The sequence below is a fragment of the Helicobacter marmotae genome, from assembly GCF_003364255.1.
Taxonomy (GTDB): Bacteria; Campylobacterota; Campylobacteria; order Campylobacterales; family Helicobacteraceae; genus Helicobacter_C; species Helicobacter_C marmotae.
Genome location: NZ_NXLR01000014.1, coordinates 1 through 51,414 on the forward strand (window position 1 = coordinate 1; position 51,414 = coordinate 51,414).

45 protein-coding genes and 1 pseudogene are annotated in these 51,414 nt (G+C 38.1%); 22 read left to right on the forward strand and 24 right to left on the reverse strand.

Annotated features, from left to right (window positions below; genetic code table 11):
• The 9 genes and pseudogenes from CQA63_RS07110 to CQA63_RS07150 form a co-directional block, all read left to right on the forward strand.
• On the forward strand, positions 1-1,015 hold a 1,015-nt coding region (locus CQA63_RS07110; RefSeq protein WP_147288750.1), incomplete at its 5' end, for a DNA-methyltransferase.
• Positions 1,005-2,987: a DUF1561 family protein gene (locus CQA63_RS07115; RefSeq protein WP_158655517.1), complete on the forward strand. Its 1,983-nt coding sequence runs from the start codon at positions 1,005-1,007 to the stop codon at positions 2,985-2,987. The genes CQA63_RS07110 and CQA63_RS07115, both read left to right, overlap by 11 nt.
• Before the next feature lie 33 nt (positions 2,988-3,020).
• Positions 3,021-3,971 (forward strand): annotated as a pseudogene (locus tag CQA63_RS10240) (site-specific DNA-methyltransferase); the annotation flags it as partial.
• A gap of 458 nt (positions 3,972-4,429) precedes the next feature.
• Positions 4,430-5,959: a site-specific DNA-methyltransferase gene (locus CQA63_RS07125; RefSeq protein WP_233706665.1), complete on the forward strand. Its 1,530-nt coding sequence runs from the start codon at positions 4,430-4,432 to the stop codon at positions 5,957-5,959.
• 10 nt (positions 5,960-5,969) lie between these two features.
• Positions 5,970-7,736: an ATP-binding protein gene (locus tag CQA63_RS07130; protein ID WP_104700544.1), complete on the forward strand. Its 1,767-nt coding sequence runs from the start codon at positions 5,970-5,972 to the stop codon at positions 7,734-7,736.
• On the forward strand, positions 7,733-7,993 hold the full coding sequence (locus CQA63_RS07135; RefSeq protein ID WP_233706666.1) for a virulence RhuM family protein: 261 nt from the start codon (positions 7,733-7,735) through the stop codon (positions 7,991-7,993). The genes CQA63_RS07130 and CQA63_RS07135 overlap by 4 nt, the downstream gene beginning before the upstream one ends.
• Positions 7,994-8,014: 21 nt before the next feature.
• Positions 8,015-9,022 carry a virulence RhuM family protein gene (locus CQA63_RS07140; RefSeq protein WP_104700545.1) on the forward strand — a complete coding sequence of 336 codons (1,008 nt, stop codon included), beginning with the start codon at positions 8,015-8,017 and terminating at the stop codon, positions 9,020-9,022.
• Positions 9,015-11,861 (forward strand): DEAD/DEAH box helicase family protein, encoded by a 2,847-nt coding sequence (locus CQA63_RS07145; protein WP_104700546.1) that lies wholly within the window; start codon positions 9,015-9,017, stop codon positions 11,859-11,861. Before CQA63_RS07140 ends, CQA63_RS07145 begins: the two co-directional genes overlap by 8 nt.
• 56 nt (positions 11,862-11,917) lie before the next feature.
• A complete protein-coding gene (locus CQA63_RS07150; RefSeq protein ID WP_104700547.1) occupies positions 11,918-13,048 on the forward strand; it encodes a DNA-methyltransferase in 1,131 nt (376 codons plus the stop codon).
• 22 nt (positions 13,049-13,070) lie between these two features.
• On the opposite strand, the gene bcp is transcribed toward CQA63_RS07150, so the two are convergent.
• The 3 genes from bcp to CQA63_RS07165 are packed head-to-tail and all read right to left on the reverse strand — an operon-like array spanning position 13,071 to position 15,298.
• Positions 13,071-13,532 (reverse strand): thioredoxin-dependent thiol peroxidase, encoded by a 462-nt coding sequence (gene bcp / locus CQA63_RS07155; protein WP_104700548.1) that lies wholly within the window; start codon positions 13,530-13,532, stop codon positions 13,071-13,073.
• Between the two features lie 29 nt (positions 13,533-13,561).
• A complete protein-coding gene (locus tag CQA63_RS07160) occupies positions 13,562-14,467 on the reverse strand; it encodes a tetraacyldisaccharide 4'-kinase (RefSeq protein ID WP_104700549.1) in 906 nt (301 codons plus the stop codon).
• A gap of 12 nt (positions 14,468-14,479) precedes the next feature.
• Positions 14,480-15,298, reverse strand: coding sequence for an NAD+ synthase (locus tag CQA63_RS07165; protein ID WP_104700550.1), 819 nt, complete (start codon positions 15,296-15,298; stop codon positions 14,480-14,482).
• A gap of 215 nt (positions 15,299-15,513) precedes the next feature.
• On the opposite strand from CQA63_RS07165, the gene petA reads away from it, so the two are divergent.
• From petA to CQA63_RS09875, 4 genes are all read left to right on the forward strand, one after another.
• A complete protein-coding gene (gene petA, locus CQA63_RS07170; RefSeq protein WP_104700551.1) occupies positions 15,514-16,023 on the forward strand; it encodes a ubiquinol-cytochrome c reductase iron-sulfur subunit in 510 nt (169 codons plus the stop codon).
• A gap of 9 nt (positions 16,024-16,032) precedes the next feature.
• Positions 16,033-17,262 (forward strand): cytochrome b, encoded by a 1,230-nt coding sequence (locus CQA63_RS07175; RefSeq protein ID WP_104700552.1) that lies wholly within the window; start codon positions 16,033-16,035, stop codon positions 17,260-17,262.
• Complete coding sequence (locus tag CQA63_RS07180) at positions 17,262-18,365, forward strand: c-type cytochrome (protein WP_104700553.1); 1,104 nt, start codon at positions 17,262-17,264, stop codon at positions 18,363-18,365. The genes CQA63_RS07175 and CQA63_RS07180 overlap by 1 nt, the downstream gene beginning before the upstream one ends.
• 206 nt (positions 18,366-18,571) lie before the next feature.
• The gene (locus tag CQA63_RS09875) at positions 18,572-18,739 is read left to right on the forward strand and encodes a hypothetical protein (RefSeq protein WP_170128387.1); all 168 of its coding nucleotides are present in this window, start codon (positions 18,572-18,574) and stop codon (positions 18,737-18,739) included.
• 106 nt (positions 18,740-18,845) lie between these two features.
• Here CQA63_RS09875 and CQA63_RS07185 read toward each other — a convergent pair whose 3' ends face one another.
• The 13 genes from CQA63_RS07185 to CQA63_RS07245 form a co-directional block, all read right to left on the reverse strand.
• A complete protein-coding gene (locus CQA63_RS07185) occupies positions 18,846-20,045 on the reverse strand; it encodes an ammonium transporter (RefSeq protein ID WP_233706670.1) in 1,200 nt (399 codons plus the stop codon).
• 114 nt (positions 20,046-20,159) lie between these two features.
• Positions 20,160-20,507 (reverse strand): P-II family nitrogen regulator, encoded by a 348-nt coding sequence (locus tag CQA63_RS07190; protein ID WP_104700555.1) that lies wholly within the window; start codon positions 20,505-20,507, stop codon positions 20,160-20,162.
• Positions 20,508-20,739: 232 nt separating this feature from the next.
• Positions 20,740-22,209: an FtsK/SpoIIIE domain-containing protein gene (locus CQA63_RS07195; protein WP_104700556.1), complete on the reverse strand. Its 1,470-nt coding sequence runs from the start codon at positions 22,207-22,209 to the stop codon at positions 20,740-20,742.
• 10 nt (positions 22,210-22,219) lie between these two features.
• Positions 22,220-24,223, reverse strand: a complete 2,004-nt coding sequence (locus tag CQA63_RS07200; protein WP_147288751.1) for a hypothetical protein — start codon at positions 24,221-24,223, stop codon at positions 22,220-22,222.
• Positions 24,210-25,961, reverse strand: coding sequence for a DNA phosphorothioation system sulfurtransferase DndC (gene dndC, locus CQA63_RS07205; protein WP_115511848.1), 1,752 nt, complete (start codon positions 25,959-25,961; stop codon positions 24,210-24,212). The genes CQA63_RS07200 and dndC overlap by 14 nt, the downstream gene beginning before the upstream one ends.
• A 45-nt stretch (positions 25,962-26,006) precedes the next feature.
• Entirely contained in the window at positions 26,007-26,336 is a 330-nt protein-coding gene (locus CQA63_RS07210; RefSeq protein ID WP_104700560.1) for a hypothetical protein, read from the reverse strand.
• Positions 26,329-27,270, reverse strand: coding sequence for a 16S rRNA (cytosine(1402)-N(4))-methyltransferase RsmH (rsmH, locus tag CQA63_RS07215; RefSeq protein ID WP_104700580.1), 942 nt, complete (start codon positions 27,268-27,270; stop codon positions 26,329-26,331). The genes CQA63_RS07210 and rsmH overlap by 8 nt, the downstream gene beginning before the upstream one ends.
• Positions 27,271-27,274: 4 nt before the next feature.
• Positions 27,275-27,856: a hypothetical protein gene (locus CQA63_RS07220; RefSeq protein ID WP_104700561.1), complete on the reverse strand. Its 582-nt coding sequence runs from the start codon at positions 27,854-27,856 to the stop codon at positions 27,275-27,277.
• Positions 27,846-28,394: a hypothetical protein gene (locus CQA63_RS07225; RefSeq protein WP_233706667.1), complete on the reverse strand. Its 549-nt coding sequence runs from the start codon at positions 28,392-28,394 to the stop codon at positions 27,846-27,848. The genes CQA63_RS07220 and CQA63_RS07225 overlap by 11 nt, the downstream gene beginning before the upstream one ends.
• Complete coding sequence (locus CQA63_RS07230; protein ID WP_233706671.1) at positions 28,395-29,402, reverse strand: hypothetical protein; 1,008 nt, start codon at positions 29,400-29,402, stop codon at positions 28,395-28,397.
• Between the two features lie 53 nt (positions 29,403-29,455).
• Positions 29,456-30,100 (reverse strand): lysophospholipid acyltransferase family protein, encoded by a 645-nt coding sequence (locus tag CQA63_RS07235; protein WP_199770718.1) that lies wholly within the window; start codon positions 30,098-30,100, stop codon positions 29,456-29,458.
• Positions 30,090-31,457, reverse strand: a complete 1,368-nt coding sequence (gene miaB, locus CQA63_RS07240) for a tRNA (N6-isopentenyl adenosine(37)-C2)-methylthiotransferase MiaB (RefSeq protein WP_104700565.1) — start codon at positions 31,455-31,457, stop codon at positions 30,090-30,092. The genes CQA63_RS07235 and miaB overlap by 11 nt, the downstream gene beginning before the upstream one ends.
• A gap of 18 nt (positions 31,458-31,475) precedes the next feature.
• Positions 31,476-31,778 carry an HP0268 family nuclease gene (locus CQA63_RS07245; RefSeq protein ID WP_244916285.1) on the reverse strand — a complete coding sequence of 101 codons (303 nt, stop codon included), beginning with the start codon at positions 31,776-31,778 and terminating at the stop codon, positions 31,476-31,478.
• A 143-nt stretch (positions 31,779-31,921) separates the two neighbouring features.
• On the opposite strand from CQA63_RS07245, the gene nusA reads away from it, so the two are divergent.
• The 5 genes from nusA to CQA63_RS07270 all read left to right on the forward strand — a co-directional run bounded on the left by nusA (position 31,922) and on the right by CQA63_RS07270 (position 41,247).
• The gene (gene nusA / locus CQA63_RS07250; protein ID WP_104700581.1) at positions 31,922-33,082 is read left to right on the forward strand and encodes a transcription termination factor NusA; all 1,161 of its coding nucleotides are present in this window, start codon (positions 31,922-31,924) and stop codon (positions 33,080-33,082) included.
• Positions 33,083-33,137: 55 nt separating this feature from the next.
• Complete coding sequence (locus CQA63_RS07255; protein ID WP_115511849.1) at positions 33,138-36,545, forward strand: type ISP restriction/modification enzyme; 3,408 nt, start codon at positions 33,138-33,140, stop codon at positions 36,543-36,545.
• Between the two features lie 3 nt (positions 36,546-36,548).
• Positions 36,549-36,839: a type ISP restriction/modification enzyme gene (locus CQA63_RS07260; protein WP_104700568.1), complete on the forward strand. Its 291-nt coding sequence runs from the start codon at positions 36,549-36,551 to the stop codon at positions 36,837-36,839.
• Positions 36,840-37,179: 340 nt separating this feature from the next.
• Positions 37,180-40,842, forward strand: a complete 3,663-nt coding sequence (gene dnaE, locus CQA63_RS07265) for a DNA polymerase III subunit alpha (RefSeq protein WP_104700569.1) — start codon at positions 37,180-37,182, stop codon at positions 40,840-40,842.
• A 9-nt stretch (positions 40,843-40,851) separates the two neighbouring features.
• The gene (locus CQA63_RS07270) at positions 40,852-41,247 is read left to right on the forward strand and encodes an META domain-containing protein (protein WP_104700570.1); all 396 of its coding nucleotides are present in this window, start codon (positions 40,852-40,854) and stop codon (positions 41,245-41,247) included.
• Positions 41,248-41,307: 60 nt separating this feature from the next.
• On the opposite strand, the gene CQA63_RS07275 is transcribed toward CQA63_RS07270, so the two are convergent.
• Positions 41,308-42,207 (reverse strand): fumarylacetoacetate hydrolase family protein, encoded by a 900-nt coding sequence (locus CQA63_RS07275; protein ID WP_233706668.1) that lies wholly within the window; start codon positions 42,205-42,207, stop codon positions 41,308-41,310.
• Positions 42,208-42,569: 362 nt separating this feature from the next.
• On the opposite strand from CQA63_RS07275, the gene CQA63_RS07280 reads away from it, so the two are divergent.
• Entirely contained in the window at positions 42,570-43,520 is a 951-nt protein-coding gene (locus CQA63_RS07280; RefSeq protein ID WP_104700571.1) for an HDOD domain-containing protein, read from the forward strand.
• A gap of 675 nt (positions 43,521-44,195) precedes the next feature.
• Here CQA63_RS07280 and CQA63_RS09880 read toward each other — a convergent pair.
• The 7 genes from CQA63_RS09880 to CQA63_RS07310 form a co-directional block, all read right to left on the reverse strand.
• Complete coding sequence (locus CQA63_RS09880; protein WP_158655518.1) at positions 44,196-44,372, reverse strand: hypothetical protein; 177 nt, start codon at positions 44,370-44,372, stop codon at positions 44,196-44,198.
• A 78-nt stretch (positions 44,373-44,450) separates the two neighbouring features.
• A complete protein-coding gene (locus tag CQA63_RS07285; RefSeq protein WP_104700572.1) occupies positions 44,451-45,155 on the reverse strand; it encodes a hypothetical protein in 705 nt (234 codons plus the stop codon).
• 24 nt (positions 45,156-45,179) lie between these two features.
• Positions 45,180-45,485, reverse strand: coding sequence for a hypothetical protein (locus tag CQA63_RS07290; RefSeq protein ID WP_104700573.1), 306 nt, complete (start codon positions 45,483-45,485; stop codon positions 45,180-45,182).
• 526 nt (positions 45,486-46,011) lie between these two features.
• Entirely contained in the window at positions 46,012-46,698 is a 687-nt protein-coding gene (locus CQA63_RS07295) for a MotE family protein (protein WP_104700574.1), read from the reverse strand.
• Positions 46,695-47,123, reverse strand: a complete 429-nt coding sequence (locus CQA63_RS07300) for a flagellar export protein FliJ (RefSeq protein ID WP_104700575.1) — start codon at positions 47,121-47,123, stop codon at positions 46,695-46,697. The genes CQA63_RS07295 and CQA63_RS07300 overlap by 4 nt, the downstream gene beginning before the upstream one ends.
• Positions 47,124-47,125: 2 nt before the next feature.
• Positions 47,126-48,367 carry an adenylosuccinate synthase gene (locus tag CQA63_RS07305; RefSeq protein ID WP_104700576.1) on the reverse strand — a complete coding sequence of 414 codons (1,242 nt, stop codon included), beginning with the start codon at positions 48,365-48,367 and terminating at the stop codon, positions 47,126-47,128.
• 31 nt (positions 48,368-48,398) lie between these two features.
• Positions 48,399-49,235, reverse strand: coding sequence for an ATP phosphoribosyltransferase regulatory subunit (locus CQA63_RS07310; RefSeq protein WP_104700577.1), 837 nt, complete (start codon positions 49,233-49,235; stop codon positions 48,399-48,401).
• A 156-nt stretch (positions 49,236-49,391) separates the two neighbouring features.
• Here CQA63_RS07310 and mnmA point away from each other — a divergent pair, with 156 nt between their 5' ends.
• From mnmA to CQA63_RS07325, 3 genes are all read left to right on the forward strand, one after another.
• On the forward strand, positions 49,392-50,489 hold the full coding sequence (mnmA, locus tag CQA63_RS07315) for a tRNA 2-thiouridine(34) synthase MnmA (RefSeq protein ID WP_233706669.1): 1,098 nt from the start codon (positions 49,392-49,394) through the stop codon (positions 50,487-50,489).
• A 53-nt stretch (positions 50,490-50,542) separates the two neighbouring features.
• Entirely contained in the window at positions 50,543-50,869 is a 327-nt protein-coding gene (locus CQA63_RS07320; RefSeq protein ID WP_104700578.1) for a hypothetical protein, read from the forward strand.
• The coding region (locus CQA63_RS07325) for a cache domain-containing protein (RefSeq protein WP_211305735.1) at positions 50,814-51,414 on the forward strand (601 nt) is incomplete at its 3' end. The genes CQA63_RS07320 and CQA63_RS07325, both read left to right, overlap by 56 nt.

The window sequence follows — 51,414 nt, forward strand, 5'->3', positions numbered from 1 at the left end:
TTTGCAAAGACCAGAGGGGGGTAATTTTAGCGGTTGTGATGATGTGTGGGATAATGCCTTTTCTGATAATGCAGATTATGTGGCTTTCACTCAAGCTTGGCTTACTCAATGCAGGCGAATCTTAAAGCCCAATGGCAGCATTTGGGTGATTGGCTCGATGCAATGTATTTATAGCATTGGTGGGGTAATGCAAGAACTTGGCTTTTGGTTTATCAATGATGTGATTTGGCATAAAAGCAACCCCACACCTAATTTTCATGGCACAAGGCTTAATAATGCACATGAGAGTCTCATTTGGGCAACAAAAAATAAAAAATCCAAATACACTTTTAACTACAAAACAGCAAAAGAGCTCAATTCTGAAATTGTAGGTTTTGAAAAAGGGGAGCGTAAGCAGCTTGGTAGTGTGTGGAGATTACCTGTATGCAGTGGAAATGAACGACTAAAAGATTCTAATGGCAATAAATTGCATAATACCCAAAAGCCAGAATCTTTGCTCTATCGCATACTTGCTATTAGTTCTAAAATGGAAGATATTGTACTTGACCCTTTTGGTGGCACGATGACCACAGCCGCTATGGCAAAAAAATTGGGTAGGCATTACATCATGTTTGAACAAAATCCCCATTATATCGAATATGGCAAACAACGATTAGATTTAATGGGGTTTGAAGATAGTGCTATTACCAAAGCAGAGTTTGACAAAAAGCCACTAAAGGTTAGTTTAAACGAGATGATTGCAGCAGGTTTTTTGCGAGTTGGAGAGCAACTCTATCTTAAAAATACCCTCATTCAAGCCTATTTGACAAATGAGGGCAAGTTAGAGTTTGGGGGACAAATTTATGATATTCATACTCTTGCAGCACAACTTAAAAAAGCTAAAGCAGAGCGACTGAATGGTTTTGTGTATTGGGAAGCAAGTAGAGGAGATTCTAGAATCTTGCTTAATGACATACGAGAAGAATACCGCAGAAATGTCATTAACTTACAAGAAAAGGATAACTATGAAAGATAGAGATAAGCAAATACAATGCAAAAAAGCCACGCAAATCTTCAAAGTGGAACGCAACCAATTTATACAGCCCTCTTGCCTAAGCTTTTTCATTATATTTGTTCTTTTTGCTATGATGCCTGCTTTTGCTGCAGATTCTATATCTTCAATCGCACAAGTCCCACAAAAACTTGCTGATAAGCCAAAAGATAGACCTATTGCTTTTAAAAATGAACGCTCACAAATACAATGCCTCACCCCTATCTTTACCAAAGGTGAGGGTTATGTAAGTGTCACTGATTGCAAAAGGGCAGAAAATGCTCGTTATGATGTTTTTAGTCGTATAGCTTGGAAGCATAATGACACTTGGCTTTGCTTGAGTGGGGTTAATCAAACATATAAGGCTAAGGAACGATTGATTTTGCGCCCATGTGTGCTTAATGACAAAACTCAAAGCTTTATTGTAAAAGATAATGTGCTTTATAGCGCTGATTCTTCTTTTATGGTTGGGCTTATAGATGGTTTTTTAACCTTGCAAGAAAACCAAAATGCTCACACCAAAATACCTAACCTTGTCCTTTATGATATGCAAGAGTGGCTAAATACGATAGCAACACCTGCAAATCTTGCCCAAAGTGGATTCATTGCTTGGAGCTTTAATACCCCTCAAGGATTTGATTTATATTATTTGACAAACAATCAATCTATTAAAGATGAAGTTCAAGAGTTATATTTTAATCTTGAAAATGGCTATATAGCACAATACAACCCAGCTAATGCAGATATGCTTTGCCTTACTTCAAAACAAACTACACGGCAAAGTTGGAATTGGTCGAGTTGGCAAAAATGCGACTTTCACGCCCCTAAAAAAGATAATGATACAAAAGTATGGAATCTCTTTATGTTTGCAGACAATGATATAGCAATACTTCAAGACTATTTGGGGAATTTTTTGCGCGTAACAAAATATGGCGCAAATTGGGGTGTGCCTTATACCGCAAAAAAAGATTTTATCGCCAAAGATACAGGTGAGGGGCAGACATCATATTTTAGATTCAATTATGATATGCAAAACTGGGAACGTTTTAGAAATGCCAATCTTTCAGATTCCTTAACTCATTGCCCTGCAAAAGGAGATTCAGAAAAAGGCTCTTTATCCTCATCACCTCTTAGTTTGCCAAGTAGCTTTGTGCTAAATGAAGATTGGATAGGACGTTTATGGCAAATTGCCACAACGACTGATGGAGTGCTTGAACGTGCGGGAGATTGTGGTGTATGTTTGTTGCAGAGTTATCAAATGATTGCAGAATTAAATGAATACACATATAACCCGCTTGATGAAGGAGGCTTTTTCTTTGATACTACTTATGGAGTAAATCCTTTTACTTCTTTTCGTGCGCGCTACCCTATTTTAGCAAATGAGCTTAGTCAATATAGTGCTACAAATATCCCACGAGGATTATCACAAGCACAAACATTTGAATATGCCTTACAGATGTATCGCTCTATTGCCTTAAGCCTTTTCCCCGGACATTTTTGGCTTTCTTCAGAATTTGCTAGAACAGATATTACCATGAGGAGCACATTAAGAGATTTATTTTTTCAACCTGCAGGGACTTTGTGGGTGGTGCAAATGTATTTTGTTACTCCAGATGGCACACGCAATGGGCATGCTATGCCAGCTTTAAGGACAAGTGAAGGTGTGCAATTTATACCTACCAACATTAATAATATGAGTTATCAAACTTATGCACGAACACTAAGAAATTCGCTTGCACATGATATAAATGAAGCCCTCAACATTATTACTCCAAGGGGTACGCAGCTTTATATGCTTTATCATTTGCGTTTGCGTGAGATTTACCCTAATCCCATTGCTGCATTTGTATCAAATAATAATTGTAGTGGTGAAGGAGAAGGTAGGCGCGGCAGTGCTAGTATGCCTTTGAGTAGCTTTATCAATCAATGCGCAAGTGGTAGATGTGTGTTGCAATGATATGATAACCTAAATAAGATTGGAGCAAGAATCATGGATTACAAAAAGCGTTTTTATAGCAAGCTAGAAGAGTGCTACTTAGGGGTGAAGATAAAGGATTTTCACCAGAATAATACCGCCAAAAGTGGCTTTAGCAATCTTTTACACATCAAGGAGCAATATTTTGGGCATATTAAAGACTATTTAAAATCGCAAATAGAAAGTGAGCCACAATCACACGATATTTATAATAAGCTTTTTACCTTTTTTGATAGCTATCTTAGTGAGAGTGGTACGCCATTTTTCACCGATACGCCTATCTATAAAAATATCTATGCCAAAGTTTATAGCAATACCAAAGATACAAGTTTATTTTATAAAACCCAAAATCTCTATTATGTTAAATCTGATACGCTTTATCAAAGCTTGACTTTAAGTGATGATAGTGAAACTTATCAAGTCTATTTTGATGCGAAGCAATATCGCCAAAATGCAGATAATAGCAAAAGCAAACTACTTTTTAAACTACATTCTATCAATAGAAATGAGGGTGAACTCCCCACAATCACTATCAAAGTCTTAAGTCAAAAAGACTTATTCCCCGAGCTGAATAATGTCTTTAAACAAAATTCTAATGAATTTAGCGATGAGTTTTTAAAATCCCTTAAAGATGCTAAACTCAAAATCAACGAAGAAACTTTGAAAAAAATCTTTAGAAGTTATAAAAAGCAAAGTGAAATTGACTTTTTTATCCATAAAAATGCTAAAGCCTTTTTAGAGGAACAATTTAATTTATGGATGTTTAGCTATCTCTACAAAGATAGCGAGATACAAGAATGGAATCCAGATAAAATTGCTTATTTGCAAAGAATTAAAAATATCGCTTATGAAATCATTAGCCTTATCGCAGATTTTGAAAACGAGCTAAAGGCTATTTGGCTAAAGCCAAAGTTTGCTAAAAAAGTGGAATATGTTTTTAGCCTAGATATGTTGCTAAAGCATTCAGCTTTGAGCGGTGGCAATTCGTCTCTTGCGCAATCTTCGCAGGAGCTTGAAAAATCCTCAATCGATAGGCGCACAGCCTTATCTCAATCGGATTTTTCGGCGCAACCTGTAAATCTTACGCAAGATACTAGAATTGCAGGAAATGCAGAGAGAAGCCAAAAATCTTCACTAGATTCTTCTACACAAATAAGCCTTTTAGATTCTATCCTTAATGACAAAGGCTTTGAATCTCAAATCAAAGAATGGCAAGAATTAAAGCTAATTGATGAAGGATTTAAGAAAGAAGATCTATTGATAGGCGCTATTAATGGCGATTCTCCCGCGGGGGGGGGGGGGAAAGACTTCACATACAAGAGAAATATCGCTATCTTCCACTTGATACCAAACACTTCAGCCAAGAGAGTAAATATCAGATTCTAAGCAGTTTTGAGAATTTAGAATCTTTGCTTAATGGCGAATTGATAAAATCTGATAATTTTCAAGCCCTCAATACCCTTATGCCAAAATATCAAGGCAAGGTAGATTTAATCTATATTGACCCGCCTTACAATACAGGCAATGATGGCTTTATCTATGCAGATACTTTCAATCACGCCTCGTGGTTAAGTCTAATGAATAATCGCCTTGAATGTGCAAGAGAACTGCTTAATCTCAAGGGGAGTATGTTTATAAGCATTGATGACAAGGAACAAGCAAGGCTTAAGTTGCTGTGTGATGAGGTATTTGGGGAGGAGAATTTTGTAAGTAATGTGATATGGGAAAAGAAATATTCTCCCTCAAATGATTCAAAGTATTTAAGCGATAATCATGATTTTATTGTTTCTTATGCAAAAAATAAAGATTTATGGAAACCTATTTTATTACCAAGAACAGAAGAAATGAATGCGAGATATAGTAACCCCGACAATGATTCAAGAGGAGACTGGAAAGCGGGCGGTTTTTCTGTCAAAACATATAGCAAATCTTATGATTATCCTATTACTACACCAAGTGGAAAAGTTGTTTATCCGCCAAGAGGAAGCTGTTGGCAAACCTCAAAGGAAAATTATGAAAAATTATTGCAGGATAATAGAATTTATTTTGGAAAAAATAATGATTCAAAACCACAAATAAAACAATTTCTATCTGAAGTTCAACAAGGTGTAGTTTCAAAGACGCTTTGGCGTTATGATGAGGTTGGACATAATCAGATAGCCAAACAAGAGATAAAGGCAATGTTTCAAGATGAAATTTTTGATACCCCTAAACCCGAAAAACTTTTGCAAAGAATCTTAGAGATTGCGAGCAATGCAGCTACCCCTCCCCAACCCCTCCCGCAAGGGGAGGGGCTTCTCCCCTCTAAGATTCATTCCCCCTCCCCTGCGGAGGGGGCTAGGGGGTGGGTTTCTTCTGCTCAAAATGCTAGTTTGGTGCTTGATTTCTTTGCAGGCAGTGGCACGACCTTAGCAGTGGCACAAAAGCTCGGGCGTAAATGGATTGGTGTAGAAATGGGCGAGCATTTCTATAATGTCATCATTCCTCGCCTTAAAAAAGTCATTGCAGGATTCCAAAGTGGTATCTCTAAAGAATGCGATTATAAAGGTGGCGGAGCTTTTAGATATTATGAATTAGAATCTTATGAAGAAGCCCTCAATCATTGCGAATATATTTTGCAACCTTTGAGTGCTAATGCAGTAGAAAATAAAAGCGACTACAAGGGCAAAGACTATGCTAAAGCTAAAGCAATACTAGACTATCGCAAATCCCGCAAATTGATTGATAGGCTTAGCAAAGACCAAAGCGTATGCTTAGATATGCACACAGAATCGCGCAAAGATTTTGATATTTTCCATACTTTAGCTAACCTTATGGGGTGGAAAATCAAACGATTGTTTTTAGATTCTAAAGGCACAGAATCTTGCGAGTTTGACAATGGCGAGATTATCTCTTTAGATACTTTAGATTTACACAAATACCCCAAACTTAAAAATCTAATATGGTGGGAGTAGAAAGATGAGTATGAATGTAAATATAGAAGCAGTTGTAGAAGAATTAAAAAATATCAAAGTTGAAAATGTAATATTTGAAGCTATAATGAATGCAATACAAGCAAATGCGACTAATGTTGAGCTTAAAATTATAGCTTCTAGTCTAACTGAAAAAAATAAAACCCCCTATATAGATAACATAGAAATAATTGATAATGGCGATGGATTTAACGAGGAAAATCTGAAGTCTTTTGGAGAATATCGCAGTAATTATAAAAAATCATTTGGCTGTAAAGGCGTGGGAAGATTTATATATCTTAAGCTTTTTAGGAATGTCAAGATTGTGAGCAAGAACAAAGAGTTTGGTTTTACCTGTAATGGTATGACAGAACCCAAACAAACAGATTCTGGTGATAAAACGAGAGTGATTTTATCAAATCCAAAAGATAATTTTTCGGTTAATTTTTCTAAAATTAAAAATCAGATTATAGAACATTTTTTGGCTTACTTTAAAACAGAAAATAAAAATATTCAAATAAATATTTATAGAAATGATGAGCATGTAGATAGTGTCAAAAGTAATGAGATACCAAATTTTGAAAAGAAAGAATTTAAAATTAGGAGTTATTCTTTTGCTTTATCATATTTATTTGGAGAAAATGATTTTAAAAATGAGGGATTTTATGTTGCAAATAATAGAGTTGTGGTAAAAAATTCGGAGCTAGAACAAGATAGAAAATATGATTTACCAAGTGAAAAAGATTTAAAGATATTTTATATTTTAGAATCCGATTATTTTGATAACAATGTCAATGATGAAAGAAACGAGTTACAAATTTATCCTAAACAAAAAAATTCACTTGAATTTCAAGATTTAAGCTGGAGCGAGATATATAGTGAACTAGAAAATCAACTTAAAGTAATTTATAAAGAGCATAATTTTGATGTAGAAAATAGAATTAAAGAAAATAGAAAAAAATCAATTAAAGAATTGCCTTATCTTGGAGCATATTTTGAAAATAGAAATGAGTTAAATATAAATGACATGCTAAAAAATGCAGAGAGGGAATTTGGTGAAGATAAAGATTTTTTAAGAGATAATCGCAATAAGGCAAAAGAAAACTATGAAACTAAGTTAGCTAAAGTAACTCAAGCCGAATTAGCCGAGTATGTATTTGATAGAAATAAATTAATTCAACAATTAAAAGAATCTGTTGAAAAAGAAGATATAGAAGCTAAAGTTCACAATTTGTTCATGTCCAAAAAAACATCTGATAATAAGCAAGATTATAGGAGCAATAATGTTTGGTTATTTGATGATAGATTCATGTGTTATGATAAAATTTTTAGTGATATACAAATCAAGGATATATTTCCAGAGCTGCACAAAAACATAGAGAGACCGGATTTACTTAGTATTATTTCCAATACTTATGAAAAAGAAAAAATTACTGATATTTTGCTCATAGAATTTAAAAAGCCCGAAGAAAATAGAGATTACTTCCCAAAAGCAAATCGCCAGATTTTGAGTTACGCTTCTGCTATTAATGAGACATATTCACAAAAAAGCTTAAGAATTTGGGCATATGGTTTTTTAAAGTTTAATAACGACATCTTAAAAGACCTTATCAATGATGACTATAACCAAACATATACAAGTGCCAGTTTCCCCATTTGCTATAAATATAATAAGGCTAATAATATAATTGTTAATTTTATGGATTACAATTCTTTAATTTGTGATGCAGAAAATAGAAATCACCTATTTTTAGATATTTTGCGAGGAAAATATCTATGATAGTCAATGCAACTAATCTCCTCCTCTACACCACACAAGATAAGAAAGTTAAAGTCGAGCTTTATGAGCTTGGTGAGAGCGTGTATCTCAATCAAGATTCTATCGCCAAACTTTTTATCCTAAAGGGATTACATCTAAAGAAACTTCGTTTTGACACCTCGCGAGAAAATATCACAATGCATATTAGAAATATCCTTAAAGAGGGGGAAATGCGGGCAGATTCAGTTATTCGGGAAATCCGAACAACTGCCATTTAATTACAAGTGCAAGGATAGATAATGAAAAAGCAAGAGCCCACAACCAATCAAATGATTATTTATCAAGATTCTAGCAATGCTCCTGCTATTAGTATAAAACTAAAAAATGAAACGCTTTGGCTCACACAAAAGCAAATTGCAGAGCTTTTTGGAGTAAGTGTGCCAACAATTAATGAGCATATCAGGCATATTTTTAACGAAGAAGAATTGCGAAAAGAATCAACTATTCGGAAATTCCTAATAGTTCAAACTGAAGGGAATAGGGAGGTTACAAGAGAATTAGAGCATTACAATCTCGATATGATTATCTCTGTGGGCTATCGCGTTAATTCCAAAAGGGCGACACAATTTCGCCAATGGGCAAGCAGAATCTTAAAAGAATACCTTATTAAGGGTTTTGTGCTTGACGATGAGAGGCTAAAGGGTGAGAGAGAGGGATATTTTGATGAGTTATTAGAGCGACTTAGAGATATTCGCTCAAGTGAAGCGAGAATCTACGCTCAAGTCTTAAAAATCTATGCCACTGCAATTGATTATGATAAAAATTCTGCCATCACGCAAGAGTTATTCAAAACCATACAAAATAAATTACATTATTCAGCACATGGGCATACGGCAAGTGAGCTGATTTATCAAAGGGCAGATTCTAATAAGCCTAATATGGGGCTTACAAATTTTAAGGGCACTATACTAACAAAAAAAGAGAGTGAGATTGCAAAAAACTATCTCAAAGAAGATGAGCTAGAGGCTTTAAATAGAATCGTTAGTGCGTATTTTGAATTTGCAGAGCTTAGTGCGTTAAAACGTGAAACAAAAACAATGCAAGAGCATTTGGATAAACTCAATAGTTTTTTAGAGTTTAGCGGAAGAGCAGTTTTACAAAATGCGGGGAATATCTCGCACGAAAAAGCTATGCAAAAAGCACACAAAGAATACAATCTTTATAAACAAAAAACTAAAGAAGAAGTAGAAATCGCCTATGAGGACTTTCGCGCCAAGACTAAAGCATTGAGGGGTAAAGATGGCTAAAATAAAGCAAAACATAAATTCATCGCAAAAAGCAGTGATTTTAAAGGATATTATCACCCCAAAGATTCAAAATTATAAATCACTTTTTGAAAATCTTGATTTGAAGAGTTTTTCTTATGATATTACTTTGCAAGACTATCAAATAGCTGCACTTAAAAGCGCGATTACGACCTTAAAGCTTTATGCGAGTGATAGTGAAACATTATATCAAGGCTATTTAGATGCACAAAAGAAAATACCAAGAGAGACAATAAATACCGCGAGTTTTTGGATGGCAACGGGGAGTGGTAAAAGTATTGTGATGATAAAGCTTATCGCCCTTTTACAACATCTTTTTGTCCAAAAAGAACTTCCGCAAAAACCCATTATGCTTCTTGTGCCAAATGATAAGATTTTAGAGCAATTTAAAAATCATATCCGTGAGTATAATGCCCTTCAAAGCAAGAATATTGTTATCAAAGATTTGAAAGATTATGAAAGCATAACCTATGCTTCACTATTTGGTGAAAATATTGTTTTTATTGGACGCAGTGATTTGCTTGATACGCCCGAAAATGTGGGTAAAGACCCCAAAGCAAAGCGACTAAATTATAAAAACTTCTTTAATGAGCAGGGTTGGTATATCTTGCTTGATGAAGCCCATAAGGGCGATAGCAAAGATTCTGTGCGTAAAAGTTATATTAGGGCTATTGCAAAAGGAGTAGCCTCTTTAGAAGAACCCAAGGGCTTTATTTTTAATTTCTCTGCCACTTTTAGCGATAATTTTGATTTATTAACTTGTGCGTTTAACTATAATTTAGAGAAATTTAACCGCGAGGGCTATGGTAAAAATATCGCAGTTTTAGATTCTCATTTAAGATCTTTTAAAGATTCTTCAAACCAAGAGGAGCAAATCACAAGAATTTTAGAGCATTTTATTCTCCTCTGTGCGATTAAACAACATAAGCAAAAAGTCCTATCGCAATTTGAGTGTTTTACAGAATCTAAAAGCTACAAACTTCAATATCATAATCCCCTTATTATTGCAGTAGCTGATAAAGTAAATACCACAGATGCGGGGATAAAGCTGTATTTTGAAGCAATTTTAAGCATTCTTAAATGGGATAGAGATATTGCAGAAATCACTTCAAAACTTTATGAAAAGCTCCAAAACCAAATGCTATTTTTTGAAAGCATTAGCCTTGATGGGGCATTTTTAGAATGTATAAGGACAATTGATTCTAAAACTTTGAGAAAAGAAATTTTTTATGCGAATGAAACTTCAGCCATTGAAGCTTGTAAGATTAAGGGCAATGATAAAGAGCTTTGCTTTAAGAGTAAGAATGCGGACAAGCCCTTTTTGCTTTTAAACATTGGCGATATTAAAAAGTGGGAGAGGCAGTATTTGCTTGAGCTTGGCGTTGAAAGCGGGGAAGACATTGCAGGTGGATATTTTCAAGGCATTAATGAGGGCGATTCACCGATACAAATTATGATGGGAAGCAAGGTTTTTAGCGAGGGTTGGGATAGTAATCGTGTGAATTTGATTTGTTTTATCAATATTGGCAGCAAAAATGCTAAAAAGTATGTACTGCAAACCATTGGTAGAGGCGTGAGGATTGAACCTTTTAGGGGAGTGAGGAAAAGGCTGGAGAAATGCAAATGCGTGAATTATGAGATACGAGAAAGTTTGTGTAAAGGGAGTTTGGGTATAGAAACGCTTTTTATTATGGCGTCAAATAATGAGGCGATTAAAGGGATTTTAGAGGGATTAGAGGATTTTATGCAGACAAAACCTTTGAGTGGATTTGTCAAAAGTAAGACTTTTGAGCCTCTACTTGTGCCTAAATATAAAGATTGTGGCAGGGTATCAAAACGCTATAGAATTTCACAGCAAGATTTTGAGGGTTTGCAAGGCTATATAGATTCTTTTGATGAAGATGTGTTGTTATTGCACGAAAATATCCAAGCTAAAGATTTGGGATATTCTATACTTTTAAAAATAAGAGCAAAAAAGGAGATTGAAATCTTTGGAAATACAAAGACTTTAGAGGCAAAAAATGCCCTAAAAACGCTTCATTCATTTTTCCAATCTCCGAGTAAAATGTTTGAGAGGTTTGAGCCTTTGAGTGATGAAATTTGTCATTATCAGAAATTTAGCTCCACGCTTGATTTTGCGACTATCGATAAACTTAATGAAAAAATAAAAAATCTAGCAGAAAAATATTCAAAAGATGAAAACACTTTAAAAAGAGAGCTTGAAGAGAATAAAATTACCCTTGATGAATATACAGCATTAATTAAAGAAAGGATGGCTTGTAAGGATTTTATAGATTCTTATGAGCTGAATGCAGAGTTACAAGCGCATTATTATAAGCCTTTGGTGCTTGATGAAAAAGATAAAGGCGAGATTATCTATGCGATAAGAGAACAAAGCGAAATAGATTTTTTAAAAGATTTGCAAAAGTATATAGAAGATGAAGATAATGCCCTAAAAGAGTATCAATGGTGCTTTAGTCGGATTGTAGAAAATGTGGATTTGATTTATATTCCTTATTTTGATGAGGCATTGCAAGAAATGCGCAAATTCTATCCTGATTTTATTTTTTGGTTAAAACATAAAGAAAGCAAAGCTTATAAGATATGTTTTATCGATCCTAAGGGCTTAGAGCATGGGGCAAATTCTCTTTATAAGCTAGAGGGCTTTAAAAATATTTTCAAAGGATTATTAACATTTGAGGGTTTGGATATAAAGACATTCTTATTTTATTACAACAAACAAAATTACCCTATTACTATTAAAGGTATGGAAAATCATATTAAATCTAATATCTCAAGCATATTTAAAGCCCTAATGTAAAACCTTAGTCATAGCAAAAATGCTAAAATACTTCTAAATACACTAAAAGGGCTCAAGTGAGAGAAACAAACAAAGTTTTACCCCTTAATCAAATCTTGCAAGGCAATAGCTTAGAATTGCTTAAAAGCATACCAGATTCTAGTATCGATTTAGTCTTTGCCGACCCTCCTTATTTTATGCGTGTGGAGGGGAGTTTGCAAAGACCAGAGGGGGGTAATTTTAGCGGTTGTGATGATGTGTGGGATAATGCCTTTTCTGATAATGCAGATTATGTGGCTTTCACTCAAGCTTGGCTTGCTCAATGCAAGCGAATCTTAAAGCCCAATGGGAGCATTTGGGTGATTGGCTCGATGCAATGTATTTATAGCATTGGTGGGGTAATGCAAGAACTTGGCTTTTGGTTTATCAATGATGTGATTTGGCATAAAAGCAACCCCACACCTAATTTTCATGGCACAAGGCTTAACAATGCACATGAGAGTCTCATTTGGGCAACAAAAAATAAAAAATCCAAATACACTTTTAACTACAAGAGCGCAAAAGAGCTTAATACTGAAATTATGGGTTTTGAAAAAGGGGAGCGTAAGCAGCTTGGTAGTGTGTGGAGATTACCTGTATGCAGTGGAAATGAACGACTAAAAGATTCTAATGGCAATAAATTGCATAATACCCAAAAGCCAGAATCTTTGCTCTATCGCATACTTGCCATTAGCTCTAAGATTGGTGATATTGTGCTTGATCCTTTTGGTGGCACGATGACTACAGCCGCTATGGCAAAAAAATTAGGCAGAAACTACATTAGCTTTGAGCAAAATCCGCTTTATATTCATTATGGACAAAGGCGAGTAGATTCTATAATGTTTGAAGATACGCCTATTGCAAGGGCGGAGCTTGATAAAAAGCCTTTGAGGGTAAGTTTAAGTGAGATGATAGAAAAAGGATTCTTGCAAGCCGGAGAGGGGCTTTACCTTAAAAACACCGCTCTGCAAGCTGCTTTAACATCTGATGGGAAGCTAGACTTTGAAGGTAAGATGTATGATATACACACCCTTGCAGCACAGCTTAGAAAGGCTAAGGCGGAGCGATTAAATGGCTTTATGTGTTGGGAGGTAGTGCGCGGGGAGAAGCGAATCTTGCTTAATGATATACGAGAGCACTACAGAAGCTCTCATAAAGGAGCTAAATAAATTCTATTTATGACGTATGTCCTTATGTATCTAGGCTTTCAAGCACTTTTTGGGCGTGCCCTTGTGCGCGCACATTATAAAAGCTTTGAATAATATGCCCATTGGTATCTATCACAAATGTAGAGCGGATAATGCCTAAAACTTCCTTGCCATACATCATTTTTTTACCATAAGCACCATATGCACTTGCTACACTTTTATCACTATCGCTTAAAAGTAGCACTTTAAGGGATTGCTTATTGATGAAATTTTGATGACATGTGGGGCTATCTGGGCTTATGCCTACTACTATCGTGTTTTTAGATTCAAATGCTTCTAATAATGCGCTAAATTCTTGTGCTTCAGTCGTGCAGCCCGGGGTGTTATCTTTGGGGTAGAAATAGAGCACCACTCTTTTACTTAATAAATCCTGCAGGGCTATTTCTGTCCCATCGCTATTTTTAAGTTTAAAATTGGGTGCCTTATCGCCTTTTTGTAATGTCATTTTTACTCCTTAGGTAATAAAATATTTCATTATGCCTTAAAATTGTGGATATATGCCTTTATAGATTCTAAAATATGCTCCTCTAGCTTGAGATTTAATCTCATCACACTAAGCCTAAAGCCACTATCAAGGAGCTTGACTTCATCTTTACTTGTTACAAGCAGGCTTGTGGCATTGTATTTTTCTATCATATTTTGCAAGAATGTTTTATCAAATTGTGCGTGGTCTTGGAGTGTGATTTTCCCCACCACAGGAGGGAGGAACTCATCAAGCCTCGCAGGATTAGCAATGGCTGTTAAAAGCAGCATTCTTGGCGTGGGAGATTCTATATTTACTTCTCTTCTATAATCTCTGCCCTCATATACAAGCAAATCCGCCTCTTTATACGCACTAGGTATCTCGCGATACATTCCGCTTGGCAGGCAGAGGGGGAAATATGGCTTTAAAAGCGGAAAAAGGAGGATATTAAATTTAGCATAATTAAAGCGAAAACCATCATCTAAAAACACTATTTTTGCCCCCATTTCTTTAGCCTTTTGTATGGCTTGGGCTCTATTTTTACTGACAATCACACTAGCATTTTTTAGCTCTCTTGCAAGCAGGTAGGGCTCATCTCCCGCTTGGGCTTGTGAGCAGAGTATTTTGCCCCATTCACTCACTACTACAAGCCCTTTTGAAGCGCGTTTATAGCCCCTTGATACCACACACACTCTCTCAAAATGCCTTGCACTCTCAATAATAAAGGGTGTTTTGCCACTTCCGCCTACGATGAGATTCCCCACGCTGATAATGGGGATATGAAAATTATGGTATCTTGCGCATTTACGGCGGACTAAAGAGAGCATAGCATAGAGTAAGGAAATGGGCAAAAATGCTATGCTTAGTGCCTTTTGCCATAAATTTGGTCGATAAAAATAAGCATCAATCCATCGCATATTTCGCCTTATTTAAAGTATAAAATCGCCCTTAAAGATAAGAGGCATAGCGCGCTTAAAGGCATTATTCCATATCCGTGGGCTTAGCGATTCTATCATCTCTTCTGCAAATCCCTCTCTCTTTAATGCTTCTTTAATATGCGGTCGTATATGTACTTCTTGCTCTCCTCTAAGCCCCTCAAGCTTTACAAATGCGCGCAAAAAGTTATCAATCTCACTATAGCTATAGCCCAAATCTCCCTCATCGCTCTGATTTGCAAATAAATCCGCACTAGGCATTTTACGCACAATATTTTCAGGCACGCTAAGCTTTTGGGCAAGGGCAAAGATTTGTGTTTTATAGAGATTGCCTATAGGGTTTAATGCACAGGCTAAATCCCCAAAAATCGTTCCATAGCCTAAGAGAAGCTCACTTTTATTACTTGTGCCAAGCACAAGGGCATTTTGCGCACTTGCATAATCATAGAGTAATGCCATACGCATTCGCGCACAAAAGTTCCCCATAGCAAGCTTTTGAGCCATATCTTCCCTCTCTCTATAAGAATCCACATTTTGCATATATGCTGCTTGAAATGGCTGGAGTTTTATGATTTTATGCTCTAAGTCTAAAAGTGTGGCAAGTGTAAGGGCATCATCAAAATGGCTTTGAGCTGAACTCATGGAGGGCATAAGGAGTGTTTTTACATTATTTTTGCCTAATGCCAGAGTTGCCAAATACGCCACCACAGCAGAATCAACCCCTCCACTTAAGCCTAAAACTACCTTTTTAAATCCACGCAGAGCGCATTGCTCTTGTATAAAATGTGTGCAATCTTTGATAAAACTATCCATTGTTTTCCTTGAGTGATGACCCAAGCCTAAATTCAAGCTTAGAGCGATATTACAAAGCCACTTACACCTACGCAAATAATCGTTAAAACTAATGTCTCACATTATAACACACTCCCAAAGAAACAAAAGTTTTAAGCAAAAAATAAAAAATATTTAAGCCTTTTTTTCATAAGATAAGCGATTGTAAGATTCATAACACAAAGAAAGGAGAAAAGATGCAAGACACAAAAAGACGCGATTTCCTAGGAATAGCCCTAGGCGGTGCTGCCGCTGTAGGGGCACTCGCTTCTCTGTATGCGATGAAACGTTCTTGGGACCCATTGCCTAGCGTTGTTTCAGCTGGATTCACTACTTTTGATTTAAGCGCATTGCAAGAGGGTGTGCTTCAAACGGTAGAATGGAGGGGCAAGCCAGTATATATTCTTAAAAAGTTGCCCGGAAGTAAGAAAACAGAAGGGCGAGATTTTGAAATAGATGGAGCTATTTACACGGTGGGCATTCAAATTTGCACGCATTTAGGATGTATCCCTAGCTTTAATCAAACTTCTCAAGAATTTGCCTGCGCATGCCATGGTGGGCGATTTGATGATTCTGGTGTGAATGAAGCTGGCACGCCTCCGCCGCGCCCTATGGAAATCCCGCCTTTTAAGATTGATGGGACAAAAATGGTGCTTGGCGAAGAGGGGCAAGAATACAAAGCCTTGCTTGAAGCAAAAAAGGCATAAGGAGTTGATATGGAAGTGAAAAAAGCGGAAGGATTTGTAGATTGGCTAGACCAACGTCTTGCTATCAAAAAATTATTAGAAGTGATGATGACAAAATATTGGATTCCCAAAAACATCAACTTCTTATGGGCTATGGGTGTCGTGCTATTAACTTTATTTTCGTTGCTTGTGGTGTCTGGTTTCTTTCTTTTAATGTATTATAAACCTGATGTAAATTTAGCCTTTGATAGTGTGAATCATACGATTATGAGCGAGGTCGCATTTGGGTGGCTATGGCGCCATATCCATGCGGTGGCTGCAAGTATGATATTTCTTATTATCTATATCCATATGTTTGTCGCTATTTATTATGGCTCATTTAAAAAAGGGCGAGAAATGGTGTGGATTGGCGGTATGCTGATTTTTGTGCTTTTCTCTGCAGAGGCATTTAGTGGCTATATGCTTCCTTGGGGGCAAATGAGCTATTGGGCAGCAGCGGTTATTACCAATCTTTTTGGAGGCATTCCTCTTATAGGACCAGATGTGGTTGAATGGGTGCGCGGTAACTTTGTCGTGGCGGATTCTACCTTGACACGATTTTTTATGCTTCATGTATGCCTTTTGCCTATTGTCATTCTTGCAGTAATTGCACTTCATTTTTACACATTGAGAATGCCTCATGTCAATAATGAAGACGGAGAGCATATCGACTATGAGGCAGAGGCAAAAAAATACGAAGAAGGGAAGAAGAAAGAATCTAAAGTCATTCCCTTTTGGCCCGTGTTCCTCTCTAAAGATATTTTTGTTGTGTGCTTGTTTATGATAGGGTTTTTCTATTTGGTGTGCTTTCACTTTGACTTTGCTATGGATCCCATTAATTTTGACCCAGCGAATAATCTCAAAACACCTGCTCATATTTATCCTGAATGGTATTTCTTATGGAGCTATGAAGTATTGCGCGGATTTTTCTTCAGTGCGGATTTAGGCTTAATGGCTTTTGGTATCGCTCAAGTGGCATTTTTATTCTTACCTTGGCTTGATAGAAGCCCCACTATCGCTCCTGCTCATAAACGTCCGGGCTATCTTTTGTGGTTTTGCTTGTTGGTTGTAGATATGATTGTGCTTACAATTTTTGGCAAACTCCCACCGGAGGGAATCAACAATTTCATTGGTTTTGTAGCCTCTATTGGTTTCTTATTCCTCGTGTTTGTAGGATTACCCATTGTAACCATACTTGAAAACAAAAAAGGAGCACACTAATGAAAGAGATAAAAATTTTAGCAATTATTGTGATGATTGTGGGTGTGCTTTATTGGGGTGTAGAGCCTCTTGCTCATGCGACTTTCCACCCAGAGGTAGCAAAGGCAGATTTTGCCTTTAAAGATTTAGAAGATATTGATGTAAGCAAGGGCAATGCAGAACGTGGCAAAGAGCTAGTAGAAATTAATTGTGCCTCATGCCACTCATTAAAAGATGTTGGTATTGAGGGCGGAGAAATGGCAATGTTTTTCCGTGATAATAAAGAGGCTACCATCTTTACTCCTGATCTTTCTACAGCAGGGGCTATTTATGATGAAAAGTTCCTTGCTAATCTTATTTTAGATCCTGTGAATACACTTCATCTCGCCCATAAGTTCCCTAATGGCGACTTCCCAATGGTGCAATACTTTGGTGATGAAGACCCAAAACAAGAAGTTGCAGATATGGTAGCTTATCTTAAATCCATAGGTTCAGTTGCATTGAAAAAACAGGTTTTAGAATCTTCAGAATTTGTGAGTAAAAAGGAAGCTATTGAAAAAACAGACCTTTCCAGCGAGCAAAAGCAACATCAAATCGCCTCCCTTGAAGAAAAGCTTACCAATAAAGCGGTATTTCTCAATGCTTGCTCACGTTGCCACACCATGAAATACGATAATGTGGCTTCTCACACAACCCCTGAGAGCCTCAATGTATATCTTGGCTCAAGTGCGCCTGATTTATCAATGATGATACGCGCTAAGGGCAAACATTATTTAGAATATTTTATTAACGACCCTCAAAAAGTCTCATATAAATCTATACAAGATGCTATCATTCAAAAAGAGGGCTCACTCCCCCCAAATGATAAAAGAAGCGATTGGCAAAGCGAGCAAGATTATAGTAATCTTGCCAAAGAGCTTGGTGTAATGCCTGTAGGGCTTTCTATGCCAAGAGTAGGGCTCACCCAAGAAGCACAAGAGCAAGTCATAGCATATTTAGAGTCAATAGGAGATTCTAAAAAGGAAGAGAGAGAAACTTTGGGCATTTACATTATGATTTTCTTTGGTATTATGAGTGTGCTTGCATATCTTTGGAAGAGACGTATTTGGAGTGAAGTCCATTAATGCCCCATCCCCTTTATGGGGATTCTCCCTTTATTGCAATTTCCTTTTATTATTTTTTAAAGACTTCAGTTTTGTGCAATCCCATTTCACTTCACTTATGCTTTTTCCTTATTAAATCTATTATGCGTATTTTCTCATTTGGAGTCTTTGTGTCAAGGATACATGGGTAGGTAAAGAATTTGCTTTAAAAGAATACTTTGGACTTTTTGGCATATTTTTATCAGTATAAGCAAGGCGAAGAATACACCCCTCAAGCTCTAAGTGGTAGGAAAGTTTGTCATGTTGAGCCCTTTGCAAAAAGGGTGAAATATCTCTATTGGAATTACCAGAAACTCTACCCCTCTTGTCATCCTCAACCCCTCATTAGTGGGTGAAGAATTCACAAAGGAATCACTAGACCTCAAAAGCAATTCTTCACCCTCTTATAGAGGGCAAAGACACAACAAATTCATTGCTTTTGCAAGAGCGATTAAGGCGTACTTAGCGATATGCAATTTCTCCATGCAGGCTTTGGTCTAAGCCATTTTCTTCTTGCATAATATCGACACGTAGCGGGGTAAAGCATTTGATGAGCTTTAAAATAATGTAGCTTACAAGAGCCGAGAGGCTAAAGCACGCAACTATGGCGATTATCTGCATAAAAAGCAGAGTAAAATCCCCACTATAGAATAACCCCTCTCCAGCAGCCTCCTCTAGCATAGCTTCATTTACGCTACTTGTGGCAAAGAGCCCCGTAGCGATCCCGCCCCAAATGCCTCCCATACCATGCAAGCCAAAGGCATCCAATGTATCATCATAACCGAATTTTGACTTAAGGAAACTAATGGCAAAAAAGCAAATAGGCGATGCGCAAAATCCAATGATAATAGCAGCAAAGGGTGTAACAAAGCCCGCCCCGGGGGTTATCGCAACAAGCCCAGCGACAATGCCCGTGATATTCCCTAATAATGTGGGCTTGCCATATTTTATCCATTCAATGAGCATCCATGAAAGCATAGCTCCAACCACAGAAAAGTTTGTTGTTATAAAGGCATTAAGCGCGGTAGTATTGACACTCAGCGCACTTCCGCTATTGAATCCAAGCCAACCCATCCAAAGGAGTATGGCGCCTATGAATGAAAGCGGGAGGGAATGAGGCAAAAGGGCTTGATTGAATCTTCTCTTTCCCAGCATAAGGCAGCCTACAAGCCCCGCAACACCTGCGGCAATATGCACTACCCCTCCTCCAGCAAAATCTAAAGAACCAATATGAATAAGCCAGCCACCGCCCCATACCCAGTGAGCCAAAATATCATATACAAACGTACTCCAACACAAAATAAAGACAAGCAACACCCAAAATCGCATACGTTCCACTAAAGAGCCTGTAATAATAGCTGCTCCAATCACTGCAAAAAGCATTTGAAAAAACGCAAATAAACTTTGAGGTATGTTCTTATAAGTGGAATCTGTATCTGATAAAAAGAGATGATTTAAGCCTCCAATGAGCAATCCCCAATCATCGCCAAATGCAAGGCTGTAGCCTATGATAATCCATTGCAATGCGATTAGGGCATAGAGCATAATGCTATTAAGCGTTGTGCTAAGGACATTGTGGCGATTGACCATACCTGCATAAAACAAGCCCAAAGCCGGGGTCATAAGAAGCACCAAGGCTGAAGCTGCCATAACAAAAAGCATATCTAAGGCTTGAGTATGTGCTTCTTCTCCAAGGGCGATATTACAAGTGAGTAAAAATAAAAAAATAGTTTTCATATATATCCTTTAAATAGTGTAAATAGGGGTATTTATATTTTAGAGAGCGTCTTCTCCCTCTTGGGCTGTGCGAATGCGTATGACATTCGCCACGGGGATAATAATAATTTTGCCATCTCCTTCTTTGCCTGTGTTAAGCACTTCTTTGGCTATGGTGATTATCTCATCAATATTGCTTTGCTTTGTGAGGATTTCTACACGGATTTTTGGGAGCAAATCAATAGTCGTTTCACTTCCGCGGTAGATTTCTCTTTTACCCTTTTGATTACCTGCACCCATGACATTGCTTATAGTCATACCTTTAATGCCCTTTTGAGCAAGCGCGTCTTTAAGGATATTTAACTTTTCTGAGCGCGTGATGATTTCAAGTTTAAAGATATTTTCCATAAATTTCTCCTTATATAATTTAGACTTAAGATTCTATATTATACAAACTTATATAAGAATAAATTAAGTTTAATTTAATAATTATCGTGTAGATATGTGGAGAATGCGGCGGGGTGAGGGAGAGAGGTGTTATAAAGTGAGAGATGAGGATTGAGAGAGAATGGTAAGAGTTCTGCAAGAAGCCAGCAAGAAGAAGTGAAGATATATCCTGCATAAATATATCTTCACTTTTTTAAGTATTAATAAAGCTGTTTATATCTTCATTTTCAATCTCCACGCCCAAGACTCGCTTGATTTCTGCGTTATGGGGGAGTTTGATAAGCATATCGCCTTTGCCTGTGAGCTTTTCAGCCCCAATTTCATCTAAAATGACCATAGATTGTCGGGTAGATGATGTTTTGAGGGCTATACGGGAAGGAATATTGGCGCGTAGATTTGATGTGAAGTTTTGAGCAGTGGGACTTTGTGTGCCTAAAATTAAATGGATTCTAGCTTCTCTTGCTTTTTGGGCTAGCTTTGCTAGCTCTTCATCAATGCCTTTTGAAGCTAAACTATCAAGCTCATCTATAAGCAAGATATGATAAGGCATCCTTTCATAGCTTACCCCTTCACTATGCCTTTTGTATCGCTCCTCCATTTCTTGCACGAGTTCATCCACGCAGGGTACAAAGTCTTTAGAATCTACTATAAACTTTATACGCTCATAATGTTGGAATTCTTTGAAACTACTCCCCTTTGGGTCTATGATAGTGATTTGTACATTTTCGTGCCTTAAGAGGCATACAAGGAGAGTTTTTAAAAGTGCGGTTTTACCCCCTCCTGTCGCCCCCGCTACAAACAAATGCACAGCCTCAACTAAATCAAAGCAAAAAGGCTTTTTCTCATTATCTACTCCAGCAAAAAGCCCGAGCTTAAAGTCTGCTTTTTTGAGTGTGTCTAGTCCTGCTTGTATTTCCGCTTTTTTGGGTTTTTGCCAATATTTTTGGGCTTTAGCGATTTGTATGTCAAAGGTTTTAGGAATCCCTTTACAACTTTGCGTTAAGACTTCATTTCCAAGCACATCTTTAAATTGTTTTGATACTTTCTTAAAGAGTTCAATCTTCATAGAATCTTCAACTTCCACTCGCATGAGATAGCACCTATAGCTTTCCTCTTTATTCATAATGTCTATCTCAATAGCATTTTTCTTGCAGTGATCCTTTATCCGTTCGGCATAGTCTATGGGCTCACTCTGCTTGCCTTGAATCTCTCTGGCAGATTCTGGCATTTGCAAGTGAAGGTTGTCTAAGCACCATTGATAGAAGCAATCGCTAAGTTTCCATGTCTGCCTGATTTCATATAATCCCCTTTTAATGTATTTGCTTAAAGTGTCTTTATAGAATCCCTCATCATTCAATATATTTTTCCCACTTTCATCCAACTCTTCTTTATGCTGTGTATAGAGCAGTGCCCTTAACATAGTGTCAAAATCTTCTTTTGTATCTTTGCCTGTGATTTGCTTGAGGTGATATTCGCCTTTTGTCTCCCCGCCTAAGGTTTTCTCATTCCAAATGCTATGGTTGAGGGGGTATTTATCTAAGCCTAAACTCCTAGCAAGGGCGATTCTAAGCACATAATATTTGGGAATCTCTGCTTTCAAGCCGTCTTTTAAGATATTGTGTATAAGTGCTTCTTCTTTGTTAGTCGTGTAGAAATCAGCCATTTTGTCTCCTTTATAATAATATGTCTTCTATCCCTCTTGCTTTGATTGCAGCATGAGCTCTATCATCTTGGTTTTCTATCTTATAAAGTCGTGCTATATGGGATTTAGCATATTCATATTCTCTTCTGCCCATTTCTGTATCGGTAGGCATGATGATAGTTTGGAGGTCTTGGGCATAGTAGTTTTGAATGATGTTTTTTCTATTTTTTGCATCAATCCTCCCTAAGGGCGTATCGATAATAAGGGGAATCTCCGCATGTGAAAGCTCGCTTAATGCCCAAAAAATCGCAATAGCTAGGATTTGCTTCTGTCCGCTGCTTTGACTTTGTATGTAGATATTGTCTTCATTGCTATTATAAAGATGTATCTTAAAGTCCTCATCAATCTTTATGGAATTGACATTATCACTAATAAGCATTTTATACTTTTGGAGGATATTTTCTCTTAGCTCGCCTTTAAGGGTGGAAATCAGCTTTTGCTTATAGGCTTGTAGAGTATTTTGCAGAGCTTTGAGAATCTTTATTTTCTCTTCAATGCGCTCGTTGTGGATATGTTGCCTCATGGCTTCAAGCTCTACTTGAAGGTGATTAATTTTAATTTGCAGATTTTGTCTTTCCTCTTGTAGGTTATTTTCCTCTTGCTCTTTTTCTTGGTATGCTTGCTTAAGCTTGGAGATTTCTTGCTCTAAATATGCCTTTTGTGTTTGTGTGTATGAATCAAGATGAAACTCATCTATTTCTCTTTTGCATTGTGCTAGCTGATTTTTCAGCTCTTTGCTTTTTGTGATATAGCTTTTAAGTGCATTGTTTTCTATTCTCACAAGAGAAAGTTTTAAAGATTCTATCAAGCTTGGTGAAATCTGTGAGTTATAGCTACTTTGTTGCTCGAGGTTTTGCAAGAATGTATCAAATATATCATAAGTAAGCTTGAGTATCTCTTGGGATTGGCTTGGGGCTTTTGCTTGGATTATTTTGTTAGAGGTGGCTTTGAGCGCAGGGAGAAGCTTTTGATAGGTTTGTATATCTTGGCTTTGCTTATGACTCTCTATCGCTTGGATTTCATCATTTAGCTGTTTTGTAAGTTTGGGGTTGCTTAGAAAAATGATATGTTTAAAAGCCTCCTCTAAGCCCTCTTTATGCGCTTGGATTGCTTTTTCTAATTCATGTTTTTCATCATAGAGTTCTTGCCTTGTTTTATCATTGCTAGAGATGAGCTTTTGTATCTCTTTTTCCTTTTCTTTCAGGGCATATTGCTTGCTTTCTTGTTGCTCTTGTATGATATTGATTTGTCTTTGTATAGAATCTAAGCTGTTTTTTGCTTTTTCAATGTCGTTTAGCTTCTCTTCAAAACTTTGTTTTTGTTTCTCATCTTCTAGGGCTTGGGAGTTTAGCTCGTTTGTAATCTTATCAATTTGTTTTAAGATTATATCAAGCGGCTTAATCCTTAGAATCTCCTCGATTTTTTCCTTTAAGCCTGTGTGGAGATTCTCTGAAATTTCGCCTATCTCCTCACCATTGAAGAAGAAAAAATCTACAAAATTACTCGGCAATATAAGCGCATTTATCTTCTCTTGAGCTTCTTCATCGCTAAAGTGTTCTTCATCAATGCTTAATGCTAATGTTTCTTCTAGCTCCCAATCAATATTCTCAAAACCCCTTTTGAGATAAAAACTTCTATTATCATTAAGCTTGCCTGTAATGGCGATATAAAAGTCTGTTTTGCTTTCATTAACAGCATATGTGTTTAAAATTCCGCTAAAGCCCTTTTTGTTACCTTTGATGAAGCTTTGCGCATTAAGTTTGAATTTCTTGCATAATCCATTTTCTGCATTAAAATCCCTTAGCCCACTCCCACAAATGGCTATTTTGCAAGCGTTGATAAAGCTTGTTTTCCCAAAGCCATTTTGCCCATAGATACAATAGAGATTTTTCCCCTCTATATGTGGGAACTCCACTTCCACCGCTCCATAATATGCAAAAAGATTGCAAATGGTGATTTTTTCAATAAACATCATGCCCCCTTTTGCTTGTTTTGTCATTAATGAGCTTTTCTATATGCTTTTTGATTTGCACAGAGGCGGGGTTTCTCCCTCTTAGGCTTGTGTTGTTGCAAATATCTATTGAGGTGCTAATGAGCTCTTCTAAGAGTTGAGATTCTATCCCCGAATCCTCACTTACTTGTTCTAAAAGCTCCTTATGGAGCACTTTGCTTTTTAAACGCTCTTTTTCTTTCATTCTGCCTACCTCCTTTGCTAAGCTAATGGCACTTTTATTAAAGTCAAATTCTCTATCCCATATCTCCTGTATGGCTAAGATTTGCTCATCGCTTATAAGCTCCTCCCCGCCATTTTGCATAAAGGCTTCTTCAGCCTTAAGAAGTTTATGAAGTATTTCCTTTCGCTTATGGCTTAAAAATGGTCCTAGTCTGCCCACTTTATAGGCTGCCATACCATTACGCTTATAGTCTGCCCTCGCACTGCTATCTTCTCTCAATGCCTTGATATAGTCTCTAAACTCATTTAAAGGCTTTAAATGCTCTTCCCCAGAAGCGATAAAGCCCTGCAAGGATTTATCTTCACTAACTACCGTGCATACCCAGCAGCCAAAGCGCGACCCCCCGCAACTTTTTTGGCTTAAATCTGTGATAAATTGGCATTCTTCTCCGCTTGCCTTGCTATAGAGGGAGAAAAGCTCGCTATGGTCTTTGCTCCATAGGGGTTTATGAGTGCTAAGATAAGCCCATACTTCATCTGTGCTCCACTCTACGATAGGCGAATAAGTGAGGGTATCGGGGAAGTCGTGGTGTTGGGAGTAGCCTTGTTCGTTTAAAACTCGCTTTTCTATGGATTTTTTGCGATTGTTTGATTCTGCTTTTCTTGTGCCTAAGATTAAGAGTGCGGAGCCATGCTTTTGTGTGATTTGAGCCACTTGCTGCTTCGCGGGAGTGATTTTAAGCCTATCAGTGCACCACCTAAAGGTACGTGTAGGGCTAGGGTAGCCTTTACCAATGAGATTGACCCAAAAGTCATCTTTGAGGCTTGGGCTTACTTCAAGTACTTCAAAGGGGATATGATTTGCCCTTGCATGGCTATTAATGGAATCTATCACTTTGCGTAAGAAATGGCTGATATGAGGGGCTTCTACTAATGTATTTGAGGCAATGGCATAGGTTTGGCGTCTTTGATTTGGCTCGAGGGATAAAAGCATTTCATACACAAGCTGCAGCACACAAGTAGAGTCCTTGCCTCCGCTAAAGGCTACGATAAAGGTGCGCTGTGTTTGGAGGAACTTTGTTTTTAAATCATATAGGGTAGATTCTAAATATGTAGGGGGCTGTGGTTGTTGCAAGGCTTCAAACCCACTATCAAAGGCTTCCATAATGCCAGATGCTAAAAAGTAGATGCTTGTATGCCCATAGAGGCTTAGAAAGGCTTGGTTATCTCTTAGTTTATGGGCGAGGGTCTTAGCCTTTTGGGAGCTAAAGCATACAATAAGTAATGGCTGATTGTAATCAGCGGGGGGGGGGGGGGTGAGGGAATCGTGTGTTAAAGATAAATGATGAAAACAATGGCTAGGGGGGTTTGCCCGAGAGGGTTTATAAAAATCAAGTATGGCTTGAGGGCTATCCAAATGTAGGGAATCTGCCAAATGCGCACTCTTATAGGCAAGAGATGAGCGAATATCAACAACAAGGAAGCTTTTTAAGCCTCTTTGCTTGAGTGTAGCGACACTTAAAGCTTTTACTTCACACATTATCTTTCTTTATATGGGGATATTTAATCTTACAATAAGGCATATTTAAAACTCATTAAGGATTAAAATTTTATAGCGCAACTCTTGTATCTCGTGTTTAAGGCGCTTGTTTTCTTCAAGGAGCATATCATGTTGGGTTTGTAATGTGCTTATATCCTTGCTGAGGTAGTAGATTGTGTTTGAGAGATAGACCTTTGGCACACAGAGTATAAGCACAAGGAGCATAATATAAAGGGCAATTTTTAGTTCTTTAAGGCTTAGTCCATCTGGAGATTCTATACTCCTTTCTTGCGGAGAGAGGATTTCTTCTTTTTCTTCTATGCTAAGACGCGATTTGGGGAGTATGAGGTTTTTTAGAGAATCATCTTCAAACATACTTAGCTCCTAATGCAAAAATGCGCAATTTTGCACTTCGTGCGCGCTTATTATGGGCGATTTCTTTGGAAGTGGGGGTAATGGGCTTTTTGGTGAGTATTTCTCCTAAGGCATGGTTGTTGCCACATTGGCATTTATATGATTCTTCCGGGCAGATACAGGATTTACTCCATTGCTTGAAGTATTGCTTTACGATTCTATCTTCAAGTGAGTGAAAGGTAATAATACCCACCTTGCATTGCTCTAATGCCCCGCCCTCAAAGGCTGTTTGGATACTTTGAAGCAATGTGCGGAGTTGGTTTAGCTCGTCATTGACTTCTATGCGGATGGCTTGAAATGCAAGTGTGGCAGGGTGTAGCCCCCCCATACGCGGGAAGTGAGATTCTATAAGCTCGCTTAATTCTAGGCAAGATTCAAAGCCTTTTTGCGCGCGTCTATCCACAATAAGCCTTGTTAGTTTTTTATATTGCTTGATTTCGCCATAGTTTTTAAATATTGCTTCTAGCTCTCTTAGAGAATAGCTATTTAATACCCTTTTGGCATCAAGGTTTGAATCCTTATCCATACGCATATCTAGGGCTAAAGAGTGGAAGTTAAAGCCCCTATTGGCATTATCTAGCTGCATAGAGCTTACACCAATATCTGCAATAATCCCCCTCACACCTTGAAGCTCATTTGCCTCAAGCTTTGTGAGCACCAGAGAGAAAGGGCAATGATAATACTTGATGTGTGAGCGGTATTTTTCTAATCTTTGCTGTGCTAATGCAATCGCGCTCTTATCTCTATCAAAGGCATATACTTGTGTGTTTGGGGCAGATTCTAAAAAAGCTAATGTATGCCCGCCAAAGCCTAAAGTGCAGTCTATTAGCCCTCCAGTGCTCCATGAGAATGCCCTAAGGAGTTCATCTTTTAAGACGCTGCAATGCACATTCACTCTCTTAAGGTCTAAAGTAATCAAATCGCAATTTATTATCAAGGATAATTTGATGTTCTTTGTATGTTGAAGTTTTGAGATTTACAACCATCACAAAATAAATATGTCTGGTTTTTTCATCAAATTCCATTTTGATAGGTAGCTCTACTTTTGCGATGTAGGATATGGTATTTGCCCAAGTGATAAAATCTTCAATGCTTTGGGTATCAGGGGCGTAACCTGTGATTTGATAATATGTATTGAGTATTTCTTGCTCATGGACTACATTTAGCTTTTTGACTTTAAGCTCATTAAATTGTGGTTGCAAAAGCTCAAGGAGGAGCACTTCATCGCTTTGATTATAGAGGTTTGATAGGGTTTTGTAATTTTGTATAGAGAACGTTTTGAGTTGTGCTTCTATCGCAAGATAGTCCCTTTGTACTTGGGCAAGCGTGGTTTTTGCTTTTTTTGCCTCTTGGGCTTGCTTTTTGTATTCTGTAATCTGGGGGAGGAGGATTTTCATAATGCAAAATGCACAAATAGCACTAAATATTAAAAATAATACAAAGTTTTTCAGCGCATAATCTGTGCGAAAATCATTGTCCATTTTGGTTTTCCTTTGTATCAAGGGGTTTGAGGGCGGGATTTGCCTTGCTTATAGACATAAAGTTAAACCAACCGCTTACAAGCGGGTAGAATTCAACCTTTGTTTGTGTGAAAACTGCGCGCAAAGGCGCTTCAAGGAGGAATTTATATACTTCTTTTGAGGGGGTAAGCCCTTTAAGGATAAGCATATTATAATCAAGCTCTATGCTTCGTGTGGTGATTTGGTCTGGGATAAGCTTGAGGAGATTAGAGAGCCCATCTTTTAGCATTTGATTTTGTAGCTGCAGTTCTTTGCCAATTTTTACTTCATAATCAAGTCGCTCTATGTAGTCTTTAACAACGATTGCCTTGAGTTTAGTGTATTGAATCTGCTCTTGAATGCGCGCTTGCTCTTTGATTTTCGCACTTTCTTGTTGTTCTAAAATTTTGGCAAAGCAAAGCACGCACAATACCGCTAACACGCTATAGGCAAACCAAATTTTTGTATAACGTTTAAAAATACTCTTTGGCTTAGGACGTATAAAGCTATAAATCATCATTTATCCTTGTGCGTGGAGTTCGGCTTTTGCAAGCTCGATGAGTGCATCGGGGATATTGATTGGCTGCACTTTTATATCAAGCATAATCGCATTTCTTATGTGGTCTAGGGCTTGCTCTGTGATACCATAGGTATCAAGTATGACAATAGATTCTATAAATTGAGCATTATAAATAGGGTTGCTATAAAATTCATTAATGGAGTTTGTTAGCACTTCTAGGGCATTTGATGCTCTAGCTAAATCCTTTAAACCCTCTAAGCGCGTTTTTTCTGCCTCTTTTTGCTTTTGGGAATCTACCTCTTCGGGGACAAATTCTTTACGTATGAGCTCTTCATCTAAATCTTCTAATTCGCCAATTTCATTTAACTCATCAAGGGAGCCTAGTATGCTATCTAGCTCACTTAGCTCTTTTAAAGAGCGCACTTCCATAATGGCATTTTCTTCATCGCTTTGCTCTAATTCCCCCCCAATCATAAAAAATCCGCCAAAATACACTCCGACATCATTAGCCACAAAAAGCGTCATACTGCCACGTTCTTGCAAGACATAGAGTTTGATTTTTTTACTCAGTTTTGCCTTGATATTTTCATATACAATCGCAAAAGGTGAGAAGAGAAAGTCAAGCCCCAATGCGCGGATATATTTCACACGATTTTCATCAATGGCAAGATTTTGGATATAAAACACCCAATGATTTGGCATTTCAACAATATGGGAGGTTTTAGGGTTAATGCCAAATTGAATCAGTTGAGATTTTTTAGAGCAATTTGCCAAACCTTGATTGTAGGTCTTACTCATCGCACTTAAATATGTGAAAGGATATTTGCGCTTATAGCTTTTAATCATCTTTGCTGCTTCTACGGGCAATTCTTTATCAACGATTTTAAATTCTTTATTTATCGTGCTTTTTATGCGATGGTTTTTTATCACTACTATTTTAAGTGAGCATACCTTTGCATCAAGATTCACACCAATAAGAATGGTAGAAAAAAATGGACGAAGTAGCATTTTTAGCAATTTTCTAAGCCCTCACTCTTTAGTTTTACATCAGCACCAAGCATTTAGAGTTCCTTTTCTAAACGTGTGCGCACTAATGCCTTTGCATCATCAAGGCTCATATCTTTATCGATACTAAAGCCCTCCAGCATATAATAATCCACGCGTGCAAATGGTTTAGGAATGCGGAACTTATCCCAGCTTTTTAGCTCCCAATACCGAGAGCACACCACACGCAAGGGGACTATCTGCTTGCCTGTTTTTTGACTCATCGCTATCACGCCATCGCTAATGCTATGATAAGGTCCCTTTGGACCATCGGGGGTAAGGGCTACATCATAGCCTTCTTTAAGCAGTTTTATAGAATCTATTAAAACCTTTAACCCGCCCTTTGAAGTGGAGCCGCGCAAATTTTTTAGCCCAAACATCGCATATATTTTTACCATAATTTCTGCGTCAAAATGATGAGAGGAGATGATATAAAAGCCCTTGTCGCGCTCTTTGCTTACTTGTGTTTGAAAATGTTTATATAAAAAGGGCAGCATAAGAAACTCCCCATGCCAAAATGCCCCGATAAAATTATGCGTTTTAGAGTATTCATTTATATGGAATCTATGCCGTGTGAGGAGATACAAAAGGCGTAAAAGCACATACATAAGCTTTGGGAGGATAGCTGCGATAATCGCGCGTTTGGTTTCCTTACTGGGCATATGCAGCCTTTGGTGTGTTTAATTTTAGGGCAGATTCTAGGCTTAGCTCCTTTATAAATTCCCCTATGAGCGAACCTCCCTCATTTTCTGTAATTTTCACTTGAGCGATACTCCCAATGGGGCATTTTATGCCTTTAATTTTGATAAGTTTGTTGTTACTACTACGTCCCTCACTAAAGCAATGCTCTTTATCATCGCGATGATTTTCTATTAATACCTCATGAGTGTGTCCTATCTCCTCTCTTGCCTTTTTGCGCAAGATGTCTTTATGCAGGGCTTGGAGCCGGGCTAGCCGCTCTTTGGCGACTTCGGGCTCTATAAGCATACTTTTATCATAGCTATATGCGCTTGTATTGGGGCGAGGTGAGTATATAAAGCTATAGAGTGTGTCAAATTCAGCAATTTTTAGCACTTCCATAGTATCTTCAAAATCTGCTTGAGATTCTGTAGGGAATCCCACGATAATATCCGTGCCAATGCCCACATTAGGGAGGAGGGACTTGAGTTTGGCTATACGCGAGAGATACCATTCTTTGCTATAGCCGCGCTTCATCATCTTTAGCACTCTGCTTGAGCCACTTTGCAAGGGAATATGCAGGGCTTTAGCTATGCGTGCATTAGAGGCGAACTCTTCTAAAAACTCATCATCCATATGCAACGGGTGCGGTGAAGTAAAGCGGATTCTATACAAGCCCTCTATTTCACTTAAGCGGCGCAAAAGCTCGGTGAAGTTTGTTTTTGGGTGAGGGTGGGAGAATCTCACTCCATAGTTATTGACATTTTGCCCTAAAAGTAAGAGCTCTTTTGTGCCATTTTGCACGAGGTTTGTCGCTTCTTTGAGGAGTAAATCTGTGGGGATTGAGATTTCTTTACCGCGAGTGAAAGGCACAATGCAATAGCTGCATTTTTTATCACAACCAATGGAGATATTGAGTGTTGATTTAATATTCATACTTTGTGAGTAGGCAAAGATATATGTGCTATCATCATAGTCAATATCCACTTCTACGGCTTTAGGCTGGAAAAGCACTTGCGTGATTTTAGATACATTTCTTGCCCCAAGCACAAAATCCACACTCGGAGCCTTTTTGATAATCTCTTCCCCTAAATGGCTCGCACTACAGCCACATACGCCAATCTTTGCCCCCTGCTTTTTAATCTTAGCAAAAGCACCTATTTCAGAAAAGAGCTTTTTCTCTGGTTTTTCTCGCACGGAGCAGGTGTTGATAAGGATTAAATCTGCTTCTTTGAGATTATCTGTAAGGGTGTAGTTAAGCTTTGTTTGCAATTCAGCAATCATATGTGCTGAATCGCGCTCATTCATCGCACAACCCATTGTTTGGACAAAAAGCTTCATGGGAGGAGTGGCAAGTGTTTAGATAATATGGAGCTCATAGATATAGCTTCCCTCATCTAGGGCATAGCGGATTTCATGCAAATGCGTGCTATAGCCCTGTTTTTGGAAAAATGTGCAAGCTTTTTGCATATCTTTATGTGAATTTTCTTTATCAAAATAAAATATATGTGTGCCTGCTGCGCATTGTTTGAGTATATCTTCAGTGGTTATTTTGGTGAGTGTTTTGGCATTTGGCGCACTCTTAGCAAGTTTAAGCTCCATAGCTTTCTCCTTTGACTCCTGTGATTTATAGAATCGCCCATTATAACGAAAAATAGGCATATTTTGGAACTTTAAGCAAATTTTTATTACAATCCTTGCAAGAGCTAAAAGTCAAGGCTTATGGCATTTATTTGGCTGTGCAAAACCCGCAAGCTACATATAAAACAATCCATAATTTTAGAGCGTTAGGAGAAATGTTTAACATGGAAAAGATTTTAGATATTATTGATTTAATTGCCTATGACAAGGGCTTAGATAATCAGGTGGTGCTAGGTATTGTCAAAGATGGGCTTATCAAAATCGCACAAGAAGAAATCAATCCATATCATAATTATTTTGTAGAAGAAGACCCAAAAGAGCGGACTTTGAAACTTTTTTATCGTATGAGGGTATGTGAAGATGAGAGGGCATTAGATGAAGAAGAGAGCGCGAAATACATTCCACTAGCAAGCGCCAAAGAGCTTGGCGATGTAAGTATCAATGATGAGGTAGATTGTGAGATTCAATTAGAGGCGATGAGCAGGGGAGCGATTAATAAGCTGTTTTTGAATCTTGAATACCACTTGCAACGTTCCATAGAAGACCAAATTTTGCAAAATTTCCGCTCCATGCTTGGTAAAATCGTCAATGGGCAGGTTGTGGGCGTGGATAAAGAGGGGAATACATTTATTGAGATTGAGGGCATTAGAGCGCTTTTACCACAGAAAAACCGCATAAAAGGAGAGCATTTTAAGGTGGGGGATTGCGTTCGGGCGATTTTGAAGTTTGTAGGCATTAATCGTAATGGCTTGCAAGTGGAGCTCTCCCGCACAGCACCGAAATTTTTAGAAGAGCTTTTAGCTATGGAAGTGCCAGAGATTAAAGATAATGAAGTGATCATCTATAAAAGTGCGAGAATCCCGGGCGATAGGGCAAAGGTAGCGGTGTATTCTCATAGTGCGCGTATCGACCCTATAGGCTGCTGCGTGGGCGTTAAGGGAGTGCGCATTAATGCGGTGAGTAAGGAGCTAGCAAATGAAAATATTGATTGTGTGGAGTACCATAGTACATTAGAGATTTTTATCGCCAAAGCACTTACGCCAGCCCATGTAGTGAGTGTGAAGATTGAGGAAAATGAGGCAGGGGATATAAATGAGGCTAAAAATGCTTCGGGCAAGGCAGAGCGAAAAAAGGCGATTGTGCAGATTAAGCCAGATCAAAAGAGCAAGGCTATTGGTAAAAATGGCGTGAATATCCGCCTAGCAAGTATGCTTTGTGAGTGCGATATTGAGCTTATAGAGTTAGGAAGTGAGGGTAAAGTAGAGCAAAAACAAGAGGAAGAAAAACGAGGTATTGACGCATTAAGCTCGCTTTTTAAGGTATAGGCAGATGATGAGTTGGGCAGTTACAAGTAGGGGATAGAAGCTTATAGGAGAGGCTATGGAAGTGTTAAAAACATATTTAGAGGCAATACAAGATATAAAGAGCCAAGATAAGGAGCATACTTATAGAATGCCCTTGCAGCAATTATTTGAAACTTTAAAAGATAAACTTGCTTGTGGTGATTTAGGGTTAAAAAATCTTCATATTACACATGAGCCAAACAATGATAAAGAAGGCAGAGGCGCACCGGACTTTGCTATCACAAATCAAGGTTTGACTATAGGATGTATAGAAAATAAGCGAGTGGAAGCAGATTTAGACAAAGTCGCCCAAAGTGAGCAAATTCAAAAATACTTAAAATTAAGTGATAATATCATATTGACTGATTACTTGCGTTTTTGGCGTGTACGTGGGGATTTAAGAGATGTTCCGGGGGGGGGGGCATATATAGCTTCAAAGCTTGAAATCTGCCCGCTAGGGGAGCTTAAAGCGACACTTAGAAATAAAGCCATTCTAGCACAAAAGGCTAAAGATTTAGAAGAGTTTTTTAAATGCTTTTTTACCCACAAACCTAAGCCCATTAGCACCGCTGTAGAGTTTGCCAACGCCCTAGCCATACGCACAAGTCGTTTAAAAGATCGCCTTATAAACGCACAGAATAATTCACATATCCAAGGTGTATATAATACCTTTAAGAAATTTCTCTATAAGCAGCTAGCATTTGATGAATTTGCTGATAGTTTTGCCCAAACACTCACATATAGTTTATTTCTTGCAAGGCTTAACCATGGCAAAGAGCTTGATTTGTATAATGCAAAGAAATTTATCCCTAAATCATTCCCTCTTCTTCGTGCTATGAGTGATTTTCTCAATCAACTTGAGGATTTAGTTTCTATCCAATGGCTGCTAGATGAGATATGTTATATTATTAATCATATCGATATTGCAAGTATTATCCATGAGCTTAATAAAAGTAGTGAAAAAGATTTGCTAGGGACTTACACGACTGCTTACATACATAAAGACCCATATTTACATTTCTATGAGACATTTTTAGCCCAATATGATTCTAAGCAGCGTAAAGAACGTGGGGTGTATTATACTCCTGCGAGCGTGGTTTGCTTTATCATCAATGCCATAGATTCTGTATTGAGGGCTGATTTTGGTTTGCAAAAGGGCTTAGGTGCGAGTTTAGAAGATAACCATATCACACTTTTAGACTTTGCCACAGGCACGGGGACATTTCTCCTAGAAGCCTTTCGCAAAGCCCTAGGGGACATAAACAGAAATAGCCCGGATTATCAGCCTAAAAGGCTTTTAAGGCAGTTTTGTGGCTTTGAATATCTCATTGCTCCTTATGCAATAGCTCACTTAAGACTTTCTCAAGTATTTAAAGAAGAGTTTGGTGCGGAGTTAAAAGATGGTGAATCGCTTAATATTAGGCTAACTAATACTCTTTATACAGAGAATGAACAAACTAAGCGAAATCGGGAAAGCAATCTTCTCGCAGGAATTGTAGAGTTTGTAGATGAATTTAAAGCTGCCCAAAAAATTAAGGAAGACCCCATCCTCATTATAACGGGGAATCCCCCATATTCAGGTGCTAGTGCGAATAAGGGCTTATATGCAAATGAAGTGCGTATCAGCTATGGAATAGATCCAAGCAAGGGAGAGTTAGAAAAAGGACAACAACAAGAAATAGAGCAATATTTAAAAATCTACAAGAAGTATGAACATCTCAATAAAGAAGAGAGAAAACGATTAAGACAAGATGAGAATGCAGACTATAAAAATTTTACTCGGTGTAAAAGCGCTTTTAAAAGCATTTTTGAGTCCAAAAAGCTCGGAGAAAAAAATCCCAGATTCTTATTTGATGATTATGTGAAATTCATCTGCTTTGCAGAATCCAAGATTCAAAAACAAGGAAGTGGAATCTTTGCCTTTATCTCTAATAATAACTTTTTAGATGCACCTACTCTTCGCGGCATGAGGTATTCTCTACTTAAGAGTTTTGATGAAATTTATATCTTAGATTTGCATGGCAGTGTGACTAAAAAGGAAGTTTGCCCTGATGGGAGTAAAGATGAAAATGTCTTTGGCATAAAGGGGGGTGTTTCTATCAATGTTTTTGTGAAAAATGGAAATTGTCATACTGAGGCTTTAGCCGAAGTATCTCAAAATTCTTCGGGCATTTGCCCTCAGAATGACAAGACAGGAAATGCTAAAGAAGTATCTTCAACCAAACCCTTAGCAAAAATTTATCATTATGACCTCTATGGCAAATGTAAAGACAAATATAATTTTCTTTATGAAAACACTTTAGATTCTATTTCTTGGAAGGAGCTAAAGCCAAATGCACCTTTTTATCTCTTTATCCCGCAAAATGGACCAAGAGAAAATTATGATAAGGGCTGGAGTGTAAAGGATATATTTAGATTGTCAAGTCGTGGAATTGTGGGCGGTAGAGATATGGTAATGTCAAATTCTGATGATGAAAAGTCTTTGCAGGATTTTAAGGCAAGAATATTGCGTTTTTTAGAGCTTGGCGTGGAAGAAGCAAGAAAAGAATTTAACCTACCAAAAGACTCTGAAGATTGGAAAATAGAATACGCCCAAAAAGAATTAAGAGATACAAACAATGCCCCAAATAATTATATAAAAATTCATTACCGCCCATTTGATTATCGTTGGACTTACTATACGTGCAATTCTAAGGGCTTTTTAGAGAGACCTAGAGGCAAAGTAATGAAGCATTTTTTAGGAGACTTCAAAAACTCAGATTCTAAAGGGATAGAAAATTTCACTCCCGAATTTAGGGCTTTCATAGATGATAAATACAAAGAGCATTTTAGCCCCGAGCAGATTTTGGGCTACATTTATGCTGTGCTTTTTCATAAAGACTACCGCGAAAGATATATTGATTTCTTAAAGATTGATTTCCCAAAGATTCCTTTTGTAGAAAGTAAAGAGATGTTTTTAAAGCTTAGTGCATTGGGACAAGAGCTTATCGCTGTGCATTTAATGAACGGCACAACAGACAGACAGACAGACAGACAGACAGACAGACAGACAGACAGACAGACAGACAGACAGACAGACAGACAGACAGACAGACAGACAGACAGACAGACAGACAGACAGACAGACAGACAGAAAAGTGATAATAGGTTGCAATATAGGCTTAAATGTCGCGAGACAATACAAGATGAGCGGTTCTTGGCAATGTGTGATAGCAATAAATACTTTAGTAGATTTGAGCCTAATGGGCGGGGGCAATACTGGAGCGGGGACGATATTCCCCCTCTATCTCAAGGCTTAAACATGCAAAATATAGGCTTAATCTGTGATAGAGGCTGTAAGTTACAAGAACTTAACAATATTTTCATCACGCAAAATATCATTGATTTGCATTTAGTGGGTAGCGGGAGTTATGTTTTCCCACTTTATCTTTATAACAAGGAGTAGGATTTGAGTATAGGCGAGGCTTTATTTGACAATGAAAACAGAGATTTAACGATACAAAAACCCCTTTACAAAGAGCAGGATAAAAGGCTTTTTGTAAATGATTTTCTCTATTTTCGCAATGTTTCAAAAGAAGTATGGGAGTATAAAATCGGTGGCTATCAAGTCCTAGATAAATACCTTAAAAGCCACAAGGGCGAGGAAATAGACTATAAGCATTTTCAAAAAGTGATTCAAACCTTGCATAAAAGCCTAGAGATAGAAGCACAAATCGCTTGTGTTGATATTTTTAAATAAATGTTTTTGTGGTGGCTTAAAACGCAAAGCCCTTATTGTTATTTGCTTTAGAATCTTAAGCTATTTGTTATGTTTTCTTTGAGTGTGAAGCATTCGCTAAAGGAAACACTCATAAAGCCTCCAACGTCTCCCAGCGGTGAAATATACTACTAGCGACTTTAAGTCTAAAGTGAGAAGGGGGTAAAGATAGCTTGCGTTATAGGGAATCTTTCTTACTTTCAATAAAGACTCAAGGAATATCACTTATAATTTACTCAATTGATGTATTTTCACTCACAAATAGATTTAAACTAACTTGAAACTCATCATTTGCACTTATTTGCACTTAAAGGATAGTACAATGAGCTTTACACATTTGCATTTACATACAGAATACTCCCTCCTTGATGGGGCGAATAAAATCAAATTTTTAGCAAAACGTGTGAGAGAGTTGGGCATGGATTCTGTAGCGGTAACAGACCATGGCAATATGTTTGGGGCACTTGATTTTTATGTAAGTATGAAAGAAGAGGGGCTAAACCCCATTATTGGCATTGAAGCCTATCTCCACAATGGCGATACACTCAATGACAAGGACACAAAGCAGAGATTTCACCTCTGCCTTTTTGCTAAAAATGAAATAGGCTATAAGAATCTTATGTATCTTAGCTCTCAAGCTTATATTAATGGCTTTTATTACTATCCGCGCATTAATAAGGCGCTGCTACGGGAGAGAAGCGAGGGCTTAGTGTGCTCTTCGGCGTGTTTGCAGGGTGAGGTGAATTGGCAGCTAAATGTCAATAATCCGCGTAATGTGCGCTATGGAGCTAAGGGCTATGAAGTCGCTAAAGAAGTCGTGCTTGAGTATAAGGATATTTTTGGCGAGGATTTTTATTTAGAGCTTATGCGCCATGGGATTAATGATCAGTTTTTTATTGATGAGCAGATTCTTAAATTAGGCAGGGAGTGTGGGGTAAAGGTGATTGCTACCAATGATACGCATTATTCTATGCAAGAAGATGCGAGTGTGCAGGAAGTGGCTATGTGTGTGGCAATGGGTAAAACACTCCATGATAAAGATAGATTGAAGCATTCTGTGAAAGAATTTTATGTGAAATCTCCCGAGCAAATGCAAAAGCTCTTTTTAGATGTGCCCGAAGTGATTGAAAATACCCAAGAAATCGCACGTAAATGCCGCTTAGAGCTGGATTTGAAAAATATTGAGATTAAAAATAAGCACACAGGTGAAGTATTATTGCATAATACCCCCGCCACGCCCCCAACCTTTAAAAATACGCAAAGCTACGCCCAAAGCGAGGGCTTAGAGCAAAAGCTCAATACCCCCCTTTCTTCCATAGATGATGCGCTGTATTTTGCCTATAAATGCAGAGAGGGCTTAAAGGAGCGATTAGAGCATATAGATGAGAGTTTGCATGAGCGCTACAAGGAGCGATTAGAGCGAGAAATTGAGGTGATTACCTCTATGAAGTTTCCCGGCTATATGCTGATAGTGTGGGATTTTGTGAATTTTGCAAAGCAGAGTGGTATCCCTGTGGGTCCGGGGCGAGGAAGTGCCGCTGGAAGCCTTGTGGCTTATGCGCTAAAGATTACTAATATTGACCCCTTGAAGTATGACTTGCTTTTTGAGCGGTTTTTGAATCCAGAGCGGGTCAGTATGCCTGATATTGATATGGACTTTTGCCAGCGCAGAAGAGGCGAGATGATAGAATATGTAGCCAATACTTATGGCAAATATAATGTAGCCCAAGTGATTACCTTTGGCTCCTTGCTTGCAAAGGGTGTGATACGCGATGTCGCTAGAGTGCTTAATATGCCCTATAATGATGCAGACGCCTTTGCGAAGCTTATACCCGCAGAGCTTGGCATTACCCTTACAAAACATATAGGCAAAGACGGCAAAGAAAAAGATGGTGCATGGGAGAAAGAGCCCAAACTCCGCGAGTTTGTTAATAGCAATCCTTTAGCCAAACAGGTGTGGGATTATGCTGTGCTTTTAGAGGGCTTAAAGCGTAATGCAGGCACACACGCAGCGGCTATTGTGATAGATTCTAAAGAAGAGCTATGGCATAAGGTGCCCCTTTATACCAATGACAAAATGCAAGGTGTAGCTACGCAATATTCTATGAATTGGCTTGAACCAGTGGATTTGATTAAATTTGACTTTTTAGGCTTAAAGACACTCACAGTGATTGATGATGCGATTAAGCTCATCAAAAAGCGCTATGACGTGGCAATAGACTTTAGCATTATGGATATGGAAGATAGCAAGGTTTATGAGAGTATCCAAAGTGGCAATACATTGGGCTTATTCCAAATAGAATCTGAAGGTATGCAAGCCTTGGCTAAAAAGCTAAAGCCTAGCACTTTTGAGGATATAGTAGCGATGCTTGCTCTCTATCGCCCCGGTCCTATGGAATCAGGTATGCTTGATGACTTTATTAATCGCAAGCATGGTTTGGCTAGCATTCATTATGCTTTTGATGTATTAGAGGGGATTTTAAAGCCCACTTATGGCGTGATTGTCTATCAAGAGCAGGTTATGCAGATTGTGCAAACTATTGGGGGCTTTTCTTTAGGTGGGGCGGATTTAGTGCGCCGCGCTATGGGGAAGAAAAAGCTTGATGAAATGATAAGGCTTAAGAAAGAATTTGCCGATGGAGCAGAGAAGCAGGGCTTTGATAGAGCTAAGGCAGAGGATTTATGGGAGCTTATTGTCAAATTTGCCGGCTATGGATTCAATAAATCTCACTCCGCAGCCTATGCGATGATTACTTACCAAACCGCGTATTTGAAAACTTACTATGAGCATGAATTTATGGCAGCTATGCTTACAAGTGAGACTAATAAAATAGAATCTGTAGCCAAATATATTGATGAAGTCAAAAGCTTGAATATCGACATAGTGCCCCCGCATGTGAATATATCTGAAAATGACTTTGGCGTGGGTGAGTTTGATGGGGAGAAAAAGATTATCTTTGGCTTAAGTGCGATTAAGGGCTTAGGAGAGGCGCCTATTGAGAATATCATACAAGAGCGCGAGAAAAATGGTGTGTTTAAAAATTTAGAAGATTTTATCGCACGAGTGGATTTCTCTAAGCTTACTAAACGTTCGCTAGAGCCGCTTATCAAATCTGGTGGGCTGGATAATTTGGGGTATTCGCGTAAAAGTATGCTTGAGCATATTGATATGCTTTGTGAAAAAGGGCGCGAGAAAGATAAGGCAAAAGAAATGATGAGCTCTTCGCTTTTTAGCGGAGATGATGTAGAGATTAATATTCAGCTAGGGATAAAAAATGAACCTGAATATGATGTGCGCACTTTGCTTGATTATGAGTATGAATGTATGGGGATTTATGTATCAGGGCACCCGCTTGATGACTTTAGAGAGGAAATCAAGGGCATAAAAGGCGTGGTAAAAAGCATAGAGTTAGAGCAGTTGCAGCTTAATTCCTCATGTATGCTTGTGGGCAAGGTGCTTAATATTAAGCGTAAAATCAGCAAAAAGAGCGGCAAGCCCTTTGGAAGCATTGAATTTTTGGATTATGGTGGGAATATGGAAATTATGGTGTTTGAAAAACACCTTGAGAGTTTGGAGGGGCTTAATTTGCAAGAGCCTTTAGCCCTTAAATGCAAGGTTGAGGAGAGGGAGGATAGCATAAGTCTTCGTATTTTGAAGATTCTCACCCTTAAAGAAGCCCTAAAAGAAACAACAAAAGTGGAGTTTAAAGATAAAAGCGAAGTCAAAGAGGAAGAGAGGATTATTCCCATTGATATGAAGCCTGAGCAGGTTGATATGTGTATGCCTTTATGCGTGGTTATTAGCGCTCAAAGTGTGCAAGAGGGGATTTTAGAGAAGTTCAAAGCCCATGCGCAAAACCTTAAGGGCAACCATGAGCTGCATTTAAAGCTTAAAAATGACAACTTTGGCTATACATTTATTAGTAATTTAAAAGTGCATTCGAGCATTAAGGAAGCCTTTGCAGAGCTTGAATGGCAGAGTTAGGAGGGGTAGATGAGGGGTAAGTGGCTTTTAGGTTTGGCTCTTTTGCTGATAGCTTGTAATGCACAAAATACGCCAGATATTTTGGGGAATTGGGTTTGTATTAAACTACAAGGGGCAGATAAGGATTTTAATGTGCCCCCTCATGAGATATTTGTGTATTTTGAATCAGGGAATTTAAGCGGAAATGCAGGGTGTAATCAGTTTTTTGCGCAGTATCACTTGCAAGGAGAGAGGCTAAGTATTAGTGCTTCAGGCATAAGCCGTATGCTATGTGATGAGCAGGCAATGGAAAGAGAAGCGCGATTTATGGAACTTTTTAGCCAAGGGGAGAGCGAGATAAGCATTAGAGGACATGAGCTGATTATACAAAAAGGGCTTACATACGCGGTTTTTATTAAAGGCTAAAGTGGCAAGTTTTCTTTCATCTGCTTTTTGCCTTTGCGTTTCCCCTCCGTTTTTATGAATCTAAGCCCTAAAAAATGTCTGCAAGATTCCTATCCCTTCTATCTCACATTTGACAACATCGCCTGCTTTGAGAAACTTGGGAGGGTTAAAGCCCATACCTACCCCATCAGGCGTGCCCATTGATATAATGCTCCCAGCCTTTAGGGTAAAGTAGCTCGAGAGCTCACAAATCGCATGGGGAATGTCAAAAATTAGTTTTGACGTATTGCTATTTTGTCGCAATTGGTTATTGACATAGCTTTTAATGGTAAGGTTATGAGGATTAAGCGAATCTCTTAGTACAATACAAGGACCGAGAGGGAAGCTCCCCTCAAGGCTTTTACCCGCATACCACTGCTTGTGCTTAAGCTGTATATCCCGCGCAGAAATATCATTAGTCATACTATAGCCAAAGACAAAGTCCATAGCATTTGCCCTTGTGGCGTGGGTGCAATCTTTACCTATAATCACTACAAGCTCCACCTCATAATCAAGCTGCGTGGTTTTAGCACCAATAGAAAAGCTTGCATTTGGGTTGGTGCATTCATTTACGCGCTTGCTAAAATATATAGCCTCTTCTCTTTTGGTATCGCATATCTCCTTTTTGAATCGAGCAGATTCTTTAGCATGCTCCATATAGTTAATGCCTAAACAAATCACATCTTGCAGTGGGGATTTAATGGGGGCTAGAAGCTGCACATCACTTAGAGGAATGCGCGGGGTAGAGGCATTGAGATTAAAGCTCTCAAAATGCACAATAAGCTCATTCATATCATGGGTTGCTTCAATGGGGGCTATCATATCCTCTCTTTTATTTTCGCTTATATCTTGCATATTTTCAGCAGGGTCGGGTAAAAAACCAAGAGAGGGTAGCGCGTTAGGTGTTTTATTATGTATATATCGTATTAATTTTCCTTTCATATTTTCTCCTTTTGTGTAAAGTATAGCATTTAATGCCATCTAGTGAGTAATGTTCAAAGCAAGTTTGATTTAGAGCCTTTAAATGGGCGAATCGTTGTTATAAGACTTTTTGTAAATTGGCGTGCTTGTGAAAGCAAAGATATGGCATAAAGAAAGCCGCAGCAAACGCAAGTTAGACTTGAAACCTCGCATATTTTCATATACATTATAGGGGCGATATTTTGTCTCTCAAAAATATGACAATTTTTATCTTTAATTTAATAAAAGTCATTAATCCCTTATCTTTTGTCATAAGTTTAAGCAGAAAATAAGCAATATTTCCATATAAACAATTTTTATTATTTAAGTTGGAGGACTATATCATGGAATCTACTGCTATAACTCAAGAAAAAGAATTACAAACCACAACTTCTGCTGAATTATCCCCCCCCCCAGCAGAAAATGAAGAGATTGAAGAAGTCATTCCTGAATATACCCAAAGCGAGCTTTTAGAAAAGGTGATAAATAGCTATCCGCCATTGCCAAAGGTAGCTCTAATGCTACGAGATTGTGCGCAAGATACTTGCTCATCTTGGTGTATAGAAGAAGTTACAGGAGCTATTTCTGATGATCCACTTTTGAGAGACCATTTGATAAATTTAGTAAATTCGCCTTTTTATGGATTTTCTAATGAGATTGTAAATTTGAGGCAGATTGTTTCTTTGCTTGGTATTAATAATGTCGCGAGTATAGCCATTGCAACATTTTTTGAGAGTAGCATACATATAAATGTTTCACCATATGGGCTAGAGCCAGAAGAATTTATCATCAAATCTCGCAAGGCGGTTAGCTTTGTTTCAGATTGGTTTTCTTCAATCGATAAAAAGTTCGCACAAGAGCTTATCCCTTGTATATTGCTTTTGAGGGCGGGTATGGTTTTATTCTCAAAAGTTTTGCTAGAAGTGAGAAAAGACAAGGCATTTTTGGAATCTCTCAAGGCAAATAACTATGATATAACCCTTGTGGAAAATGAGTTTTTTGGCACAGATCATTTGAAGATACTCGCGGATTTGTTTGAAAAGTGGAAGTTTGATGATTTGATTGTAGAGAGTGCTAAGTTTATTGAAAACCCGGGTGAAGCCCCAATAGAAGCGATGAAAAATGCTTATGTACTTGCTATTGCTAATGCGGCATTTGGACCGCGAGGCGTGCAGAATAAAAAGAAAGTCAGTGAGCTCGTACGCCAAGCTAGAAAGCAAGCGGTAAATATAAATATCGGGCGACTTATTGAGATTTGTCCTTTTACGATTATATTAGATGATCGTGCTAAATAGTTTGAAGAGTTAAGGCATAAATTTAAGGCTCACTTACCTTTGCCACTTACCTTATTTGCGGGCTTTGTATTACTCTAAGGCAATACAAGCTTAGCTACCCGCAATAGCAAACACACACTAAATCCAATCACCAGCAACTCCGCCCTCTCTTGTCATCACTAACCCTCGATAGGGGGTTAAGAATTGCTTTTTGATTTCACTAGAAAATCTGTTATTTTGTCATGTCTAAAGCCTGCATAGCAGGCGAAGAATCTCTGCGGGCTTGAGTAGCGATTCTAGGAGAGTTCTTCACCCCCTATTGGGGAGTTCGTGATGACAAAATTTCTTAGTTACTTTGCTCATTTTGTGCTAACAACCTAACCCCCATCAATTTGCTTACCTTACTTACATTTGCCCACATTTTTTAATACTTAAAAATTTACAAAAAGTTATGAAAATGCTAACTTTAGGAATAAACCCTATAGTTTAGAAGAGATTCTGTATGAATTTATGTCGTGCATTATTTGCATAAATATGTTGAATGGGACATATATCCTCTTTTCGCACAAACAACTTATTCTTCTCTATAGCGTTTTTAGCTTCTATCTCATATGTTTCGTTCTAAAGTGCGATAAAGCAATTTGGCTTATTTTAATGGTTTTAGTGGCATAAGTGGGTTGTACATAGATTCTAGTTCTAGGGGATATTTGGAGCATTGAAGTTAAGCCTTTGGGTATTGCAAGTTTCTAAAGGATTCAGGCAGGGTTGGTAGTCTTGCTCCAGCCCGAAGCTATATTTATCAAACAACGCTCCCCCACAACCTGTAAGTAAAACAACAAGAGTTAAAATGCACATAATCTTGCTAACACACATTGTAGCTACCTTAATGAATTTCTTTAAGCGAGGCAGATTGAATAAATATCGAATCTGCCCTCAAAATTTGACTTGAGATTATTTGAATGAAAACTCAATCCCAAATTCTAGCATACCAAGCAAGTGGCTTGTCTTTGGGTAGCTTAAAGTATCATTTGCCTTTGAAGCGGCTAGATTAAAATATTGCACCCTTGCATTTACAAAATACGCCAATTTCTCTGAAAGCTCATAGTTAAAGCCCAAAGAGCCTTTAATAGCGTAGCTATAACCTTTTGTGTTTGCATAGGCATTTTCTACAATATATGCCCCAGAGGTGTAGTAATAGCCTATATTATACTCATAATGTGCCTTGCCTTGCGTTCTTATAAAGCCTTGAAGATCTAAGCCCACAGAATGAGTGCTCAGTGCAAAGTCCTTAGCTACCAAATCTGTGCTAAAAGAATCATAAGCATAAACAAGATTAATAAAGAGTGGATTGCTTTGAGAAATGGGATTAAACCCTATTTTAACATGCCAATTAAAGAGAGAAAAATCATCACTCCTGCCATCTCTTTTGGCTTTTCCTAAAGCGAAATCAGCCCCTCCTTGTGCAAATAACCTATCATTAAAGCTAAAGTCTCTGCCTACAAGAGTAAGATAGCCGCCTGTATTTTTCATATCTTTTTCACCATCACTTTTATAAAGCCCATATACACCGCCCACACCTACGCGTAGATCGCTTCTTGTCTCATACGCATAGAGCAATGAGCAAAATAAAGATATAAGAATAAGATACTTTTTCATGTTCCCTCCTTAGCATTGACTCTATTAAAATTTTTGAGAGCCTGAAGCACCGATTTTGCAATTGCTTCCACCTGCAGCTTTACAAATTCCATAGCCTATAAGACTTATGCCTCCACTTATAAGTAAGCCGGTGAAAAAGCCTTCTCCCTCAGTTGCTCTCATTTCTTCTTCTGATAAGACAATGGCATTTACATTAGATGTTTGAAACAATGCTTCCATATCTGCTTGAGATAGGCTTGTTACTTTAGAATCTTTTAAAGATTCTGCTCCTGAACAAAAATTTGCCCCTAAAAGTGAGGCAAGTATTAAAAAAACAAATGTCTTCTTCATAAAGACTCCTTTCAAGTAAAATTTTGTTACTCAATAGTAACGCTTCTTAATTTATAAAATCTCTTTGGGTGTGTCAATAAAAATTGAATTATAAATTTTAACTTTTTACATTTTGTAACATATAAGAATAACTTTTTGTGAATTTTTAAGCATTGAAAAATGTGGGCAAATGTAAGTAAGGTAAGCAAATTGAGGGGGTTAGGTTGTTAGCATAAAGACTCGCAAGATAACTAAGGAAGTTTGTCATCACCAACCCCCGATAGGGGGTGAAGAACTCTCCTAGAATCGCTACTCAAGCCCGCAGAGATTCTTCGGCTTTGCAAAACCTGAGGCAAAACAAGCCCTCTAAGCGATTCAAAGGAGAGATATTTTACATTTTATACATTGTCCTTATAGGGGGTCATGCAAATGCGCTTATGTGCCCTGATAAATTCATTGCTACACACAAAGTACCTCCCTCACATAATGTTATGTCCTAAAAATTATCAAAAGGTAAGATATAAAGAGGCAGAGGTGTAAATGAATCTTACTCCTCTTGGGTGGGTTGTGTATCGTTGCTATCATCTATAGTTTCATCTGTAGGAGTGCTATTTGGCTGGCTCAAGGGGACATTCTCTTTGGTGGGTTGGGCAGGGAGAGAGCGAATGCTGGAGGTAAGCTTTGCGGCTTTTTGATTGTCCATTTTGCCTAAAATTTTTGTAATGTCTTTAACATCCATTTGCGAGAGAATTTCCACAGCCTCTTCTTCTGGCAAGTCTGCGAGTATCGCTGCGGCTTTTGCCTCTTTCATACCTTTATAGGCTTTGATGATTTTATCATCTTTTTGGGCTTTAATTTGTGAGAGGATGGCTTCATTATGTGCGATTAGTTGCTGTATTTCATCTTTTTTCTCATCAAGCTCTGCGAGATTTTGCTTATGCTTTTCTTCCTCCTCTGTTTTTGCCTTCTCTTGCTCTTGTGCAAAAAGAGTGATTTTTTCATCAATTTGCTTTTCTTTGTCATTCAGTTGGCGCTCTTTCTCATCGAGTAATACTTGCGTGGCATTTTGGAGCACCTGCAATGCCTGCTGCCGCTCATCAATTTCATCAAGCTGGGCTTTGATTTCTTCCTTGCGTGCTTCAAAAATAATGCTACAATCAAGCAATTGTGAAGTTTCTCCAAAGCTATGCAAACACACAGCGCATAATAATCCAAAGAGAGCAAAACATTTCATATACGCTTACCGCCTGTGCGATTATAAAGCATCATCGCAATTTCATCAACCTCTCGTTTTTCCCTATTGTTTAAGGCTTTGAACATCTTATCTTGCTCTTTTTTGTCCAAAAAGGCTATTTTTTCATATTCAATATGGTGTTTTTTGTATTGATTTTGAAGGCTATTTTTGTGAAGCAGAAGTTCGTTAAGCTCATCTTGTATATTTTGGAGATGGGCAAGAAGCATTTTTTTCATCTCATTATATGCTTGCATTGCACTAAACATACCATTTTGAGGCATTTTTAAGCCTACAAGCTCATCTGCAATGCGCTCAATTTGCGCTCTTTTGTTGGTAATGTTATTTTCATTTTGCAAAATAGCACGTTCGCATTCTTGCATGTCTTTTTTGCGTAAATCTATGATAGGGCTAAACTTTGTTGTCATATTTAACGCCTAATAATGTCATCACGTTCTGGGCTTGTGGAGATTGTAGTAATTGGCACATTTACAAGAGATTCTAATTCATTAATGTAGGTTTGGGCTGCTTTTGGTAATTGTGAAAAATGACGCTTGCTATGGGTTTTGTCCCAACCTTCAAATTCCTTATAAATAGGGGAGACATCTTCATAAGAAGCAGGAGGGGAGCTGATTTGCTTGCCATTATATTGATAGCCTACGCATACTTTGATTGATGAAAATCCATCAAGCACATCAAGTTTCATAATATTTAAGCTTGAGCAGCCATTTAAACGTGCCCCATAGCGCACAGCAACAGCATCAAACCACCCACAACGTCGCGCACGTCCTGTTGTAGTGCCAAATTCCCCCCCAGCCTTGCGTAATCGCTCCTCCACTTCTCCGCTCTCTTGGGTGGGAAATGCGCCATTACCAACGCGTGTGCAATACGCCTTTGCAACGCCAATAATTTGCCCAAGATCACTTGGGGCTAAGCCAGTCCCACTGCATGCTCCAGCTGCGATAGTCGTAGAGCTTGTTACAAAAGGATAGGTGCCATGGTCAATATCAAGCATACTGCCTTGAGCGCCCTCTAAAAGTATCTTTTGCCCTTTTGCTTGTGCGTCCCATAAAAGCTGCGTAGTATCGGTAATAAAGGGTAAAATTTGTTTAGATATAGATTCTAAATAAGAAAAAACATCTTCTACGCTTGGAAACACCACATCATACATCGCCTTAACGCATTGGGCTTGCTCATAAATAGCCTGTATTTTGGCTTTGAGTTTGGTGGGTTGGTATAAATCTGCCATACGCACGCCATTGCGTGAGACTTTATCAGCATAGCATGGACCTATACCTTTGCCTGTAGTGCCAATGGGTGTGGCTTTATTTGATTCTTTAGCTTTATCGAGTATCTCGTGGTAGGGGAGAATGATATGAGCTTTTTCACTTATAAAAAGCCGCCCCTCTAGTGAGGGAAATGAATGTAATTCGCTTAGTAAGGCTTGGGGATTGATAACAACGCCATTGCCGATAACATTTTTGCATTGCGGGTGTAGCACACCAGATGGCATTAAATGGAGGGCGGTTTTTTGCCCATTTACAACTATTGTATGCCCTGCATTATGCCCTCCCTGATAGCGCACAATATAGTCATATTCTTTTGCCATTGCATCAACGATCTTGCCTTTTCCTTCATCGCCCCATTGAATCCCCACTATCAAATCTGCCATAAACTCTCCCTTGAACTTCTCTCTTAAATGCCTAAATGAGGCATTCTACTACTTCATCAGTATAGATTGCAAACCCGCATGAGTTTTGCTCCCCTATGCTATATTTGCCCCCTTGCAATAAAGTTGCATTGCCTATAAACATACGGAAAAATAAATCCCCATAATATGAAGTGGGTGAAAACGCTAAGGGAGAAAAGATGCTTTTCTCATATTCGCAATAACTTGCACATTCTAAAAGCCTCTCTAGCTCACCGCGTAAAAATACAGGGGCAGACTTCATCGCATTTTGGACATCTTTTTGTGTTTTAATATGGACTAAATCTGCTATATAATCACCCATTTCTAAGAGTTTGCCCACATCTTGTGAGGCAAATACATCTATATCCACGCCACTATGTTTAGCACATAAAAGGGGGATTTTCATATTTGAGATTTGTAAATAAGGCTTAAGCCCCAACTCTTGTAAGATATGCGCACCTAGACACACCACAGGCGAGAGGCTTTCCCCTCCTAAGTGCTCTGCACCGATTTGGTGGATTTCAGTCGTGGGGTAGCTAAAGACAGGCTGGATATAAAACCATTTTTTATGCTCACTGCTTTTAATATGCTGAGTTACTATGCGCATAGCCTCAAAGGTAGTATCATAGCGCAAGCCAATTTGATGATTGCTCTCGCTGCTTAGGCGCACAAGCTCACGATTTAAAATATCTCCTTGATGTTCTAAAAATGTGAAAGTGGGGGTTACAATCTCCCTATAGTCATTTTGATAAAATGCTTGAATTGCACATGATTCCACCTGACGCTTTAGTTTGGCTGATGTGTCAAAGTATAATTTGCTTCCCTGCGGTAGCTCATGCTCTAAAATCACAAAACACCTCATATTTATGTAAGATTTATTATTTAGAATGAATCGATTTAAAAAAGGGCTAGATTATAGCACAAAATCACTTTTTGCTCTATTTACACAACTTACCTCAAATATGCTAAAATTTATCTTTGTAAATTATTTTATAAAGGATTTTTTGTGAAAGTTGCACTTCTTATGAGTGGTGGGGTTGATAGTTCTTACTGCGCCCATCTACTCTCAACACAAGGCTATGAAGTTATAGGATTCTATCTTAAACTCCATAATAAAGAAAAAAAGCACCAGATTTTTATTCAAAATTGTCAAAAGGTTGCACAACATTTGGGTATTGCTTTTGAGGTGCTTGATTTACGAGAAGCCTTCAAACAGAATGTGTATGATGCTTTCATTCAATCATATAAAGAGGGGCAAACTCCCAACCCTTGCACTATTTGCAACCCTCTTATGAAATTTGGCTTAGGGCTCAAAAAGGCAGATGAATTGGGCTGTGATTATATCGCTACTGGGCATTATGCACAGATTAAAGAGGTGGATGGCATTAAGCGCATTGCAAAGGCTGTTGATGACACAAAAGATCAAAGCTATTTTCTCTATGCTTTAAAACAAGATGCCATTGATAGAATCCTCTTCCCACTTGGGGCTATGTATAAAGAAGATGTGAAAAAAACTGCCCTTTCACTCTTACCCTTTCTTGGGACATTGCAAACGTATAAAGAATCTCAAGAAATTTGCTTTGTAGAGGATAGTTATATTGATATTTTGAGAATGTATGAAAAAGTGGATAATCAAGGGGTTGTCCGTGATAGTAGCGGTAAGGCAGTGGGGACGCATAAAGGCTATATGCACTATACTATTGGCAAACGCAAAGGCTTTAGCGTATTTGGCTCGCATGAGCCTCATTATGTCAAAGCCATTTTGCCAAAGAGCAATGAAATTATCGTAGGAACGAAAGAGGAGCTTGCTATAGATTCTATAAAAGCCCTCAATAAAAGTCTTCCTCAAGCCTTTAGTGGCGGTGTATATGACATTAAAGTGCGTTATCGCTCTGTACCGCTTAAAGCACATATAACACTGCAGGGAGAATATATCCATGCTAAACTTTTAGAGCCTGCATATGGTGTGGCGCAAGGTCAAGCCCTCGTGGTCTATCAAGGTGATTGTGTATTAGGTGGGGGAGAGATTTTGGAGGCTTGGCAAGATTGCAAAAATACTAAGACTTCGCATAAAGAGCAAGTAATGCAGCATGAGGGCATTTGAGAAAGCCTAAGGGGCAGGAATTTAATCTAAAATTTAAATGAGTTGGGGGGAAAATGTTTGCAAGCATAAAGTCAAAAATGCTATTTTTAGCTTTGGGGATAGTGGTTGTTTTTGCTGTTATTTTTATAAGTTTTTATATCAATAATGCAAAAAGTATAGAGGCTGTAAGTGTTGAGAATGAACTCATACTGAGGGAACAAAATAAATCAAGGATTAAAGATATGAGCCTTCAAATGGCTCATACTCTAGGCGAGCTTTTAAAAGGCGTTTCTAGCGAAGAGAAGCAAATAGAAATTATTAAAAAAATGGTTGATGATTTTAGATTTGAAGCCGATAAAAGCGGGTATTTCTATATATTTGAGGACCATTTGCCTCTATAATCCAGCCGCCCCACATCTCAATGGCAAAGACATACGAGGAAATAAAACTTTTGATATTGTCCCCCTTTATGAAGCGGCTAAAAATGGAGGAGGGTTTGAGACATTTTATTTCAACAAACCCGGCGAGAATGAACCATCTGAAAAACTTTCTTATTCTGCACCCATTCCTAATACCAATGATATGTGGGTAGGAACGGCTATTTATACAGATAATCTTGCAACTATGGCACAAGAGAGCTCACAACATGTGAAAAATATAGTAGATAATAGTTTTTATGTAACGATGATAATAGCTTTTGTGTGCCTGATTGCTATTATTTTGTTTATATTTGTGTTTTATGAAAAAATCCAAAAATCAATCAAAATACTCTCACATAATCTCAACATTTTATTTGATAATCTTGCGCATAAAGACAATAACAATCATATCTTGCAACCTACTTCCCAAGACGAACTTGGTCAAATGGGATTAGCCATTAATGAAAACATACAACAAACCAAAATAGGCTTAGAGCAAGATGCCAAAGCCGTAGAACAATCTGTAG

Coding starts and splice junctions, on each gene's coding strand:
- CQA63_RS07190 (WP_104700555.1), bottom strand. CDS start 20,507: ATGGAAAATATCTTTAAACTTGAAATCATCACGCGCTCAGAAAAGTTA.
- CQA63_RS07320 (WP_104700578.1), top strand. CDS start 50,543: ATGTTTGCAAGCATAAAGTCAAAAATGCTATTTTTAGCTTTGGGGATA.
- nusA (WP_104700581.1), top strand. CDS start 31,922: ATGGAAAAGATTTTAGATATTATTGATTTAATTGCCTATGACAAGGGC.
- CQA63_RS07235 (WP_199770718.1), bottom strand. CDS start 30,100: ATGCCCAGTAAGGAAACCAAACGCGCGATTATCGCAGCTATCCTCCCA.
- CQA63_RS07285 (WP_104700572.1), bottom strand. CDS start 45,155: ATGAAAAAGTATCTTATTCTTATATCTTTATTTTGCTCATTGCTCTAT.
- dndC (WP_115511848.1), bottom strand. CDS start 25,961: ATGTGTGAAGTAAAAGCTTTAAGTGTCGCTACACTCAAGCAAAGAGGC.
- CQA63_RS07230 (WP_233706671.1), bottom strand. CDS start 29,402: ATGCTACTTCGTCCATTTTTTTCTACCATTCTTATTGGTGTGAATCTT.
- CQA63_RS07140 (WP_104700545.1), top strand. CDS start 8,015: ATGAAAAAGCAAGAGCCCACAACCAATCAAATGATTATTTATCAAGAT.
- CQA63_RS07115 (WP_158655517.1), top strand. CDS start 1,005: ATGAAAGATAGAGATAAGCAAATACAATGCAAAAAAGCCACGCAAATC.
- bcp (WP_104700548.1), bottom strand. CDS start 13,532: ATGACATTACAAAAAGGCGATAAGGCACCCAATTTTAAACTTAAAAAT.
- CQA63_RS07200 (WP_147288751.1), bottom strand. CDS start 24,223: ATGATGTTTATTGAAAAAATCACCATTTGCAATCTTTTTGCATATTAT.
- CQA63_RS07225 (WP_233706667.1), bottom strand. CDS start 28,394: ATGATGATTTATAGCTTTATACGTCCTAAGCCAAAGAGTATTTTTAAA.
- CQA63_RS07185 (WP_233706670.1), bottom strand. CDS start 20,045: ATGCTTTTTGTTATGGCAGCTTCAGCCTTGGTGCTTCTTATGACCCCG.
- CQA63_RS07245 (WP_244916285.1), bottom strand. CDS start 31,778: ATGCCTATTTTTCGTTATAATGGGCGATTCTATAAATCACAGGAGTCA.
- CQA63_RS07275 (WP_233706668.1), bottom strand. CDS start 42,207: ATGAAAGGAAAATTAATACGATATATACATAATAAAACACCTAACGCG.
- petA (WP_104700551.1), top strand. CDS start 15,514: ATGCAAGACACAAAAAGACGCGATTTCCTAGGAATAGCCCTAGGCGGT.
- CQA63_RS07300 (WP_104700575.1), bottom strand. CDS start 47,123: ATGACAACAAAGTTTAGCCCTATCATAGATTTACGCAAAAAAGACATG.
- CQA63_RS07130 (WP_104700544.1), top strand. CDS start 5,970: ATGAATGTAAATATAGAAGCAGTTGTAGAAGAATTAAAAAATATCAAA.
- CQA63_RS07255 (WP_115511849.1), top strand. CDS start 33,138: ATGGAAGTGTTAAAAACATATTTAGAGGCAATACAAGATATAAAGAGC.
- CQA63_RS07165 (WP_104700550.1), bottom strand. CDS start 15,298: ATGGATAGTTTTATCAAAGATTGCACACATTTTATACAAGAGCAATGC.
- CQA63_RS07295 (WP_104700574.1), bottom strand. CDS start 46,698: ATGAAATGTTTTGCTCTCTTTGGATTATTATGCGCTGTGTGTTTGCAT.
- CQA63_RS07195 (WP_104700556.1), bottom strand. CDS start 22,209: ATGGCTGATTTCTACACGACTAACAAAGAAGAAGCACTTATACACAAT.
- CQA63_RS07220 (WP_104700561.1), bottom strand. CDS start 27,856: ATGGACAATGATTTTCGCACAGATTATGCGCTGAAAAACTTTGTATTA.
- CQA63_RS09880 (WP_158655518.1), bottom strand. CDS start 44,372: ATGTGTGTTAGCAAGATTATGTGCATTTTAACTCTTGTTGTTTTACTT.
- CQA63_RS07270 (WP_104700570.1), top strand. CDS start 40,852: ATGAGGGGTAAGTGGCTTTTAGGTTTGGCTCTTTTGCTGATAGCTTGT.
- CQA63_RS07175 (WP_104700552.1), top strand. CDS start 16,033: ATGGAAGTGAAAAAAGCGGAAGGATTTGTAGATTGGCTAGACCAACGT.
- CQA63_RS07305 (WP_104700576.1), bottom strand. CDS start 48,367: ATGGCAGATTTGATAGTGGGGATTCAATGGGGCGATGAAGGAAAAGGC.
- CQA63_RS07210 (WP_104700560.1), bottom strand. CDS start 26,336: ATGTTTGAAGATGATTCTCTAAAAAACCTCATACTCCCCAAATCGCGT.
- miaB (WP_104700565.1), bottom strand. CDS start 31,457: ATGAAGCTTTTTGTCCAAACAATGGGTTGTGCGATGAATGAGCGCGAT.
- CQA63_RS07145 (WP_104700546.1), top strand. CDS start 9,015: ATGGCTAAAATAAAGCAAAACATAAATTCATCGCAAAAAGCAGTGATT.
- dnaE (WP_104700569.1), top strand. CDS start 37,180: ATGAGCTTTACACATTTGCATTTACATACAGAATACTCCCTCCTTGAT.
- CQA63_RS07135 (WP_233706666.1), top strand. CDS start 7,733: ATGATAGTCAATGCAACTAATCTCCTCCTCTACACCACACAAGATAAG.
- CQA63_RS07290 (WP_104700573.1), bottom strand. CDS start 45,485: ATGAAGAAGACATTTGTTTTTTTAATACTTGCCTCACTTTTAGGGGCA.
- CQA63_RS07180 (WP_104700553.1), top strand. CDS start 17,262: ATGAAAGAGATAAAAATTTTAGCAATTATTGTGATGATTGTGGGTGTG.
- CQA63_RS07160 (WP_104700549.1), bottom strand. CDS start 14,467: ATGCGATGGATTGATGCTTATTTTTATCGACCAAATTTATGGCAAAAG.
- CQA63_RS07280 (WP_104700571.1), top strand. CDS start 42,570: ATGGAATCTACTGCTATAACTCAAGAAAAAGAATTACAAACCACAACT.